This is a genomic window from Moheibacter sediminis (genome assembly GCF_900176425.1).
GTDB lineage: Bacteria > Bacteroidota > Bacteroidia > Flavobacteriales > Weeksellaceae > Moheibacter > Moheibacter sediminis.
Window position 1 is genome coordinate 173,015 of the sequence record NZ_FWXS01000004.1, and the last position, 57,671, is coordinate 230,685.

The 57,671-nt window shown below is 36.3% G+C and carries 57 protein-coding genes (2 of these 57 running past the window's edge); 29 read left to right on the forward strand and 28 right to left on the reverse strand.

Annotated features, from left to right (window positions below; translation table 11 throughout):
• A protein-coding gene (gene hemW / locus B8977_RS07545; protein WP_084017088.1) for a radical SAM family heme chaperone HemW crosses the window boundary here: on the reverse strand, positions 1 to 1,089 show its 5' portion. The gene continues 36 nt to the left of window position 1, outside the view; the window shows 1,089 of its 1,125 coding nt (coding positions 1–1,089); its start codon is at positions 1,087 to 1,089; its stop codon lies off the left edge, out of view.
• Between the two features lie 293 nt (positions 1,090 to 1,382).
• Here hemW and B8977_RS07550 point away from each other — a divergent pair, with 293 nt between their 5' ends.
• Positions 1,383 to 3,536 (forward strand): S46 family peptidase, encoded by a 2,154-nt coding sequence (locus B8977_RS07550; protein WP_084017089.1) that lies wholly within the window; start codon positions 1,383 to 1,385, stop codon positions 3,534 to 3,536.
• Between the two features lie 107 nt (positions 3,537 to 3,643).
• Here the strand turns inward: B8977_RS07550 and B8977_RS07555 are convergent, their stop codons facing one another.
• The 4 genes from B8977_RS07555 to B8977_RS07570 form a co-directional block, all read right to left on the reverse strand.
• Positions 3,644 to 4,873, reverse strand: coding sequence for an MFS transporter (locus B8977_RS07555; RefSeq protein WP_084017090.1), 1,230 nt, complete (start codon positions 4,871 to 4,873; stop codon positions 3,644 to 3,646).
• Between the two features lie 182 nt (positions 4,874 to 5,055).
• Complete coding sequence (locus tag B8977_RS07560; protein WP_185116601.1) at positions 5,056 to 5,616, reverse strand: dihydrofolate reductase family protein; 561 nt, start codon at positions 5,614 to 5,616, stop codon at positions 5,056 to 5,058.
• Between the two features lie 56 nt (positions 5,617 to 5,672).
• Positions 5,673 to 6,173, reverse strand: a complete 501-nt coding sequence (locus B8977_RS07565) for a MepB family protein (RefSeq protein WP_245828483.1) — start codon at positions 6,171 to 6,173, stop codon at positions 5,673 to 5,675.
• Positions 6,174 to 6,193: 20 nt separating this feature from the next.
• The gene (locus tag B8977_RS07570; RefSeq protein WP_084017092.1) at positions 6,194 to 6,982 is read right to left on the reverse strand and encodes a PhzF family phenazine biosynthesis protein; all 789 of its coding nucleotides are present in this window, start codon (positions 6,980 to 6,982) and stop codon (positions 6,194 to 6,196) included.
• Positions 6,983 to 7,437: 455 nt separating this feature from the next.
• On the opposite strand from B8977_RS07570, the gene kdsA reads away from it, so the two are divergent.
• Positions 7,438 to 8,247 (forward strand): 3-deoxy-8-phosphooctulonate synthase, encoded by an 810-nt coding sequence (kdsA, locus tag B8977_RS07575; protein WP_084017093.1) that lies wholly within the window; start codon positions 7,438 to 7,440, stop codon positions 8,245 to 8,247.
• A gap of 406 nt (positions 8,248 to 8,653) precedes the next feature.
• Here kdsA and hemF read toward each other — a convergent pair whose 3' ends face one another.
• The gene (hemF, locus tag B8977_RS07585) at positions 8,654 to 9,556 is read right to left on the reverse strand and encodes an oxygen-dependent coproporphyrinogen oxidase (protein WP_084017095.1); all 903 of its coding nucleotides are present in this window, start codon (positions 9,554 to 9,556) and stop codon (positions 8,654 to 8,656) included.
• Between the two features lie 197 nt (positions 9,557 to 9,753).
• Between hemF and hpt the strand changes: the two genes are divergently transcribed.
• Genes hpt through B8977_RS07600 form a run of 3 tightly spaced genes read left to right on the forward strand, consistent with a single transcriptional unit; the run spans position 9,754 to position 11,741 of the window.
• Positions 9,754 to 10,296 carry a hypoxanthine phosphoribosyltransferase gene (hpt, locus tag B8977_RS07590; RefSeq protein ID WP_084017203.1) on the forward strand — a complete coding sequence of 181 codons (543 nt, stop codon included), beginning with the start codon at positions 9,754 to 9,756 and terminating at the stop codon, positions 10,294 to 10,296.
• Positions 10,293 to 10,871, forward strand: a complete 579-nt coding sequence (locus B8977_RS07595; RefSeq protein ID WP_084017096.1) for an adenylate kinase — start codon at positions 10,293 to 10,295, stop codon at positions 10,869 to 10,871. Before hpt ends, B8977_RS07595 begins: the two co-directional genes overlap by 4 nt.
• Before the next feature lie 6 nt (positions 10,872 to 10,877).
• On the forward strand, positions 10,878 to 11,741 hold the full coding sequence (locus B8977_RS07600) for a methyltransferase domain-containing protein (RefSeq protein ID WP_245828484.1): 864 nt from the start codon (positions 10,878 to 10,880) through the stop codon (positions 11,739 to 11,741).
• Positions 11,742 to 11,743: 2 nt separating this feature from the next.
• Here B8977_RS07600 and B8977_RS07605 read toward each other — a convergent pair whose 3' ends face one another.
• From B8977_RS07605 to porX, 5 genes are read right to left on the reverse strand one after another with little or no spacing between them, the layout of a single operon-like run.
• Entirely contained in the window at positions 11,744 to 12,121 is a 378-nt protein-coding gene (locus B8977_RS07605) for a hypothetical protein (protein WP_084017097.1), read from the reverse strand.
• Positions 12,122 to 12,177: 56 nt separating this feature from the next.
• Positions 12,178 to 13,383, reverse strand: a complete 1,206-nt coding sequence (locus B8977_RS07610) for an alanine dehydrogenase (protein WP_084017098.1) — start codon at positions 13,381 to 13,383, stop codon at positions 12,178 to 12,180.
• A 9-nt stretch (positions 13,384 to 13,392) separates the two neighbouring features.
• On the reverse strand, positions 13,393 to 13,797 hold the full coding sequence (gene tsaE / locus B8977_RS07615) for a tRNA (adenosine(37)-N6)-threonylcarbamoyltransferase complex ATPase subunit type 1 TsaE (RefSeq protein ID WP_084017099.1): 405 nt from the start codon (positions 13,795 to 13,797) through the stop codon (positions 13,393 to 13,395).
• Positions 13,794 to 14,288: a toxin-antitoxin system YwqK family antitoxin gene (locus B8977_RS07620; RefSeq protein WP_084017100.1), complete on the reverse strand. Its 495-nt coding sequence runs from the start codon at positions 14,286 to 14,288 to the stop codon at positions 13,794 to 13,796. Before B8977_RS07620 ends, tsaE begins: the two co-directional genes overlap by 4 nt.
• A gap of 51 nt (positions 14,289 to 14,339) precedes the next feature.
• On the reverse strand, positions 14,340 to 15,893 hold the full coding sequence (porX, locus tag B8977_RS07625) for a T9SS response regulator signal transducer PorX (protein ID WP_084017101.1): 1,554 nt from the start codon (positions 15,891 to 15,893) through the stop codon (positions 14,340 to 14,342).
• Positions 15,894 to 15,937: 44 nt separating this feature from the next.
• Here porX and B8977_RS07630 point away from each other — a divergent pair, with 44 nt between their 5' ends.
• The 7 genes from B8977_RS07630 to B8977_RS07660 all read left to right on the forward strand — a co-directional run bounded on the left by B8977_RS07630 (position 15,938) and on the right by B8977_RS07660 (position 22,791).
• Complete coding sequence (locus B8977_RS07630; protein ID WP_245828487.1) at positions 15,938 to 17,170, forward strand: HD domain-containing protein; 1,233 nt, start codon at positions 15,938 to 15,940, stop codon at positions 17,168 to 17,170.
• 39 nt (positions 17,171 to 17,209) lie between these two features.
• Positions 17,210 to 18,247 carry a UDP-3-O-(3-hydroxymyristoyl)glucosamine N-acyltransferase gene (gene lpxD, locus B8977_RS07635; RefSeq protein ID WP_084017102.1) on the forward strand — a complete coding sequence of 346 codons (1,038 nt, stop codon included), beginning with the start codon at positions 17,210 to 17,212 and terminating at the stop codon, positions 18,245 to 18,247.
• Entirely contained in the window at positions 18,248 to 19,642 is a 1,395-nt protein-coding gene (locus B8977_RS07640; RefSeq protein ID WP_084017103.1) for a bifunctional UDP-3-O-[3-hydroxymyristoyl] N-acetylglucosamine deacetylase/3-hydroxyacyl-ACP dehydratase, read from the forward strand. It abuts the gene before it with no gap.
• 12 nt (positions 19,643 to 19,654) lie between these two features.
• The gene (gene lpxA, locus B8977_RS07645) at positions 19,655 to 20,446 is read left to right on the forward strand and encodes an acyl-ACP--UDP-N-acetylglucosamine O-acyltransferase (RefSeq protein WP_084017104.1); all 792 of its coding nucleotides are present in this window, start codon (positions 19,655 to 19,657) and stop codon (positions 20,444 to 20,446) included.
• A 24-nt stretch (positions 20,447 to 20,470) separates the two neighbouring features.
• Positions 20,471 to 21,037, forward strand: coding sequence for an elongation factor P (gene efp, locus B8977_RS07650; protein WP_084017105.1), 567 nt, complete (start codon positions 20,471 to 20,473; stop codon positions 21,035 to 21,037).
• 163 nt (positions 21,038 to 21,200) lie between these two features.
• Positions 21,201 to 22,214: a 3-oxoacyl-ACP synthase III family protein gene (locus B8977_RS07655; protein ID WP_084017106.1), complete on the forward strand. Its 1,014-nt coding sequence runs from the start codon at positions 21,201 to 21,203 to the stop codon at positions 22,212 to 22,214.
• A 139-nt stretch (positions 22,215 to 22,353) separates the two neighbouring features.
• Positions 22,354 to 22,791 (forward strand): hypothetical protein, encoded by a 438-nt coding sequence (locus B8977_RS07660; RefSeq protein WP_084017107.1) that lies wholly within the window; start codon positions 22,354 to 22,356, stop codon positions 22,789 to 22,791.
• Between the two features lie 69 nt (positions 22,792 to 22,860).
• Here the strand turns inward: B8977_RS07660 and trxB are convergent, their stop codons facing one another.
• Entirely contained in the window at positions 22,861 to 23,805 is a 945-nt protein-coding gene (gene trxB, locus B8977_RS07665; RefSeq protein ID WP_084017108.1) for a thioredoxin-disulfide reductase, read from the reverse strand.
• Positions 23,806 to 23,906: 101 nt separating this feature from the next.
• The gene (locus B8977_RS07670; RefSeq protein ID WP_084017109.1) at positions 23,907 to 24,668 is read right to left on the reverse strand and encodes an acyl-CoA desaturase; all 762 of its coding nucleotides are present in this window, start codon (positions 24,666 to 24,668) and stop codon (positions 23,907 to 23,909) included.
• A gap of 99 nt (positions 24,669 to 24,767) precedes the next feature.
• Here B8977_RS07670 and B8977_RS07675 point away from each other — a divergent pair, with 99 nt between their 5' ends.
• Complete coding sequence (locus B8977_RS07675; RefSeq protein ID WP_084017110.1) at positions 24,768 to 25,217, forward strand: DUF4442 domain-containing protein; 450 nt, start codon at positions 24,768 to 24,770, stop codon at positions 25,215 to 25,217.
• Positions 25,218 to 25,287: 70 nt separating this feature from the next.
• On the opposite strand, the gene lon is transcribed toward B8977_RS07675, so the two are convergent.
• Entirely contained in the window at positions 25,288 to 27,720 is a 2,433-nt protein-coding gene (gene lon / locus B8977_RS07680) for an endopeptidase La (protein ID WP_084017111.1), read from the reverse strand.
• A 218-nt stretch (positions 27,721 to 27,938) separates the two neighbouring features.
• Here lon and idi point away from each other — a divergent pair, with 218 nt between their 5' ends.
• Together idi and B8977_RS07690 are read left to right on the forward strand one after the other, a co-directional pair.
• Positions 27,939 to 28,469, forward strand: a complete 531-nt coding sequence (gene idi, locus B8977_RS07685) for an isopentenyl-diphosphate Delta-isomerase (RefSeq protein ID WP_084017112.1) — start codon at positions 27,939 to 27,941, stop codon at positions 28,467 to 28,469.
• Complete coding sequence (locus B8977_RS07690) at positions 28,450 to 28,860, forward strand: 6-pyruvoyl trahydropterin synthase family protein (RefSeq protein WP_084017113.1); 411 nt, start codon at positions 28,450 to 28,452, stop codon at positions 28,858 to 28,860. The genes idi and B8977_RS07690 overlap by 20 nt, the downstream gene beginning before the upstream one ends.
• Before the next feature lie 13 nt (positions 28,861 to 28,873).
• On the opposite strand, the gene B8977_RS07695 is transcribed toward B8977_RS07690, so the two are convergent.
• Positions 28,874 to 29,497 carry a YiiX/YebB-like N1pC/P60 family cysteine hydrolase gene (locus tag B8977_RS07695; RefSeq protein WP_245828489.1) on the reverse strand — a complete coding sequence of 208 codons (624 nt, stop codon included), beginning with the start codon at positions 29,495 to 29,497 and terminating at the stop codon, positions 28,874 to 28,876.
• A gap of 113 nt (positions 29,498 to 29,610) precedes the next feature.
• Positions 29,611 to 30,375, reverse strand: coding sequence for a hypothetical protein (locus B8977_RS07700; protein ID WP_084017114.1), 765 nt, complete (start codon positions 30,373 to 30,375; stop codon positions 29,611 to 29,613).
• A 219-nt stretch (positions 30,376 to 30,594) separates the two neighbouring features.
• Here B8977_RS07700 and B8977_RS07705 point away from each other — a divergent pair, with 219 nt between their 5' ends.
• The 5 genes from B8977_RS07705 (at position 30,595) to gcvT (ending at position 34,362) form a co-directional block, all read left to right on the forward strand.
• Positions 30,595 to 31,176 (forward strand): hypothetical protein, encoded by a 582-nt coding sequence (locus B8977_RS07705; RefSeq protein WP_084017115.1) that lies wholly within the window; start codon positions 30,595 to 30,597, stop codon positions 31,174 to 31,176.
• A 31-nt stretch (positions 31,177 to 31,207) separates the two neighbouring features.
• Positions 31,208 to 31,849 carry a hypothetical protein gene (locus tag B8977_RS15000; RefSeq protein WP_143736382.1) on the forward strand — a complete coding sequence of 214 codons (642 nt, stop codon included), beginning with the start codon at positions 31,208 to 31,210 and terminating at the stop codon, positions 31,847 to 31,849.
• 131 nt (positions 31,850 to 31,980) lie between these two features.
• Entirely contained in the window at positions 31,981 to 32,568 is a 588-nt protein-coding gene (locus B8977_RS07715; RefSeq protein WP_159447470.1) for a sensor histidine kinase, read from the forward strand.
• 4 nt (positions 32,569 to 32,572) lie between these two features.
• Complete coding sequence (locus B8977_RS07720; protein ID WP_084017118.1) at positions 32,573 to 33,217, forward strand: response regulator; 645 nt, start codon at positions 32,573 to 32,575, stop codon at positions 33,215 to 33,217.
• A 68-nt stretch (positions 33,218 to 33,285) separates the two neighbouring features.
• Positions 33,286 to 34,362 carry a glycine cleavage system aminomethyltransferase GcvT gene (gene gcvT / locus B8977_RS07725; RefSeq protein WP_084017119.1) on the forward strand — a complete coding sequence of 359 codons (1,077 nt, stop codon included), beginning with the start codon at positions 33,286 to 33,288 and terminating at the stop codon, positions 34,360 to 34,362.
• Between the two features lie 138 nt (positions 34,363 to 34,500).
• Here the strand turns inward: gcvT and B8977_RS07730 are convergent, their stop codons facing one another.
• From B8977_RS07730 to cdd, 4 genes are all read right to left on the reverse strand, one after another.
• Positions 34,501 to 36,768, reverse strand: a complete 2,268-nt coding sequence (locus B8977_RS07730; RefSeq protein WP_084017120.1) for a GEVED domain-containing protein — start codon at positions 36,766 to 36,768, stop codon at positions 34,501 to 34,503.
• Between the two features lie 98 nt (positions 36,769 to 36,866).
• Positions 36,867 to 38,504: a pyruvate dehydrogenase complex dihydrolipoamide acetyltransferase gene (locus tag B8977_RS07735; protein WP_084017121.1), complete on the reverse strand. Its 1,638-nt coding sequence runs from the start codon at positions 38,502 to 38,504 to the stop codon at positions 36,867 to 36,869.
• 14 nt (positions 38,505 to 38,518) lie between these two features.
• Positions 38,519 to 39,523 carry a pyruvate dehydrogenase (acetyl-transferring) E1 component subunit alpha gene (pdhA, locus tag B8977_RS07740; protein WP_084017122.1) on the reverse strand — a complete coding sequence of 335 codons (1,005 nt, stop codon included), beginning with the start codon at positions 39,521 to 39,523 and terminating at the stop codon, positions 38,519 to 38,521.
• A gap of 56 nt (positions 39,524 to 39,579) precedes the next feature.
• Positions 39,580 to 40,053, reverse strand: a complete 474-nt coding sequence (gene cdd / locus B8977_RS07745) for a cytidine deaminase (RefSeq protein ID WP_084017123.1) — start codon at positions 40,051 to 40,053, stop codon at positions 39,580 to 39,582.
• A gap of 67 nt (positions 40,054 to 40,120) precedes the next feature.
• On the opposite strand from cdd, the gene B8977_RS07750 reads away from it, so the two are divergent.
• Positions 40,121 to 41,656: a YifB family Mg chelatase-like AAA ATPase gene (locus B8977_RS07750; protein WP_084017124.1), complete on the forward strand. Its 1,536-nt coding sequence runs from the start codon at positions 40,121 to 40,123 to the stop codon at positions 41,654 to 41,656.
• A gap of 279 nt (positions 41,657 to 41,935) precedes the next feature.
• Here the strand turns inward: B8977_RS07750 and B8977_RS07755 are convergent, their stop codons facing one another.
• The 3 genes from B8977_RS07755 to lepB form a co-directional block, all read right to left on the reverse strand.
• A complete protein-coding gene (locus B8977_RS07755) occupies positions 41,936 to 43,543 on the reverse strand; it encodes a S8 family serine peptidase (protein ID WP_084017125.1) in 1,608 nt (535 codons plus the stop codon).
• Positions 43,536 to 44,150 carry a WbqC family protein gene (locus B8977_RS07760; protein ID WP_084017126.1) on the reverse strand — a complete coding sequence of 205 codons (615 nt, stop codon included), beginning with the start codon at positions 44,148 to 44,150 and terminating at the stop codon, positions 43,536 to 43,538. Before B8977_RS07760 ends, B8977_RS07755 begins: the two co-directional genes overlap by 8 nt.
• A gap of 78 nt (positions 44,151 to 44,228) precedes the next feature.
• Positions 44,229 to 45,755 carry a signal peptidase I gene (gene lepB / locus B8977_RS07765; RefSeq protein ID WP_084017207.1) on the reverse strand — a complete coding sequence of 509 codons (1,527 nt, stop codon included), beginning with the start codon at positions 45,753 to 45,755 and terminating at the stop codon, positions 44,229 to 44,231.
• Positions 45,756 to 46,016: 261 nt separating this feature from the next.
• Between lepB and B8977_RS07770 the strand changes: the two genes are divergently transcribed.
• Positions 46,017 to 46,754: a beta/alpha barrel domain-containing protein gene (locus B8977_RS07770; protein WP_084017127.1), complete on the forward strand. Its 738-nt coding sequence runs from the start codon at positions 46,017 to 46,019 to the stop codon at positions 46,752 to 46,754.
• Here the strand turns inward: B8977_RS07770 and dapB are convergent.
• From dapB to B8977_RS07790, 4 genes are all read right to left on the reverse strand, one after another.
• The gene (gene dapB, locus B8977_RS07775; RefSeq protein ID WP_084017128.1) at positions 46,751 to 47,455 is read right to left on the reverse strand and encodes a 4-hydroxy-tetrahydrodipicolinate reductase; all 705 of its coding nucleotides are present in this window, start codon (positions 47,453 to 47,455) and stop codon (positions 46,751 to 46,753) included. The genes B8977_RS07770 and dapB overlap by 4 nt on opposite strands.
• A gap of 71 nt (positions 47,456 to 47,526) precedes the next feature.
• Complete coding sequence (locus B8977_RS07780; protein ID WP_084017129.1) at positions 47,527 to 48,123, reverse strand: DUF5683 domain-containing protein; 597 nt, start codon at positions 48,121 to 48,123, stop codon at positions 47,527 to 47,529.
• Positions 48,120 to 48,995 (reverse strand): ParB/RepB/Spo0J family partition protein, encoded by an 876-nt coding sequence (locus tag B8977_RS07785; protein WP_084017130.1) that lies wholly within the window; start codon positions 48,993 to 48,995, stop codon positions 48,120 to 48,122. The genes B8977_RS07780 and B8977_RS07785 overlap by 4 nt, the downstream gene beginning before the upstream one ends.
• Before the next feature lie 47 nt (positions 48,996 to 49,042).
• On the reverse strand, positions 49,043 to 49,816 hold the full coding sequence (locus tag B8977_RS07790; protein WP_084017131.1) for a ParA family protein: 774 nt from the start codon (positions 49,814 to 49,816) through the stop codon (positions 49,043 to 49,045).
• A 527-nt stretch (positions 49,817 to 50,343) separates the two neighbouring features.
• Between B8977_RS07790 and B8977_RS07795 the strand changes: the two genes are divergently transcribed.
• A complete protein-coding gene (locus tag B8977_RS07795) occupies positions 50,344 to 51,621 on the forward strand; it encodes a DUF2130 domain-containing protein (protein ID WP_084017132.1) in 1,278 nt (425 codons plus the stop codon).
• A gap of 13 nt (positions 51,622 to 51,634) precedes the next feature.
• Here B8977_RS07795 and B8977_RS07800 read toward each other — a convergent pair whose 3' ends face one another.
• Positions 51,635 to 52,621 (reverse strand): DNA topoisomerase IB, encoded by a 987-nt coding sequence (locus tag B8977_RS07800; protein WP_084017208.1) that lies wholly within the window; start codon positions 52,619 to 52,621, stop codon positions 51,635 to 51,637.
• A 104-nt stretch (positions 52,622 to 52,725) separates the two neighbouring features.
• On the opposite strand from B8977_RS07800, the gene B8977_RS07805 reads away from it, so the two are divergent.
• From B8977_RS07805 to B8977_RS07830, 6 genes are all read left to right on the forward strand, one after another.
• Positions 52,726 to 53,145 (forward strand): IS1/IS1595 family N-terminal zinc-binding domain-containing protein, encoded by a 420-nt coding sequence (locus tag B8977_RS07805; protein ID WP_084017133.1) that lies wholly within the window; start codon positions 52,726 to 52,728, stop codon positions 53,143 to 53,145.
• Between the two features lie 167 nt (positions 53,146 to 53,312).
• Positions 53,313 to 54,533 (forward strand): hypothetical protein, encoded by a 1,221-nt coding sequence (locus B8977_RS07810; RefSeq protein WP_084017134.1) that lies wholly within the window; start codon positions 53,313 to 53,315, stop codon positions 54,531 to 54,533.
• A gap of 19 nt (positions 54,534 to 54,552) precedes the next feature.
• The gene (locus B8977_RS07815; protein WP_084017135.1) at positions 54,553 to 56,094 is read left to right on the forward strand and encodes an MFS transporter; all 1,542 of its coding nucleotides are present in this window, start codon (positions 54,553 to 54,555) and stop codon (positions 56,092 to 56,094) included.
• A gap of 22 nt (positions 56,095 to 56,116) precedes the next feature.
• A complete protein-coding gene (locus B8977_RS07820; protein ID WP_084017136.1) occupies positions 56,117 to 56,338 on the forward strand; it encodes a DUF6814 family protein in 222 nt (73 codons plus the stop codon).
• A 95-nt stretch (positions 56,339 to 56,433) separates the two neighbouring features.
• Positions 56,434 to 56,628: a hypothetical protein gene (locus tag B8977_RS07825; protein ID WP_084017137.1), complete on the forward strand. Its 195-nt coding sequence runs from the start codon at positions 56,434 to 56,436 to the stop codon at positions 56,626 to 56,628.
• A protein-coding gene (locus tag B8977_RS07830) for an ATP-binding protein (RefSeq protein WP_084017138.1) crosses the window boundary here: on the forward strand, positions 56,621 to 57,671 show its beginning. The gene runs 1,646 nt beyond the window's last position; 1,051 of the gene's 2,697 nt are visible here — the first part of the coding sequence; it begins with the start codon at positions 56,621 to 56,623; the stop codon falls past the right edge of the window. The genes B8977_RS07825 and B8977_RS07830 overlap by 8 nt, the downstream gene beginning before the upstream one ends.

Here is a 57,671-nt window from a genome sequence, read left to right on the forward strand (position 1 = left end):
GAGGAATTTTCCTTTTTCGGTCAAAGTCAAAAGGTTTTCTTTTTGCTGGATTAATTTTTCATTTAAATAGGGTTGAATTTCATTTATCAAATCATCATAAAATTCTTTCGGAAAATATTTTTGAATTTTGATTAAATCAATTCCATAAAGCGTACGAAGGCCTATCATCATCATTTCGTTGAAACGTTCATTTTCTGAGAGGATTTCAACTTCGTTAGGGATATTATTTTCTTTTAAATTTTTGATGTAAATGGCATTGTTGGCAATGTTCCAGCTTCGGTTTTTACCATCAAATGAATGTGCGGAAGGTCCGACTCCCAGATAGGATTTGCCCTTCCAATAATTGCTGTTGTGCTGTGAGAAAAACCCTTCTTTTCCGAAATTTGAAATTTCATATTGGATGAAATTATTTTCAGTCAAAGTTTCGCAAAGCATTTTGAAATGACGTTCCTGTTTGGTTTCATCGACATCTTCTATTTTTCCTTTTTCTATCTCGAAATCTAAAACTGTTTTGGGTTCGATAGTTAAAGCATAAGATGAAATATGGGGAACATTTAAGCTTAAAGCAATTTCCAGATTCTTTTGCCACATATCATCAGAAGTCGTTTGTCCGCCGTAAATCAAATCAATTGTGATGTTTTTAAAACCGTGTTCCTGTGCTATTTTTACGCTTTTGATGGCTTCGTTGGAATTGTGTGCACGGTTCATCAATTTTAAATCTTCATCAAAAAAAGACTGGATACCGATGCTGAATCTATTAATTGGGAGAGATTTGAATTCTTTGATTTTGGGTTCCGTTAAATCATCGGGATTGGTTTCGATGGTGATTTCCGAATGAGATTTAACATTGTAATTTTTATAAATGGAATTAAAAATCAAATCCAATTCAAATTGATTTAATAGGGAAGGCGTTCCGCCACCGAAATAAATGGTTTCAACGGGTTCTGAAATTTCATTTTTCCTTAAAACCAATTCATTTATTATCATTTCCACCAGTTCTGATTTGGAATTGAGATTGGTTGAAAAGTGAAAATCACAATAACTGCAACGTTGTTTACAAAAAGGAATATGGATGTAAATCCCTGCCATGGCGCAAATGTACTTAGAACTGTTTAAATTTTAACGAAATGAGTATTCTTTCCGTTAGTTTAACTTATCCTTTTTTATGTCCTTTTCCACGTACTTTCCTCCCATAACTTTCAATTTAGCCCGATAAATTTTCAAATTTCGGTAGAAAAACCCATCTAAAAATTACTATAAAAAATTCGGATATAAAATTTAAACAGTTCTTGCTTTGAATTTGAGTACTTTGAAAAATCGCAGTATGTTTGTAACGAAACGTATAAAAAACAAACAAATACATAGTTAAATATTAGAATTATATGAAAAAACTCATCGTTTTGATTACAGGTATCACATTTTTGCTTTCGCCTTTCAAGGTAAAAGCTGACGAAGGAATGTGGTTCCTGATGTTCATCGGTAAAAACATCGATGACATGCAGAAAAAAGGATTAAAACTATCTGCAGAAGAAATTTACAGCATCAACAACAGCAGCTTGAAAGACGCTATCGTTCAGTTTGGCGGAGGTTGTACGGCTGAAATTATTTCTTCAACAGGTTTGGTTTTGACAAACCATCACTGTGGATATGGCAACATTGCAGAACTTTCTACACCTGAAAATGACCATTTGACAAATGGATTTTGGGCTTCTGATTATTCAAAAGAATTAAAACCAAAAAACTTAAAAGTTAGATTTTTTGTTAGAATGGACGATGTTTCCAAAAGAATTTTAGGAAAAGTAAACGATAAAATGACTGAAGATGAACGCATGGCTGCCATCAATCAGGAAATCGCAAAAATCGAACAGGAAAACAATGAAGGTGGAAAATATGTAGTTTCTGTTCGTTCTTTCTTTGAAGGAAATGAATATTACTATTTCGTTTACCAAGACTTTCAGGATGTACGTTTGGTAGGAACTCCTCCGGACATGATCGGTCGATTTGGTGGTGATACTGATAACTGGGAATGGCCTCGCCACACGGGAGATTTCTCATTGTTCAGAGTTTATACAGACAAAAACGGAAACCCTGCTGATTATTCTACAAGCAATGTTCCGATGAAACCAAAGCATCATTTACCGGTAAGTTTGGCTGGATACAAAGACGGAGATTTCTCTATGATCTTGGGGTATCCGGGAAGAACGAATCGTTGGATGCCTGCCGGAGGAGTAGAGCAAAACATCAATTTTGCTTATCCGGCTTGGGTTGAAGGTTCAAAATTGGGAATGGATGTATTGAAAAAATACATGGACAAAGACCAGAAAGTAAAATTGGATTATGCTTCTAAATATGCAGGTTTGGCAAATTACTGGAAAAACCGTGCAGGTATGATCGACGCTTTGAAACAACACAAAACAGTTGATTCAAAAAGAAAAACCGAAAAAGATTTTACAAAATGGGCTCAGAGGGGAGACAAAAAAGCGAAATATGGTGATGCAGTTGAAATCATCAACAATTATTATTCTAAAACAAATGAAACAGCTCGTCATGACAACTATTTGATGACGATGTTACGTTCAAGTACTTTCGCTGCGCTTCCTGCTAATTTAGGTAAAACATTGGAGCAATATGCTTCTGAAAATGCAGCTAAAAGAGCAGAAATGAGACCTGGAATTGAGGAAATGATCAATGGAATTTTCGAAGGTGCTTACATGCCTTTGGAAGAAGATATGTTGGCTTCTCAATTGAATTTATATTATACGAAAGCTGCTAAAGGCGGTTTGGCTCCTTATGTAAAAGAGCTTGGAGGTAAATTGAACGGAAACTTCAAAGACTATGTCAACAAAACTTTCGCAACAAGTATTTTCACTAAAAAAGACCAATTGTTGAAATATTTGGACAATCCGGTTGCAGCAACTATCCAAGGTGATGAATTGTACAAATTGTCAGGTGATTTGATGACGCGTTACAGAGCTGAAACTGCTGAAGAAAAAGCATTGGCTGACGCTTACCAGAAATCTTTCCGTTTATTGGTGGAAGGTTTGAGAGAGTCAGGTTTGAGTCCGATCGAATATCCGGATGCAAACAGTACATTGCGTTTGACTTATGGTAAAGTGGTTGACTTGCCTTTGGGTAAAAAAGTAAACGATGCGAAATTCAATTACTTCACAACTTTGAAAGGAACTATCGCGAAACATAAAAAAGGTGATGATGAATTTGATGCACCTCAGAAATTGATTGATTTGTATAACAAAAAAGACTATGGTCAATATGCTGATAAAAGCGGTGAGTTGTGGGTAAATTTCTTGACTGACCATGACATTACAGGAGGAAACTCAGGTTCGCCTGTATTGAACGGAAAAGGAGAATTGATCGGTTTGGCATTTGACGGAAACATCGAAGCGATGGCTGGTGACGTAATCTTCGACCCTAAATTACAAAGAACGATTTCTGTTGACATCCGTTACGTACTTTTCGTTATCGATAAATATGCGGGAGCGAAAAATATCATTGATGAATTGACTTTGGTGAAATAATTTTATTTCTCAAATAAAAAATAGAATCCCGCTCAATTAGCGGGATTTTTTATTATTAATTCAAATTAAATGTCTTGAATCTTGTGTCCTAAATCTGCACTCATAACTCACAACTCAGAACTTTTAACTCCCAATCTTTTTATCTCCGGAATCAAAAACGAAACAATTCCAATCAAGGTAATCGCACTCCCTAAAATCAGAAAAGTCAATGCCAGCCCCAAATAATCAGCCAAAAATCCCGTAAATAAAAGACCTAAAATAGAAGGCAATACCGCAACACTGAAAAACATCGAAAAGACTCTTCCTAATTTTGCAGGATTAATTTTTTCCTGAACGATGGCTGTAAAACAAGCATTGTAAACTGAAAAAGAAATTCCTTCTAATGCAGTTAAAATAACAAACAATACATATCCTTCTTTTGGTAAGATTCCCGAAAATGCCAATGCCAATCCAAGTAAAATATAAGTCGCATTTACCGCAAGCGCTTTGTTGTATTCCAATTTGATTAATCCCAGCAGAGCGCCGCCAATAAGCATTCCCACACCCCATGCAGCTTCCACAATGCTCATCTGAAATTCATTTCCTCCAAAATGTTTCAGCGTCATCAATGGAAAAATAACCGCAATCGGCATGATGCAAAACGTAACCAAAATCGAAAACAGAAAAAGCATCCGCAGACCTTTTTCCTTTGTGGCTTCTACAAAACCATCTTTCATTTCTCTGAATACCTGTTTGATTCCGTTAGAAACCCGTTCTGCCTTTTCAGGATTCGGAATTTTTACAAGTAGGAGAGACGTTACCGCAATCAATGCACCCGCCGCATCAAACAGCAAAACATAACTGATATCCATCATCCCGATGAACAAGGCTCCCAATGCCGGACCCGCAATCGTGGAAACCGACATAATCGCTTGATTTACTCCTGCAACTCTTACAAGTTCGGATTCCGGAGCGAGCAACGGAACCGACGCTTGCATCGCCGGCATGTGAAATGCCGTTCCCACCGAACGAAGCGCCAGCAAAACATAGATGTACCAAAGTTCTTCACTTCCCAGATAAAACAGAATGGAAATGATTCCTGTACAAACCGCAATAAATAAATCTGCAAAAATCATTGTCTTTTTCCTATCCCAGCGGTCAATGAAAACCCCTGCAAAAAATCCCAATATCGATTGTGGTAAAAGCCCTGCAATTGCCGCAAAAGCCAGCACTTCTGCAGATTCTGTTTCGATACTCATCCAGATGATGAGCGCAAAACCCACCATCGAACTGCTCAATATCGAAAACAATTGCCCCGTCCAGATGATGGCAAACGTCTTTTTCCAATTATTTTTCATGAAATAAAAATATAAAAACAGTCAATGACTGTGATGTTAATAATAGATGAAATGTTCGGCAACAGCCGAAACTAAAAGTAAAGGATGAAATCCTCGTTTAGAAAGAATTTCTGTCTCTGTAAGGGATGAAATATAATGGGAAGAAATACATCGTAGTCATATTTGATGGCAAAGATAAAAATTTATTCAATTCCGGAAATCGGTTCATAAATCAACTGGACAACACCCGATTTGAAAACATTTGTATCGATTAATTTCAGATTAATTCGTTCTTTTAAATCCTCAAACAACGGTTTTCCGCTTCCCAAAACTACAGGATGCACGGAAATTCTGTAAACATCAATTGCATTTGACTGTATGAAAGTTTTAATGAGACTTGCTCCGCCATAAAGCCAGATATTTTTGCCGCCTTCTTGTTTGATTTCAGCGATTTTTTCTTCAAAATTTGAATTGATAAAAACCGCTCTGTCATCTTCTCTTTTTTGACTTGAGAAGACGTATTTATTTTTAGAATGAACCGCATCCCAAAGCTTTTGTTCGGCTTCGCTTGCATCCGCTTCCGGAACATAATTTCCCCAGCTGTCATAGCTCACTCTCCCATAAAAAATAGTATCTATGCCCGAAAGAAAACCGTTGAAATCCATATCTTCATCCATGATGCACCAATCGATTTCTCCGTTTTTACCTTCTATAAATCCGTCAAGACTGACAGCCAAATCCAGGATGATTTTCTTTTCTGACATATTTTTCATTTTAAAAAAAGGAATCTTCAAAATTAAAATAATGCGGGAAATAATGCTCAGAAATTTGAATTAAATATTAAATCAAACTTCCGTTTATTTTCATTCTCACCCAATTTGATGAAATATTCACCCTGCCAGCTTTTCGTTTTATCTGCTTGTTTACTTTCAGGCAAGTCCCATTCCGCATACAATCTGAGACCTCTTTTTCCTTTTTTTTGAGAATTAGTCAAAATATTATGCTTTCCTAAAACTTCTTTCGGAAACAGGAAAAATCCAAAACTTTTATCATTTTCCAATGCTACGATGTAATAATCAAAATCATCTTCTACATCAAAAGGTTCCGTCTGTCCCGCAGTATTCCTTTTCCAAAGCGTAACGAACTGCCCGATTTTCTTAGGAGTTTTTTTTGCTTTTCGGTATTTTACATTTTTGTTATCCAATAGGAAATTATAACCCTCATATTCTTCGCATTCAGTATCTTTATTCAAATTTGAAATCAGAATTTCAGAGGGTCTCAAAAAGAAATTCTCAAATCGGATTAATTCTTCAGTCATCATTCTTTTAAATGAAAATTCTGTTAGTCCACATAAATCTCCCCCTTCATATACAACTTTGCCTTTCCGCTGATTTCTACACGATTGCCCAAAATCCTGCATTTCAAATCTCCCTTTCGTGACGAGAGCTGCTTTGCAGTCAGTTCATCTTTTCCCAACTCCACTGCCCAATAAGGTGTAAGCGTAGTATGCGCAGAGCCCGTTACAGGATCTTCATCTATGCCCGATTGCGGAGCAAAAAAGCGTGATACAAAATCCACTTCATTTCCCTTTGCAGTGACGATTACACCGCGCCCGTCCAATTGAGAAATTGATTCAAGAGCCGGCACCAGTCCCTTTACTTCCGCCTCATTTTCAAAGACTAGCATATAATCAGTTTTGCCCTTGTATGCAGCCTGGGGACGCTCCTCAAAACAACGCAGCAATTCCGCCGACAAATCCACAGTTCCAAACACATCTGCAGGGAAATTCAATGTCAGCAAATCCCCGCTTCGCGCTACTGTCAGTGCACCGCTTCGCGGCGAATGAAACAGAACCGTATCTCCCTCATGATTTTCAAGCGTAAGCAAAACATAAGCCGCCGCCAGCGTCGCATGCCCACAAAGATCAACCTCAACTGTCGGCGTAAACCATCGGATCTCGTACTCATCCCGATTATTCACATAAAAAGCAGTTTCCGCGAGGTTGTTTTCCATTGCTATCTTCTGAAGCAAAGTATCATCCAGCCATTCATTCAAAGGACAAACCGCCGCAGGATTCCCGCCGAAAATTTCATCTGTAAAAGCGTCTATTTGGTATATTTTGAGGTTCATTTTTTATTATTTTAAATATTTATCAAACAGTTTTACAGCAGCGGTTTTACATCCTCATATTTATAATCCTCATTAAATCCCAGCCCCGGATTCAGATGTGTACCGCCTTTGCTTGCACATAGCATATATTTCGCAACGCCCATCTCCGCCGAAACAGGAGAAAACTCCGTCTGCACGCTGTTACTGGGTGTTATTTTGAGTTTTTTAAAGCTTTTATTTCTAAATTATTAGATAAATTGATTTTTATTCAAATTCAATTATTTCTTTTTAACCTTTATGATATTTTTCTCCAACCTGAATTGAGATTTAAATGTTAATCAGAAAACTAAAATACAAAAATTAATACACCATCCAACAAACCCAACTGCCAGACCTTTCATCCCAATACCAAACAACGGTTAACCAAAAACCAGAGCCCCACCACCATCAACCAATAAAATTCTTAACTTAGCACCATGATACAGAACTTAGCAAAAATAAAACACAAAGATTCTCCCAACTTCTTTCTCATCGCAGGTCCATGCGCCATCGAAAACGAAGATACACCACGCAGAATCGCCGAAAAAGTTTTAAAGCTCACAGACGAATTAAATATTCCTTACATATTCAAAGGCTCATTCCGAAAAGCAAACCGTTCCCGTATCGATAGCTTCTCAGGAATCGGTGATGAAAAAGCACTCAAAATCATCCAGCAGATAGGAGAGGAGTTTGATTTGCCTACAACTACAGATATTCATGAACCCTTCCACGCAGAAATGGCAGCCGCTTATGTAGATGTTTTACAAATCCCAGCATTTCTGGTAAGACAAACCGATTTAGTTGTTGCTGCAGCTAAAACCGGCAAACATGTTACTCTCAAAAAAGGACAATTCCTTTCACCCGAAAGCATGAAATTCCCTGTAGAAAAAGTAACCGACTCAGGAAATCCAAACGTTGCCATCATCGAACGCGGAACCATGCTCGGTTACGGCGATTTGGTGGTAGATTACCGCGGAATTCCAGTGATGCAGAAATATGCACCCGTTATTTTGGACATTACTCATTCATTACAGCAACCCAACCAAGCAAGCGGTGTCACAGGTGGAAAACCCGAACTCATCGAAACTATAGCCAAAGCCGGAATCGCAGTAGGAGCAGATGGAATCTTCATCGAAACACATCCCGACCCAGCCCACGCCAAAAGCGATGGAGCCAATATGCTTCAATTGGATTTGTTAGAAGATTTATTGAAAAAATTAGTAAGAGTTAGGGAAGCGATTCTTTAATTTGAAGATGAGTTTAAGTGGTAAAATAATTTTTTCATTTTTTTTACTATTACAAATTCTTGTTACAGTAATATCTACAATAATTTATCTTATAGAAGGAGAATTACATTTCTTAATGAATCTTTACGCAGGAGGTATTTCTTTTATATTGAGTATAATTTTATTGATTTTGATGAATTTCTTCTATTATCCTAAAACAATGCTGCCTATTATTTTAGTTGCCTTTTTGATTTCTTTAGTAGTATTCTTTCCTTTTTTAATTAAAGATTTTAGTTGGGAAACCAGAAAGAACACATCTCTTATTTTGAGTTTAATTTGTATTCTTCAATTAATTTTATGGTTTAGATTTTTGTTTATAAAAAGAGAAAATCATTCATAATTTAAAAATCAACACTTAAATAATAAATCAAACCCATTCCCTCGGATGCATCAAAACTTCAACGAGTTTTGCTTCTTCTGTTCCGGCTTCCGGATGATGATTGTAATGCCATTGAACACGGGGAGGTAAACTCATCAAGATAGATTCAATTCGTCCGTTGGTTTTTAATCCAAATAAAGTTCCGCGGTCGTGAATTAAATTAAATTCCACATAACGACCACGACGGATTTCCTGCCACTTACGGTTTTCATCTGTGTAAGTTTCACCTTTGTGCTTTTCCACAATCGGAACATAAGATTTCAAAAATGAATTGCCAACCGCCGTCACAAAGTCAAACCAATTTTCAGCAGACATTTCCTCGTTCGGCTTTAAATAATCAAAGAACAAACCGCCGATTCCACGCGCTTCATGTCTATGTGTATTCCAGAAATAAGCGTCACATTCCTTTTTGTATTTCAGATAAAATTCTGGCGAATGTTCATCACAAACCCTTTTACAGATGCTGTGCCAATGCTTGCAATCCTCTTCATCTAGGAAATATGGAGTCAAATCTTGCCCTCCGCCAAACCATTGGTCTGTTACGTTACCGTTTTCATCATACATTTCAAAATACCGCCAGTTAGCATGCGTAGTAGGAATTTTCGGATTGGTCGGGTGAAGTACTAAACTGAGTCCGCACGCGAAAAATTTTCCTGAAGCAACATTCAGCGTTTTCTGCATCGTATCCGGTAAATCGCCATGCACTTTCGAAATGTTTACACCGCCTTTTTCAAATACGTCTCCGTCTTCGATAACCATCGTCAATCCGCCACCGCCTTCTTCACGCGTCCATTCGTCTTTTTGGAATTGGGCTTTGCCGTCAACACGTTCTATTTCTCTTGTGATTTTGATTTGAAGTTGTTCGATGTAATTGAAAAAACGGTTTTTCATTTTGATGAAATTTGAATCAAATGTAAAAGGTTAAATTCAGAATTAATATGATTTTTGAAAGGAATCATAATTCAAATTGATTTTAAATGAGTATCAAAACCATTTATTTTCCAATTACAAGCTTTTCAAATTTTCAAATCGTAAAAAAAATGTTTAGTTTTGACGCTTCATTAAATTTTATGGACGAATCATACCTTATGCACGAGATCAAAATTCACGATAAAGTATTTATTCCTTACATCACATTCGAAGAAATCGACTATGCAATCAAACGCATGGCCAATACAATTTATGAAGAACATAAAAATGATGTTCCTGTCTTTGTAGGGGTTTTGAATGGTGTTGTAATGTTTATGAGTGATTTCCTCAAAAGATATCCGGGAGAGTGTGAAATTTCATTTTTGAAATTGAAATCTTATGAAGGAACGGAATCTACCGGAAAAGTTGAAATCGTAATGGACATCCCGATGGATTTGACCGGAAGACATGTCATCATCATGGAAGACATCATCGACACGGGAAATACTTTACAGGAATTGTACAGGATCCTGGATACAAAAAATACAAAAAGCATCAAAATCGCGACTTTGCTTTATAAGCCTGAAGCTTACAAGAAAAATTTAAATATCGATTTGATTGCATTAACTATACCTGATAAATTTGTGGTAGGTTACGGTCTTGACTACGATGGTCTTGGACGAAATCTTCCCGATATTTATCAAATTAAAACAGAAGAATGATCAACATAGTGTTATTTGGCCCTCCGGGCAGTGGAAAAGGAACTCAAGCAAAATTTTTAGAAGAAAAATTTAATCTGAAACAACTTTCCACAGGTGATATGTTTCGTTACAATATGAAAAACGATACGGAACTTGGACAGCTTGCGAAGTCTTACATCAACAAAGGACTTTTGGTTCCGGATGAAGTTACCACAGATATGTTGAGACAGGAATTGAAATTGCACACTGGTTTTGCAGGTTACATTTTTGACGGTTATCCGAGAACTATTTCCCAGGCTGAATCATTGGATCAGATTTTAAAAGAAGATTTAAACGACGAGGTTTCCGTAACGCTTTCCTTGAAAGTTGAAGATGAAATTTTGGTTCAACGCCTTTTGGAAAGAGGAAAAGAAAGCGGACGTGCCGACGATGCCAACGAAGCTGTAATCCGTGACAGAATCACCGAATATTACACCAAAACAGACGAAGTTGCTGAGCATTACAAAGCTCAGAATAAATATGCCGAAATAAATGGTGTAGGCGAAATTTCTGAAATTACTTCGAAATTGATTCAAGAAGTTGAGAAAGTTATTTAATTCCTTATGAAAAAAACGAACGGTCTGCGTAATATTTGGTATAATCATCTGTCTTCAGAACAGAGATATTTTATCAGGAAAATGTATTACCTGCCTATAGATTTGAAGGATAAACTTACAGGTAAATCACACAAATACGTGCCGCCACGCGGATATATCTACACAGGAAGTCCTGCTAGCGGAGAAAAATATTACAAACAAGGTCAGCATCAAATTCGTTTGATGCAAAATTATATTGATTTAAATTCAAACGACTCCGTATTGGACATAGGAAGCGGAGTTGGAAGAAGTGCCATGGTTTTGACAGAACTTCTCGATAAAAATTCACGTTATGAAGGTTTTGATGTAGTTCAGAAAGGCGTAGATTGGTGCAATAAGAAAATTAAAAAAGATTTCCCGAATTTTAATTTCACTTATGTGCCTTTGTTCAATGATCTTTATAATAAAGAAAAGAACGATGCATCACAATTTATTTTTCCTTACCAAGCTGCATCTTTTGATAAAACATTTTCATTTTCGGTTTTTACCCACATGAAGATGAATGAAATAGAACATTATTTTACAGAAATGAACCGCGTGATGAAACCTAATGGATTGTCATTGCATACTTTTTTTCTGTACGATGAAAATGATGCGGAGCGAATCAGTAAACTTGAAAATTTTAATTTTCCTGTCGATAGGGGAAATTACAAATTGATGAGTGATAAGGTTGAATCTGCCAACATTGCAATTCACAAAGAAGAGCTTCATAAAATGGCAGAACGTTCCGGTTTGGAAATTGTTTCAATCATTGATGGATTTTGGAAAGGTCCAAAAAAGGAAAATTCTCAAAATGATTACCAAGACACCGTTGTCTTTAAAAAGAAATAAAATTAATTCACTTTCTTCAACTCTGTAATCACGGTTTTCTTTTTGCAAATTTCATAAACCAAATCATAAGACTTTGCTTCACGGTATTCTGCACGGTAAACTCTGCAAGGTGTTGCGCGAACTTCTTCAGTTCCGAAATTGGTGATTTTACTTTTCTTCAAAATTTCATTGAATAAAAATACACTGTCTATTTTATCAGCATCAACTGTTGCAGCAGCACTTTCAGAAAAAGTTATCGGATAAATTTTGGCTTCTTCCAATGCACGGGAATTTGGGAAATAAGAACATTGCACAGCCTTAGGACCGAAAAATACAAGTACAATGCACAATCCCAATGAAGCGCCAATCATGTAAAAACGTAATCTTTTCCAAAAAGTCATTTGTTTATTTTTTATTTTTAATAATCTGTGGTAAAATGTTTTAGGATGAAATTAATTTATACAATCAATAAATTAATGTCGTGAAACGGCAATCCAAACCAATCGCTCAATTTCTTTTTTGTCAGTCTTCCTTGGTATAAATAAATTCCGGAACGCAACCCTCGGTCGCATTTGATGACATGTTCAAATCCGCCTTCTTTTGCAATTGACAATAAATAGGGGAGAAAAAAATTGCTCAAAGCTTTGGTGGAAGTTCTTGATACACGAGAAGTTACGTTGGTTACACCGTAATGAATTACGCCATGTTTTATTACAACAGGTTTGTCGTGGGTTGTAATTTCAGAAGTCTCAAAACAGCCGCCATTGTCAATGCTTAAATCAATAATCACGGCACCATTTTTCATGTTTTCAACCATTTTTTCTGTTACCACGCAAGGACTGCGGTCATCGCCGCGAAGTGCGCCAATTGCGACATCACAACGTTTCAATGATTTACTCAATTCTTTCGGATCCAACATCGAAGTTGAAACTCGAACGCCTAAATCTGTTTGTAATCTTCGTAATCTGCTGAGTGAATTGTCAAAAACCCTTACGTTTGCCCCTAATCCCAAAGCGGCACGTGAAGCATATTCGCCAACCGTTCCGCCTCCTAAAATTACAATTTCTGCAGGGCGGACGCCGGCAATTCCTCCCATCAAAATTCCGTTTCCACCGTTGGTATTGACCATCAGCTCACTTGCCAATAAAATAGAAGTTGTTCCTGCAATTTCACTTAACAGGCGAACTACAGGTAAATATCCATGGCTATCTTTGATGAATTCAAAACCTAAAGCGGTAATTTTTTTGGCTGATAATTTCTCAAAATAAGAACGCGTCTGCATATTGATTTGAACCGTTGAAACCAAATAAGAATTAGGTTTTAACCATTCGATTTCTGTCTGGGTAAGCGGTCCGACTTTTACGATAATCGGTTTGGAAAAAACTTCCTGCGAATTGTACGAAATATGCGCACCCGCTTCTGAATATTCCTGATCAGAATAATTAGCACCATCACCCGCACCCGTTTCTACCGTGATTTCATGGCCATTTGCCACCAAAACCTGTACCGCATCCGGCGATAAACAAACGCGTCTTTCTTGGTAATGCGTTTCTTTCGGAATTCCGATGCTCAATTTGCCATCTTTATGGATAACTTCCAGACGCTCTTCTTTGGGCATCAGTTCCTGACGGGTAAAAGGTGTGTAAATTCCGCTGTTTTCCATCTTTTAAAATTACGCAAAAATAACAGTTCTCAGATTGTTTTCTGCAATAATTTTAACCAAATGATGGGTTTCGGGGATTAAATTTTCAATTTTATCAGGCCATTCGATGAAACAATACGCGCCGGAATCGAGATATTCCTCAATTCCAAAATCATAGGCTTCCATTTCTGATTTGATTCTATACAAATCAAAATGAAATACTTTGCCCATCTGGGTTTCGTATTCATTGACTATGGAAAAAGTTGGGCTGCTGGTTTCGTCATCGCTTCCCATCTGAGCAATGATTTCTTTGATCAAAGTCGTTTTTCCTGCGCCCATTTCTCCTTCAAACAAAATGATTTTATGTTGGAAATTTGAAATGATTTCTTGCGCTAAATTGGAGAGTTCTTGGATGGAGTTAATTGTGGTAGTCATTTTTCTTCGATTAATTTTCCATCTTTATAGATTTGTACAATTTTCTTTCCATCTTCATTATACATTTCCCATTCTCCATCATACACTCCATTATTCCAATTCCCAATACCTCTCAAGTTTCCATTTTCGTACCAATACTTATGTCTGCCGTTTGGTTTTCCATCTACGAAATCTCCTTCACGGGCTTTTTTTCCATTAATATGCCAATATTCCCAAGTTCCATTTTCCTTTAAATTTTTAATTTTCCCAATAGAATAAACATTACCATTGATATAATATGCTTTTTTATCACCATTTGAAATTGGTTTAAATTGGATTTTTTGTGATTTTTCAGCAGATAAAGTTTTACTATTTTTAATGAAATCAGATTTTGAAATAAGTGTGTCTCCAATATAAATTTCATATTCTTCTAAATTCATTTCTTGGGCATAAGAAATTTGAGAAGCAAAAATTGATAACACAAATAAAATTAGAGCTAAAGATTTTTTCATAAGAGAAAATTTTATGTTTAATATTATTTATTAATTTATAAGACATGAAATTTAAACCTTTGGCGTCAAAGTTATAAAAGGAATAATCATTTCTTCCATCGAAACGCCGCCGTGCTGATATGTTTCTTTATAATAATTTACGTAATGGTTGTAATTTTTCGGATAAGCCAAAAAGATGTCTTCTTTTGCGAAAATGTACTTCGAACTCACATTCACACGCGGTAAGAAATAATCTTCAGCATCATCAATCGCAAAAACGTCTTTGTCTTCGTATTGTAATTTTCGCCCCATTTTGTAGCGAAGATTGGTACTCGTTTCTCTGTCGCCTACAACTTGTGATGGTTTTTTGACGAAAATCGTTCCGTGGTCGGTGGTTAATAAAATTTTCATTCCTTCTGCTGCAGCTTTGCGTACAATTTGAAGTAAATATGAATTCTGGAACCAATTCTTCGTAGTCGAACGATAAGTTTTATCATCTCGAATCATCTGACTTACAATGCGGTTATCTGTTTTCGCGTGAGAAAGGATGTCAATAAAATTATAGACAATGACCGTCAGATTTTTGTTTTTATATTGGTGGAAATCATCCAAAATTTTCTTTTCAAAATCCGAATTCAGAATTTTATAATATTGTGTGCTCAACTCCGAAAGTCCCAGTCTTTTCATTTGATCTTCCAAAAATTCTTTTTCATATTGATTTTTGTTTCCATCATCTGGATCATTTAACCAATAATCAGGAAATCTTTTTTCAATCTGAGAAGGCATTAACCCTGAGAAAAATGCATTTCGCGCATATTGCGTTGCAGAAGGCAAAATGCTATAATACATCTGTTCTTTTTCAACATTGTAAAATTGATTGAAAAGTGGTTCGATTGTTTTCCACTGGTCATAACGAAGATTATCAACCATGATGAGCAAAGTATTTTCATTTTTAGACAAATGAGGCTTTGCCATGTCTTTGAAAACCGTATGAGAAAGTGAAGGTTTGTCATCTGTAGCGTGCAACCAATCGCGGTAATTTCTTTCTACAAATTTGAAAAAGGCAGAATTTGCTTCTTCTTTTTGTGCTTCAAGGATTTTCGACATTTCACTGTCCTGAATATTTTCCAATTCCAATTCCCAATAAACCAATTTTTTATATATGTCACGCCAATCTTCATAATCTCGTGCATTCATCATTTCCATGGCGATATTTCTGAACTCCTGCTGGTAGTTTACAACGGCTTTTTCAGTAATGATTTTATCGCTGTCCAAAATCTTTTTCAGACTCAATAAAATCTGATTGGGATTTACAGGTTTTATTAAGTAATCAGCTATGTGTGAGCCGATCGCTTCTTCCATTATGTGTTCCTCTTCATTTTTTGTAATCATCACAATCGGAAGCTGCGGTTTGATTTCTTTTATTTTCTGAAGTGCTTCCAGCCCGCCCATTCCAGGCATGTTTTCGTCAATTAAAACTGCGGAGAAATTTTCTGTAGGAATTAATTCAAGCGCATCGGTCGCATTGTTAATCATTTGCATTTCATAACCTTTCTTTTCCAAGAACAATGCGTGGGGTTTCAATAACTCAATTTCGTCATCGATCCATAATATTTTCAGCGCCATAGGGTTTTTCTGTTAAATTTGTAAATTATTTTGAAATCATTCTTTTGGAATACATAAATGTAAACAAACTCAAGGTATTTAACGATCCGGTACACGGATTTATTAGCATACCCAACGAATTAATTTTCGATATTATTCAGCATCCTTATTTCCAACGACTGCGAAGAATATGCCAAACTGGATTGACAGAATTGGTTTATCCCGGAGCTCGGCATTCGCGTTTTCATCATGCGCTGGGAGCTTTGCACTTGATGCAGAGGGCAGTAGAAACATTGCGCCTGAAAAATATTGAGGTTTCATGTGAAGAAGAAAATGCGGTTTATTGTGCTATTTTACTGCATGACATTGGGCACGGTCCTTATTCTCATACGCTTGAACAAACGCTTGTTGAAGGAATGCACCACGAAAGTATTTCTCTTCATCTGATGGAATTATTAAATGTTGAATTTTCGGGAAAATTAGATTTGGCAATTGAAATTTTCAAAGGAAATTATGAACGAAAATTCCTAACGCAATTGGTTTCAAGCCAATTGGATATGGATCGGCTGGATTATCTGAAACGTGACAGTTTTTTTACCGGAGTCGTGGAAGGAAACATCAATCCAGACAGAATTATTTCAACCTTAAATGTTGTAAATGATGAATTGGTGGTGGATTCCAAAGGAATTTATTCGGTTGAAAAATATTTGATTGCACGGATGTTTATGTATTGGCAGGTTTACAACCACAAAGCATCATTTTCTGCGGAAGTGTACCTAACACAAGTTCTGAAAAGAGCGAAAGAAATTGCGGCGAACGAAGGGATTTCATCAACTTCTGAAGCTTTGAATTATTTTCTTTCTAAAAATGAAGAAAATTCAACCGAAGAAAAATTGAAATATTTTGTTCAATTAGATGATAGTGACATTTTATCTTCTATTAAACTATGGCAAAATCATCCCGATAAAATTTTATCCTATTTGTCGCGTTCATTAATCAATAGAAACTTACCTGTTTCCCAAATCGGAAATCAGGCATTTGGAAATTTAGAATTGGAAAAATATAAAAAGCAGGCGGCAGAAATAATTGGAGTAGAAGACGGAAGTTATTTTGTGCATCAGTCAAAAATTGAAGTAATCCCTTATGACAAAGAAAAATCTCCGATTTACATTCGTTATAAAAATGGAGATTTACATGAAATTACGCAGTCTCCGCAGCAGATTTTGTCGGCTCATTTGGTCAATCCGATTCAAAAGTATCATTTATGTTACTTAGCTGTTAAGAAAAAATCATTATAGAATAATGAGATTTATCCAAAATTCATATTTTTGCATACTATGGAGTTTACCGCATTAGAAATTGCTTCCATTTTAGAAGGGAAAATTGTCGGACAATCTGACATCAAAGTTTCAAAATTATCTAAAATAGAAGAGGGCACACCGGGTTCGATATCTTTTTTATCCAACCTTAAATATGAACAGCATCTATATGAAACTGAGGCTTCTGTGGTGATTGTCAGCGAAGGTTTCACTCCTGAAAAAGAGATTAATCCAACTTTGATTTATGTTGCAGATGCACACAAAGCATTTGTGAAATTATTGGAATACCACAGCCAGATGCGCAACCAAAAATCTGGAATTGAACCCAATACGCAGATTCATGATTCTGCAAAAATTGGAGAAAATGTTTATGTAGGTGGATTTACTTATATCTCAGAAAATGTAAAAATTGGAAACAATGTAATTATTTATCCCAATTGTTACATAGGTGAAGGCGTTTCGGTTGGTGATGGTTCCATCATTTATTCTGGGGTTCAGCTTTGTTCTGAAACACAAATCGGAGCAAATTGTACCATTCATTCCAATACGGTAATTGGTGCAGACGGTTTTGGATTTTCCCCAAAAGCTGACGGAAGCTTTGAAAAAGTTCCTCAAATTGGAAATGTAATCATCGAAGACAATGTAGAAATCGGTGCTTCATGTACGATTGACCGGGCGACTTTGGGGTCGACCATTATCAGAAAAGGTGTAAAACTGGACAATCAAATCCAGATTGCGCACAATGTAGAAATTAAAGAAAATACAGTAATTGCATCCCAAACTGGAATAGCAGGTTCTACCAAAATTGGTAGAAATTGTATTATCGGTGGACAAGTCGGGATTGTAGGTCACTTGAAAATTGGTGATTTTGTACAAATTCAAGCCCAAAGCGGTGTCAATTACGATGTACCAAACGGCGCAAAATTATATGGTTCTCCATCTATGGATGCGGTTGATTTCAGGAAATCTTATGTACATTTCAGAAATTTTCCAGCCATCGTAAAACGATTAGATGAAATCGAAAAAGAAATCAAGCAACAAACAATAAAAGATTAAATGTCTGACAAGCAAAAAACATTAGCAAACGAATATGAACTAAATGGTGTAGGTCTTCATACAGGACGCCAGGTAACCATCAAACTCAAACCGGCTGCTGTTAACACCGGATTCGTTTTTGTTAGAACTGATTTGGAAGGGAATCCTGTTGTGGAAGCCGATGCAAATTATGTTACAAGTACAGAAAGAGGAACAACCATCGAGAAAAAAGGAGTAAAAATTCATACAACAGAGCATCTTTTAGCAGCTTTGACTGGAATGGATTTGGACAATGTGATTATCGAAATCAATAACGCTGAAGTGCCTATTTTAGATGGCTCTGCTAAATACTTTATCGAAGCAGTTGAAAGAGCCGGAATCGTAGAGCAAGATGCGGAACGAGAGTATTTTGTTGTAAAAGACATCATTACTTATCATGACCCTGAAACCGGTTCGGAAATTACTGCAATTCCTGCAGACGAATACCAAATTACAACGATGGTGGATTTTGGAACAAAAGTTTTAGGAACTCAAAATGCTTCGATTAAAAATTTATCTGAATTTAAAGACGAAATCGGTAATGCGCGAACTTTCAGTTTTTTGCATGAGATTGAATATTTGTTAGATGCAGGTTTGATCAAAGGTGGAGACTTAGGAAATGCAATTGTGTATGTTGACAAAGAAATCACGCCTGAAACAAGAGAAAAATTAACGAAAGCTTTCAATAAAGAAAATGTGTCAATTCGTCCAAATGGTGTTTTAGACAACATAACACTTCATTATCCAAATGAAGCTGCAAGACATAAATTATTGGATGTGGTAGGTGATTTGGCATTGGCAGGAACCAGAATCAAAGCAAAAATTATTGCAAATAAACCTGGACATCAAATTAATACAAATTTTGCAAAAAAATTAAGCAAACAAATAAGTATAGCTAAGCGTAAAAATGTTCCTGAATTTGATTTAACTAAACCTGCTATCTATGATATCAATCAAATAATGGAAATTTTACCGCATCGTCCTCCATTTTTATTGGTTGATAAAGTAATTGAACGAACTGAAACTTCTTGTGTAGGTGTGAAAAATGTAACGATGAATGAACCATTCTTCGTTGGTCATTTCCCAAATGAACCCGTTATGCCCGGTGTTTTACAAGTAGAAGCAATGGCCCAGCTAGGGGGAATCCTTGTTTTAGGTGAAATTGAAGACAGAAAAGATTATTCAACATATTTCATTAAAATTGAAGGGATTAAATTCAAAAGAAAAGTAGTTCCGGGAGATACACTTGTGCTGAAAGTTGATTTGCTGCACCCTATCAGAAGAGGAATTGTACATATGCAAGGTTATGGTTATGTGAATGATACCATTGCAGTAGAGGCAGAAATGATGGCATTAATAACAAAAGAATCCGTATAATTGGAAAATAATATGAATCAGCCTTTGGCATACATACATCCTTCAGCAAAAATAGCTCCTACAGCGATTATCGAACCTTTCTCTACCATTTATGAAAATGTAGAAATCGGTGAAGGAACCTGGATAGGTCCCAATGTTACAATTATGGAAGGTGCACGCATCGGAAAAAATTGTAAAATTTATCCGGGAACCGTTATCTCCGCAGAACCGCAGGATTTGAAATACGAAGGCGAAAAAACCCTTACATACATTGGCGATAACACCGTCATCCGTGAATGCGTTACTGTAAATAAGGGAACAAATGCTTTGGGTTATACCAAAATTGGCGACAATTGCCTCATTATGGCAACTGCACATATTGCCCATGACTGCATCATCGGAAACCATGTTATTTTGGTGAATGGTGTAGGATTGGCGGGACATATAGAAATCGGTGACCATGCTTTTATCGGAGGTATGAGTGCTGTGCATCAGTTTACAAAAATTGGTGAACATTCATTCATCGCAGGTGGGTCTCATGTAAGAAAAGATATTCCACCCTTTGTAAAAGCAGCGCGTAATCCACCTTCTTATGTTGGGATTAATTCCATCGGACTCAGAAGGAGGGGATTTACTTCAGAGAAAATCACGGAATTACAAAACATCTACCGAGTACTTTTTCAGAAGAGCAAAAATGTAGCACAAGCATTGGCAGTTTTGGAAGCAGATTTTGAGGCAACTCCGGAGCGTGACCAGATCATTCAATTTATTCAAGGAAGCCCGAGAGGTGTGATGAAAGGCTATAATTCAAGAGGAGAAATTTAATATATAAATCAATATAACCATTCAATGGCAACAACAGCAGACATACGCAAAGGACTTTGTATCAATTGGAACGACGACACTTGGAAAGTAATCGAATTTCAACACGTAAAACCAGGAAAAGGTCCGGCATTCGTACGTACAAAACTAAAAAGCGTAACTTCAGGGAAGTTAGTTGACAATACTTTTTCAGCGGGTCATAAAATCGAAGACGTTCGTGTAGAAACCAGAAAATACCAGTATTTGTACGAAGACGACAATGGATTTCACTTCATGAACAATGATGATTTCTCACAAGTTTACATCAACAAAGGAATGATTGACAATGCTCAGTTTATGAAAGCCGGAGACGAAGTGACCATCCTTTTCCGTGCTGTAGATGAAGTGCCATTATCAGCAGAACTTCCGCAATACGTAACGATGGAAATCGTTTACACCGAACCGGGATTGAAAGGCGATACAGCTACCAACGCGACTAAGCCTGCTAAAACAGAAACTGGTGCTGAAATCCGCGTTCCACTTTTCATTAATGAAGGTGATAAAGTAAAAATCAACACCGAAGACGGTGCTTATATGGAGCGAATTAAGGAATAAATTTAATTTATAAAATATTTTAAGACTTGTTGGAGACTTTCCATCAGGTCTTTTTTTTATTAAATTATATTGAATCAAGAAATTTATACAATTCAAACTATCAGATTCTTAAAAATTGAAATATAAAATAGATTAAATTTGTCAAATTGATAAATAACGCAAAATGAATAAATCAATCATAACCGGAATCGGACATTACGTACCGGAAAACATAGTTACCAATGACGACCTTTCGCATGTAATGGAAACCAATGACGAATGGATTCAGGAACGGACAGGAATTAAACAAAGAAGACATTTAGGCAAACATTCAGGGGTTACCACTTCCGATTTAGGAACAAAAGCAGCTGAAATTGCCATCAAAAATGCTAGTTTGACAGCAAAAGATATCGACTTCATTATATTCGCTACATTGAGTCCTGATTATTATTTTCCGGGTTGTGGCGTAATTTTACAAAAGAATTTAGGATGTGATACGATTGGAGCATTGGACGTCCGCAATCAATGTTCAGGTTTCATTTATGCATTGGCTACTGCGGATGCTTATATCAAAGCTGGTATGTATAAAAACGTATTGGTAGTTGGGGCTGAAAATCATTCTTTTGGGTTAGATATGACAACACGCGGACGTGGTGTCTCTGTAATCTTCGGTGATGGAGCAGGAGCAGTAGTGGTTTCGGCAACCGAAGAAGAAAATCGAGGCATCATCGCTAGTAATATGCACAGCGAAGGTCAGTTTGCAGAAGAATTGGCAGTTCTTTTTCCGGGAACTAAGTTGGGCTGGTCAGACGTAATGATGGAGGAAGGAAATACATTGACACCGGAACAGATTTATCCCTATATGAATGGTAATTTTGTTTTCAAACATGCAGTGACACGTTTTCCGGAATCTATCACAGAAGCATTTGCGCAAGCTGGAGAAGATATTTCAAACTTGAAATTATTCATCCCGCATCAGGCAAATCTGCGCATCAGCCACTACATTCAAGCAAAATTAGGTTTAAATGATGATCAGGTTTTCAATAATATTCAGAACTATGGAAATACAACAGCTGCTTCAATTCCGATTGCGTTAAGCGAAGCATTTCAGCAAGGAAAAATCCAAAAAGGAGACTTGATTTGTATGACTGCATTCGGAAGTGGATTTACTTGGGGAAGTGTTTTGATCAGATGGTAATCACTTGAATTGATAAATTTATTTTTATCAATTCAAAATTTTAAACTTTGTTAAAATGTTAAGAATGCGAAATATATCATGCGTATTCTTTTGTTTATTCATTCTAAATTAACTTTTTTTGCATTCAAATTATAAAGATATGTTTAAAAAAGTTTTATTAGCATCAGCAGTTCTTGTTGCTGGTTTAGGTTTCACAGCTTGCAGTAGTGACGATGATAACAATACGACACCAAATCCTTTGGTAGGTGACTGGAAAGCTCAGACAGTTAGTTATGTAAGACCGGATACTGGAGAAACCATGACACATGATTTTGCAATGATTACCAATGGGTGCGATGTAGATGAATTAGAATTGAAAGCAGATAACATCGCAGATTTAGAAACAGAAAGCAAAATTGATGGAGTTTGTGTAGAGGCGCATGCCCCAGGAACATGGAATGAAAATTCTGTAACTATCTTAGGAGAAACTGCTCCGAGACAAATCGTTTCTGTAAACGGAACTGAATTGCTTTTGAAATACATGATGACTTATCAGTTCGGGACGACTGAAGTAACTGTTAAATATTCAAGATCATAATAAATAATGATTTTATGATACAAGAGCCGGAAGTAATTCCGGCTTTTTTTATTATATTTTGTTAAAATCCTAATGAAAGAATTCTGCTACGTATTTCTCAGCATCTAAAGCCGCCATGCAACCCGTTCCCGCAGCTGAAATCGCTTGTCGGTAAACGTTATCCTGAACATCCCCTGCAGCAAATACGCCTGGCATATTTGTTTTGGTAGATTTTGCTTCAGTAATTAAATAGCCTGTTTCATCCATTTTCAAGACATCTACAAATAAATCCGTATTGGGTTTGTGCCCGATTGCGATAAAAACACCATCGACTTCCAATTCTTCTCTTACATGTGTTTGATTGTTTACAATCATAGCTTTTTCCACTACTTTTTCTCCTTTCAATCCGATCAATTCATGGTGAAATAAAACTTCAATGTTTGGTGTATTGAAAACTCTTTCCTGCATTACTTTGGATGCTTTTAATTCGTCTTTTCTAACCAAAAGATAAACTTTCGTACAGAGCTTTGCTAAGTAAGTAGCTTCTTCTGCCGCCGTGTCACCACCGCCAACAACCGCAACCGGTTTTCCTCTGTAGAAAAATCCGTCACAGGTAGCACATGCAGAAACGCCGCTTCCTGAATATTTTACTTCGTCATCCAATCCTAAATATTTCGCAGTTGCTCCAGTGGAAATGATAACCGATTTGGTCTTGATCATCTGTCCTGAACTGGAAGTCAAAGTATGAAGTCCTCCGGATTCATTGCTCAAATTCACTTCCGTGATGTATTCGTAATGCACAACAGTTCCGAATCTTTCGGCTTGTTTTTGCAAATGTTCCATCATTTCCGGTCCGGTAATTCCGTCAGGATATCCCGGGAAATTTTCAACTTCTGTCGTCGTTGTCAATTGTCCGCCAGGCTCCATTCCCGTATACAAAACAGGATTCATATTGGCTCTTGCTGCATAAATTGCTGCTGTATAGCCTGCAGGTCCTGATCCGATGATGACGGTATCGTGTATAGTTTCGCTCATAATTTTTTGTGTGTTTAGTCGTGCAAATTTAGAATTCTTTTTAGGAATTAAAAATCAGTTCTAATTTGAATTAATTATTAAATGATAAAGAATTAATTGAATTACATGTATTGCGTGGCAGGATTATTTTTGAAACGGATGATGCGCATTTTATCCATCAACCAAATGAATGGATATAACGGGTCAAATTCATACCATTTAACTGCAAAATTAGGACGTCCGCCGAATTTGTGGTGATTGTTGTGCAGACTTTCACCCCACATCAGCAAATCCACCGGAAATAAATTGTGAGAAGTATCTTTCACATCGTAATTTCTATAACCATATTTATGTGAATACCAATTCACAATTACACCGTGAACAGGCGACATCAAAACGTGAATCGGAATCAAAATCCATAACCACCATGGCGCATCCAATAAAATAAAAGCCAAAACATAAATCGCAACCCAAACCAATCGTGTAACTCTCGATTCCGCAAATCTGTCAAAACTTCGCCATTTCGGAACACCTTTTTTGAATTTTTCTCCTACAACGGCAATTTCCTGGTCAATGTCCATATACACTTTTCGTGTTCTCCACATCATGGCAAATAAATCCTTGTCAATTATCGGTGAATGCGGATCTTCTTCAGTATCAGCAAAAGCATGGTGTAAACGGTGCATAACGCCATAGGCATAAGGGCTCAGGTAAGATGCACCTTGTGTCACAAATGAACCGATGTGAAATGTTTTTTCCCAAAAATTAGACATCGTAAACATACCGTGTGCAGCATATCTATGGTGAAACATGGATTGAAAAAACAACGATGCATACCAGTGAAGTATGAAAAGTCCAAGAATGATAAAAACTGTCGTCTGCATTAAAAAAATCTAATTTTCACAAAGATAATTCATAATTTTTTGAAAAAAGCTAAGGTTTGTCAGATGTGGGTTTTATATTTGAATAATTAATAAAACTTTATGAATTCAGCGCTGTTCAATAAAATGTTGATGTTCAAAATTCCGATTGCAAAAATTGCCGGATTGAAATTGCATTCTTTCGATGGAAATAAATCCCAGATTTCTGTCAAATTGGGTTGGCTCAATCAAAATCCTTTCAAAAGTATGTTTTGGGCAGTTCAGGGAATGGCAGCGGAACTTTCAACCGGAGCCCTTTGCATGGACAAAATTAAAAAATCCAATCATAAATTTTCCATGCTTGTTGTGGGTTTACAAGCCAATTTCACCAAAAAAGCAATCGGGAAAATAATCTTCACTTGCGAACAAGGTGCTGAATTAGATGAGATTCTTCAAAAAGCAATCGAAACCAAAGAAGGTCAAATCCTAAAAATGCGCAGTGTCGGCATCGATGAAAAAGGTGACCAAGTGGCGGAATTTTTTTTTACGTGGAGTTTTAAGGTCAAGAACTAAACATAAAAAAGAAGACACGATTATCATGATTTCTTTCATCCTTATACTTGTTTGTCTTGATACTTTCTACTTAAAGAACCCTAGCTCCCTTCACTTTCTGTTTTAGCAAAGCGATTTTCAAAACGTCCATCATCTCGGTTACATAATGGAATTTTAAACCTTTGATGTATTCTGCTTTGATCTCTTCGATATCCTTTCGGTTTTCTTCGCTGAGGATAATTTCTTTGATTCCGGCACGTTTCGCAGCCAATATTTTTTCTTTGATCCCACCCACTGCTAAAACTTTTCCACGAAGCGTAATTTCACCTGTCATCGCCAAATTGGCTTTTACTTTTCTTTGTGTAAATGAAGAAACGAGCGAAGTCAACATCGTGATTCCGGCAGAAGGTCCATCTTTGGGTGTTGCGCCTTCCGGCACGTGGATGTGTAAGTTGTAATTGTCAAAAACTTCATATTTGATTTGGAGTTCATCTGCATGCGCTTTGATGTATTCCAATGCGATTCTCGCGGATTCTTTCATTACATTCCCAAGGTTTCCGGTAATCGTCAAGTTCCCTTTTCCTTTAGACAAAATTGACTCAATGAAAAGAATATCCCCACCAACTCTCGTCCAAGCTAAGCCTGTTACCACACCGGGAACTTCGTTGGTTTCGTATTTGTCTTTGTTTCTTCCGGGGCCGAGAATTTCACGAATCATTTCTGGTGTGAATTTTTTCTCATAAGTTTCTTCCATCGCAATTTTTTTCGCTGTATTGCGAACGACTTTTGCGATTTGTTGCTCCAAATTTCTGACACCCGATTCACGTGTGTAAGTTTCAACCAAAAATTCCAAATCCTTTTTAGAAATGGAAATATCATCTTTTTTCAAACCGTGTTCTTTCAACTGTTTCGGAAGCAAATATTTAAAAGCAATTTCAACTTTTTCTTCAATGGTATATCCGGCTATATTGACCATTTCCATACGGTCGCGAAGTGGCATTGGAATGTCCGCAACGTTATTGGCTGTTGCAATGAAAAATACTTTCGATAAATCATATCCTTGTTCTAAATAATTGTCATAAAAAGAATTATTCTGCTCAGGATCAAGAACTTCTAACATCGCTGAGGAAGGATCTCCATGTGCACTGCTTCCCATCTTGTCTATTTCATCTAAAATGAAAACCGGATTGGAACTTCCTGCTTTTTTGATGGATTGCAGAATTCTTCCCGGCATCGCACCGATATAGGTTTTCCTGTGTCCACGAACTTCTGATTCGTCGTGCAAACCACCCAAAGACATCCTGATGTATTTTCTGCCTAATGATTCTGCAACTGATTTTCCTAATGAAGTTTTACCTACGCCCGGAGGTCCATAAAGACAAATAATCGGCGATTTCATGTCGCCTTTTAATTTCAAAACGGCGAGATATTCAATGATTCTTTCTTTGATATCTTCCAATCCGAAATGATCTCGGTCAAGGATTTTCTGCGCTTTTTTCAAGTCGAAATCATCTTTCGTTACTTCGTTCCAAGGCAGATCCAACATGAATTCCAGATAATTTCTCTGGATGCTGTGTTCCGGCATTTGTGGATTCAGACGCAACATTCGGTTCAATTCTTTTTCAAATTGAATTTTAGTTTCCTCGCTCCAAGCCTTTGTTTTGGCGCGTTCACGCATGCTTTCAATTTCAGCTTCAGACGAAACACCACCCAATTCTTCCTGGATGGTTTTCATTTGTTGGTGAAGAAAATATTCGCGTTGTTGTTGATCCATATCCACACGAACTTTTGACTGGATGTCATTTTTCAATTCCAACTTCTGCAATTCCAGTCCCATGAATTTCATAGCGGCTGTTGCACGGTCTTTCAGATTTGTGATTTCAAGCAAACTTTGCTTTTCACTAATCGTTAAATTCAAATTTGAACTTACAAAATTTACCAAAAACGAAGGGCTTTCGATGCTGTTAATCGCCATACTAGCTTCAGATGGAAGCGCTGGATTGATGTCCACAATTCTAAGCGCCATGTCTTTTACAGAATCGATGACAGCTTGGTATTCCTTGTTTTTATTGCTGGGCTTTTTATCTTCTATAACTTTAATTGTCGCTTTGAAATAAGGTTCTGTCTGCAACATTTCAATCCATTCAAAACGTTTGATTCCTTGTAAAATAACTGTTGTATTTCCGTCAGGCATTTTGAGCATTTTTAAAATGCGTGCAACTGTTCCGATTTCATAAATATCTGTCGGAAGCGGAACATCCAATTTCGTATTTTTTTGCGAAACAACTCCAATAATTTTATCGGCTTTGTAAGCATCTTCCAATAATTTGATGGACTGATTTCTACCAGCGGTAATCGGAACTACAACTCCAGGAAACAATACAGTATTTTTCAATGAAAGTATCGGAAGGACTTCAGGAATTGGTTGTTTTTTGTATTTTTTTTCTTCTTCCTCGCTCATTAGAGGAATTAATTCTACATCTTCATTTATGATATGGTCGAGTGACAAGTTGTCTATTTTCATCTTTAGCTTTTATGTAAATATGTCAGGAAATCAAATTTAAATTAAGATTAAGAATTAAATTTAAGTTTTATTTTATTTTAATTTAATTGATAGTCAGTGTTTTAATTGTGTTTCCCTAAATTTATTTCATATATAATTTCAAACGATGTGCCAAGCATTTTCTTAATTTAGAAATTCATTTTACTAAACACTAAAAACAATCTTCTTAACTTTGCGCTATGACGGAATATGTAGTTTTGGTTGATGAAAATGATAATCAGTTGGGTTTGATGGAAAAACAGCAGGCACATATTGCTGGTTTACTTCATCGAGCTTTTTCGGTTTTTGTATTTAATTCTGAAGGTGAAACACTTTTGCAGAAAAGGGCAGAAGGGAAGTACCATTCGCCCGGACTTTGGACAAACACTTGCTGTAGTCATCCGCGCGAAAATGAAACTTATATACAAGCTGCACAGCGTAGAATTCAAGAAGAGATGGGTTTCAGCTGTGAATTGGAGGAAAAATTTCATTTTATTTACAAAGCAAAATTGGACAATGATTTGTACGAACATGAACTAGACCGTGTTTTTACCGGAATTTATAATGGAGAAATTCAAGTCAATCCCGAAGAAGTTTCCGATTATAAATGGATTTCGATGGAGAATTTAATCGAAGACATGAATTCAAACCCTGAAAATTATACCATTTGGTTCAAAATTATTTTTAAAGAATATTTAGCAAAACTGCAATATGAAAGTTACAATCAGTAGAAAAGCACATTTCAATGCGGCGCATAGATTATTTAATCCAACTTGGGATGATGAAAGGAATTATGAAGTTTTTGGTAAATGTTCCAATCCTAATTTTCACGGACATAACTACGAAATGATCGTGAGCATCAAAGGAGAAATCAATCCTGAAACGGGTTTTGTGATGAATCTGGATGATTTGAAGGCCATAATTTTAACTCAAGTTGAAGAATATTTAGACCATAAAAATCTGAATATTGAGGTTGAAGAATTTCAAAAATTAAATCCAACGGTTGAAAATATTGCAGTTGTAATTTGGAACCGAATTCGTGCTAAATTAGATGCTGGACTGGAACTGAAAATAACACTTTTCGAAACGCCAAGAAATTTCGTGGAGTATGATGGAAATTAATTTTGCTGGAAGACTATTTTAAAATTCCAATCAATTCTAATTTCTCTGAAGCTGCCATTCCGTTTGGATTACAACCCGGCTCGCCTTCGGGAATTTCGAGATTTTGTTTTTGGTAAAATAGAATCCAGGTTGGGTGAAATTCATTAGTTTGCGGATTTTTGAAAGTCATTGGATTCATTTCAAAAATGGAATCTTTTTCAAATGAATTGTATACAAAATCAGAACAATAATAAGCCGTGTCACTCAAAATATAAGTGAAATTATAAGGTTTTCCCAACATCGTTTTAGATTGAGAAATTGCATTTTCAAAATCAGGCTTAAATTCTTTTTTGATGCGGTAAATGACAATTTCAGACGAATCTTTTTTTGCGTAATTTTTAAATTCATCTAAAGAAATTCTCTCCGAACCGTTTTCCGGTGCGGCGTGCAAAATCCAAATTTCATTTCCTGATTTTTCAACCAAAGCGATGTGAGAAAAATTGGTTGATTTTTCTGTTTTAGTTACTTCATCGATGGCTTTTGACAGATTTCCGGACGAGTTGCCTACAAACAATAAATCGCCGTTTCTCAAAGAAATCTGAGCAGTTTGACAAGAAAAAATGACTGATAAAATTGATAGAATTATTGAGAATTTCATTTGATTTTAATCCAGAAAATATTTGGCAAAGATATGATTTGAAATAAAAAATTCCCATCGTTTTGCGACAGGAATTTAGAAAGCGAGTTTAAATGGAAAATAGTAAGTAAATTTTAATGAACTGAAATCTGGTGTTTTTTTCGGGATTTCATTTCAGATATTTTAGTTTTAATAGTTTGATTTTCTTTGACTTTGACCTTTCCAGACAATTCCCAAATTCCTTCTGTTCCCCAGTATTTTGCGAGTGAGGCTGAACGTAAGGATTTTAATTCATCAGATGAAAATGTCCAAATTGTCGTATTAATTATATTTTCAGTTGTCAATCTTTTCCAAAAACTTTGGTTTTTTTTAGATTCAGTTTTTATATTGATTTCAATGTTCTCTTTTAACTTTATCAAATGTTCGTCTATAATTGTTTGATTTTCATTTAACAAAGGAATTAATTCATTTAAATATTTTTGAGAAGTGGCTTGAAGGATTTTTGCATAAATATTTTTTTCGTCATTGAGCGCACAATCTTCATTCATCAAAACCACAATGCAGCCGATGTATGATTCCATATCGTGAATGTTAGTTTTTTTTACAAAATCAGGAACAGAAATGGGAGTGAGTGTAAATTCTTCACGCCCTAATTCTTTCGGAATTTGAATGATATCTTGCTTGTCAGCTTCTATGTTGTTGATTCCTATTATTTTATTAAATGGATTGTAAATGGTTGGAGTTCCCTCTAATTCAAGATTTTCGTTGAATTTACAACTTGTACCGTCAATTTTAAAAAATGAAAACCAGAAATAAGGCATCTCATTTGTCCATTCATAATTGTCATTGTGGTAGTAAAAATGGTTTAGGTTAAATGAAATATTTAAATCTTTTCTCATTGTAAAAAGTTTTAATCATTAAACTTTATGACGCAAATTTGAGCTAATAAATTTGAATCCATATCAGGAAAAATCAGGTATTTTAACAGGATTATTCCGCTCTCTTTAACAGGAAAAACCCTATGGTAAAAATAGGATTTTCCCTGTTTTTTTACTTGTGTTAAAATTTACATTTATAAAATGCTTTTCTTTGATTTATTAAACTCTAAATTAACATTTATGAAAACTCTTAAAATCTCAAGTTTATTCTTGAGTTTGTTTCTATTATTTGCTTGTTCTAAACAAAATCCAACAGAAGAGAATGAATCAAAATCAAAATCTAAGATGGATTCAACACCGCCTTCAAACTTAATTTCATTAAACACAGCAAAGGAACAACTAGACAATTACAATGAAGCGCATCCGCTTGAGGTCGGTTCTGAATATGCTGTACGAACATGGATTTCGATTGAGGAGTTGAAAGCTTACATCGCTTATATAGAAAAAGAATCTACAGGGAAAGGAATTGAAGTCAGCGGAATTGACTTCATTCATACACAATATAAAGAAGCTGCGCCAGGCTCTCCAAATCCAAATAATACAGTTTATGATTTGACATTGATGCTTGCTCCAACTTATGCCAAAGAAAATGGCAATGTGGCTTTTGACCCGATTTATTCCGAACAGGGAAAACCAAAGGATTTGAAGGATTTGTTTGAAGAAATTAAATTAGATTCTTTATTGGGATCTTCACCTGGAAGTTCTATTGCAAATGGTTTGCAAACTTGTCCTAATTATTGTTTCCATACTCCAAAACCCTAATTCTAGCTACAACTTGAACCTTTACTAATTTATGAGAACGTTTATCAATATAGGAGTTTCTTTAGAGGTATTGACATTTTTGATAAGTCTTATAACACTTACCAAATACCGTCATTCCAATTTGAGATACTTACCGATTTATTTTGGAGTTATAACTTGTCTGGAATTATACTGTGGATTCTTTTATAGAGTTAATAATGTATGGCTGTTCAATATTTTAAGCGTTTTTGAATTTAATTTTCTCGCATATATATTTTGGAAATATTTCAATAGGTTCAACAGGAGATTGTTATTGGTATTCTTAGTAGTATTTAATTCAGTAACGATTGGCAATTATATTTTTAAAGTACAAGATTTCCTTGTTGAGCCTATTTCTCAGACTTACGTAATGTCTTCATTTATGCTTATAATCATGATTATACTTTTGTTCAATCAGATTTTGAGATCAAATGTAAGGTTTGAGGAAATTCATAGAAATATATTATTTTGGATATGCATGGGTTTTTTGATTTATTTAGGTATCGCTCTGCCTATGCAGGCAATTACCAATTGGGATCAGTCTATTGGAGAATTTAGAATTAACCTCATTTATTTTCATGCATCAGCGGTTTACCTTAAAAATATTTTATTCATCTTTGGTTTCATATGGGGCAAAAAGACGTTTACATACTGATCATTTCGGCTTCCGCAACGATTCTGATATTTTGCTTGAGTCTGATTATTTTATTCATACTTTTTCAGCGAAGAAGGGAGGCATACTTACAACAAATTAATCAAACCCGAATTGAAGTACAGGAACAAACATTGAAAAATATATCTTCTGAAATTCATGACAACATCGGTCAAATCCTTTCTACAATAAGCATTTATAGTCATACCCTTTTTAGAGCTGCGCCGGAAGATTTAAAACCTAAAATAGTAGAATCACAAGATTTGGTTGAAAAAGCGATTGTAGAGGTTCGTGCTTTGTCCAAAGCATTAAATACCGATTATGTTAAAAATATTGGGTTATTGGATTCAATTCAACTAGAAATGCAGAGATTGACAAGGCTCAAGCTTTTAAATGCCAAATTAGAAATCATCGGTAAACCTTACAGATTAAATGAGGAAACAGAATTAATTATACTAAGAATTTTACAGGAGTTTATATCAAATACTTTGAAACATGCTAAAGCAACTCAACTAAATATGGATTTTGAATACACTTCAAAAGAATTTAGAATTAAAGCCCAAGATAATGGAATAGGATTTGAGGGCAATAAATACACAGGAACAGGATTGATCAACATGAAAAATAGAGCCAAGGTAATTGGTGCAGCAATCAATTTTGAATCTCAACTAAATCATGGAGCTCAACTCAACTTAAGCTACCAAAACAAACAAACAAACTAAAAAAATGGAAAAAATAAACGTTGCAATCGTTGACGATCATGTTTTGTTTACAGGTGCTCTATCTGAAATGGTAAACCAATTAGAAAGATATGTAGTCTCATTCAGGGCTGAAAATGGTAAGGATTTTATCGAAAAAGTGCAGAATGAAGAAAATAAAATACCTCAAATAATACTTCTGGATTTAAATATGCCATTGATGGATGGTTTTGAAACACTGATGTGGATTAAAAATAAAAAAATAGATGCAAAAGTATTGATATTATCGATGAATGATGATGAACAGGGAATAGTCCGTAGTATAAGATTAGGAGCCAGCGGGTATCTTCTGAAAAATGTTTCTCCTTCAACGCTGGAAGAAGCAATGGATGAAATTATTAAAGACGGATTTTACCATAGTGATATGGTAAGCAATGCGCTTTTACACAGCATGAAACGAAAAGGAAATAGTGTGATAGATGATTTGAAAAGGAATGAACTTACTTTTCTTCGTTTTGCCTGCACCGACAGGACTTATAAAGAAATCGCTGAGGAAATGAACCTTAGCCATAAAACAGTTGACGGATACAGGAAAAATCTTTTTGAAAAATTAAATGTAAAAAGCAGGGTAGGGCTGGTTTTGTTTGCGATGCACCACAAATTAATTGATTGAAATCATACTCAGCTTTAGAATCATCTTAATTTAATACATTTGCTTTCACAAAAAACGCAATACAAAAGATGAAAACAACAGCACTCAATCAAGTTCACAAAAATTTAGGTGCCAAAATGGTGCCCTTTGCAGGTTATGAAATGCCCGTTCAATATTCAGGAGTTAATCAGGAACACATGGTAGTTCGTGAAGGGGTTGGCGTTTTTGACGTGAGCCACATGGGACAGTTTTTCGTAAGAGGAGCTGAAGTTGAGCAATTGTTGCAATATGTTACGACCAACGACGTAACCAAAGTTGCCATCGGTCAGGCGCAATACACTTGTATGCCAAATGCAAACGGAGGAATTGTTGATGATTTAATTATTTATAAAATATCAGAGGAAGAATGGATGTTGGTTGTAAACGCTTCTAACATTGAAAAAGATTGGAATTGGATCAATCAAAATAACAAATGGAATGTTTCATTGGAAAATAAATCAGACGAAATGTCTTTATTGGCAATCCAAGGTCCTAAATCCATTGAAGCGATGCAATCTTTGACCGATGTAAATTTGAACGAAATTCCATTTTACCATTTTGAAATTGGCACTTTTGCCGGAATTGAAAACGTAATTATTTCAGCAACAGGTTATACCGGTTCAGGCGGATTTGAAATTTATTTTGCCAATGAAAATGCAGAAGAAATTTGGAATAAAGTATTTGAAGCAGGAAAATCATTTGGAATCGAACCATGTGGATTGGCTGCGCGAGATACTTTGAGATTGGAAAAAGGATATTGCCTTTACGGAAACGACATCAATGACGAAACCACTCCGTTGGAAGCAGGATTGGCTTGGATTACAAAATTAGACACTGATTTCGTTGCAAAAGACATCATTGTCAAACAAAAAGAAGAAGGAGTTCAAAAGAAATTGGTAGCATTTAAAATGGTTGAAAAAGGAATTCCGCGTCATGATTATAAAATAGTGGATGACTATGAAAATACTTTGGGAATTGTAACTTCAGGAACGCAATCCCCAATACTGAAAGAAGGAATTGGTTTAGGATATGTTGCCATTGATTTTGCTAAAGTTGGAACGAGTATCAGAATTCAGATTCGCGACAAAAATGTATTGGCTGAAGTGGTGAAATTGCCATTTGTTTAGTCATTAATTTAAATTATAGAATCAAAATCCTTGCTTTTTGGCAGGGATTTTTTTTGATAAAAATTAATTCAATAAAAAATGACCCGAATCATCTTCGGGCCATTCTCTATTATAAAAAGTTATTTATTTAAACTTAAATTACTTTTTGATCACTTTGAAAGTTTCCACTTGTCCACCATCAAGTACAGCTCTGAATACATAAACTCCAGGAGAAAGTGCTCTAGTGCTTACTTTTCCGTTTGTTAAGTTTAATTTCTGAGTTGATACTTGCTGACCTGCCAAGTTGTAAACAGATACTGACTGAACTACTTTCTGAGAAGTAATGTTCAATTCATCTTTTACAGGGTTTGGATAGTAAGCAAAGTCAAATGAATCCATTTCAGATATGCCTAACTCACCACAAACTCCTGCAACTGTAAATGCACCATCTTGTCCAAATGAGTTAGCAGCCCATGAAAATCCACCATCTGTTGATACCTGAGCAATCGCATTGGTGGTTGCATCGGCAGCTTCCCAATAGTTTGGAACAGCTTCACTTCCTGCAGTTGTTGTGATACCTAACCAGAAAATAGTTTGAGAAGTACCCGCTGTAGCAGTAATAGCTGTTGGTAAATCTAATACAATTTCATAGATATTAAATCCAAATGCAGTTCCTACTAATGTTTGGGTTGTTGGAGTTAACCCTTCATGTGAACCAATTAAATCACCAGGAGTTCCTGATAAGTTTTCATAAATGTAAATGCTTGAAGTAGTAACGTTACCGAAAATATTTACTTTCACCTGGTCTATTTGCATTTCAGTATTAGCCGCAACTGTAAAGTCATTAGCTACTTGAAGAGTTTGTAAGTTTCCTAAGCCATCTTGGAACGTTCCAACATAAGAAACCTCACAATCTGGTTCTGGTCCTATTCCTCCATCACATGTAACAGCACCAGGTCCCGTAATAGTATTGACAAAAGTTCCTGAATCTGTTGGGTCAAATCCTGTTGTAATCAGAAAATATTCTGTACCCGTAGCAAGATTTACTGTAATATCAGAAGTTCCGATACCTCCATCTCCATCATCATTACCTGCTAAATAGTTAGTTAGTGGATCTGTAGGGTCAAATGCATTTTGATAAATGAAAATAAATCCGTCATACTCTTGAGTACTATTTATGCTATATGAACCGGCAGTGTCAACTGTAAATGGCCCATAAACATGGTAAGTAACACCTACGCCTACTGCAGACATTCCTGAACCATCGGCTAAAGGTCTATCCCAAGTTGGTCCGCCTACGGTAGTTCCTTCTAAATCACAATTTCCTTCAGATGGACCTCCACCTTCCGAAACATTTACTGTGTAGTCTTCATACTCACCAAAAAGAGTTCCGTCATCACCTGGACATGGCTGAGGTACATAGCCAGTACCACTGTTATAAGCTATTCCTACTCTAAGTCTTGTTTCTCCTATCATCGCACCATCTGGAACTGTTACACTAACCGTATATTCACCACTTGTTCCTGTATGCATGATTAATTCATAAACTTCTCCTGCATCATCTAAGACTCCGTTTTGATTCCAATCTATAAAGAAGAATGCATTATCATCTGGGAAAGCAGGATCAGCTTCCAAGTCAACAATCATATCATAGCTTTCACCTATAGTAACATTTGCGACCATAGAAGTGAAATCATTTGTAGCTGCAGTACCACATCCTGTGTTTAGGTTTTCGATTCCTGCGAAAGTTACACTGTTAATTTGTTCAATTGCACAATCTAAATTTACTAGGTCGCAATATTCAACACCACCAGTACCACCACCGGTACTAACTACAATATCATCTATTCCTAATACCCACATATCAAATGTATCTCTATGATAAAAAGATATGTAGATGCTTTGTCCTATAAAATCATCCAGATTGACAGTTTTTGTTTCTCCTCCTTGGAAAGGTAGTGTTTCGGTGTAAACCGGAGTTGCAGCTAAAATTGCTGCTTGAGTATTAACCGTTGTAACTATTACGTCATATGTTTCTGAAAAAAAACCGGGGTCAGTTCCTGACCCTGCATAGAAAGATAGGTTAACATCTGTAGCATCTGCAGGAATGGCTATCAATGGTAGTACCAAAATATTATCTGCCTGCACAGGTACATTGGGTCCTGTATGGTAGGAAACTGATGCAAGAAAGTTTCCTGTATAGATATCTCCCATTGGCTGTGTCCAGTGTGATGGATTTGATAATCCCCAATTGTACGCATCACCATTTACATCATACGAGGTATAACCTGGAGGGATTTGGGTTCCGCCTCCAGTATTTGGAGTAGTAATTGTGTAAGACTCAAAATCGTCCTCAAACAATATTGTCTGACCATTTAGCAAAGCAAAGCTTGTGCAAAATAATAGATAAAGTAAAGTTTTTCTCATGATTTGTTTATTTTATGTTAAACTTTTACTAAGGTATATAAAAATTTAATATAAATGATTTAAATCATGTTAAAAGAAATTTACTGCTTACAATATTTCTATACAAACATCGTTATCGGGTTCTCCAAATAAAGAACCAATGTTTGTAAAAATTGAGCACCCGTTGCACCATCAACCGTTCTGTGGTCACACGCCATAGAAAGTTTCATCGTGTTTCCAACGACAATCTGTCCGTTTTTGACAACCGGTTTTTGGATAATTGCTCCAACTGAAAGAATACATGAATTTGGTTGATTGATAATCGAAGTAAATGATTCAATTCCAAACATTCCCAAATTTGAAACAGAGAAAGTGCTTCCTTCCATTTCGTCCGCTTTCAACTTTCTGTCTCTGGCTCTTTTCGCCATGTCTTTTACTTCTCCGGAAATTTCAGCAAAGGATTTGAAATCTGTGTTTTTGATGACCGGAACCAATAATCCATCTTCAACCGCAACAGCTACACCAATATTGATATCCCCATGAATCAAAGTTTCATCCCCTTTCCAAGATGAATTCACCTGCGGATGTTTTCTCAAAGCCAAAGCACAAGCTTTCACAATGATATCGTTGAATGAAATTTTAGATTCTGGATTTAATTTATTGATTTGCTCGCGAGAACTCATACAGTTATCCATATCTACTTCTACATTCAAATAATAATGTGGTGCAGTGAATTTAGATTCAGCCAAACGTTTTGCAATCACTTTCCTCATCTGAGAATTTGCAACTGATTTGCTTTCTTGTTTTACAAAATTTTGAACTGCAGCAGAAGCTGTCTGCGGTTTGTAATTTTCAATGTCTTTTTTGGTAATTCGACCATGATCACCGGAACCTTTTACCGTTTGTAAATTGATTCCTTTTTCTTTGGCTAAATTTTTCGCAAGCGGAGAGGCAAAAACTCTTTCACTACTTGACATATTTTGAACTGGTTCAGAAGATTTTGCCTGTGGCTGAGCAGTTTCAGCTTTCTTTTCTTCTTTGATTTCAGTTTCTTTTTTCTCTTCTTTCGGAGCTTCTGCTTTTTTCTCTTTTGGTTTTCCTCCCGAAATAATTCCCGAAACATCAGTTCCTTCAGGACCGATGATTGCCAAAACGGTATCAACCGGAGCAGATTTTCCTTCTTCTGCGCCAATGTACAATAAAGTACCGTCATATTCACTTTCAAATTCCTGAACGGCTTTATCAGTTTCAATTTCTGCCAAAATATCTCCTTCAGAAACTTTGTCACCCACAGCTTTGTGCCATTTCGCAACCGTTCCTTCTTCCATTGTATCACTCAAACGCGGCATGGAAATTACATTTACGTTATCTGGAATTTCTGCTGAAGTTTCAGTTTCTTGTTCAGTTTCAGAATCTTCAGAATCTTTTTCTTCAGCTTCCGCTTCAGTTTTTTCGGATGAACTTTCTTCTGGTTTATTATCAGATGAATTTTCCCCTGTCAAATCTGCGATGTCTTCACCTTCTTTACCGATGATAGCCAAAATGCTGTCAACTTTTGCGGTTTTACCTTCTTCAACTCCGGCAAAAAGAAGAAAACCATCATATTCGCTTTCGAATTCCTGAATGGCTTTATCTGTTTCAATTTCAGCTAAAATATCGCCTTCCGTTACTTTATCTCCTACTTTTTTATGCCATTTTACAACGGTTCCTTCTTCCATTGTATCGCTCAAACGGGGCATTGTTATTTTCTCAGCCATAATTAATTTCTTCTTTATTTATTTTCGATAACGTCGATGAACGGATAGTCTTGTTCTGAATAAGTATATTTGTACATGTTTTCGAGTGGAGGATAAGCAGAGTCTTCTGCGTATTTCTCACATTCTTCTACGTCTAATTTAACTTGTTCTATGATAGCGTCTAATTCCTCTTGAGTAGCAAAATTATTTTGAAGAATTTTATGCTGTACATTTAAAATCGGATCTTCGTCTTTGTATTTTTCAACTTCGTCTTTGGTTCTGTAAGGTTCAGCATCAGACATTGAATGTCCTCTGAATCTATAAGTTCTTATGTCTAAGAAAGTCGGGCCGTCTCCACGTCTTGCTCTTTCCAATGCTTCGAATGCTGCTTCAGCTACTTTTACTGGATCCATTCCATCTACTGCAATCGATGGCATTTCATAACCCAAGCCTAGTTTGTAGATGTCGTTGTGGTTCGCAGTTCTCGATACTGAAGTACCCATTGCGTATCCGTTATTCTCACAAACAAAAACTACAGGAAGTTTCCAAGTCATTGCCATGTTGAAAGTTTCATGCAAAGTTCCTTGGCGAGCTGCTCCATCTCCAAACAAACAAATGGTCACATTGTCACGACCGTTGTATTTATCTCCGAAAGCGATTCCTGCACCTACCGGGATTTGTCCACCAACGATTCCATGTCCGCCAAAAAAGTTATGTTCTTTACTGAAAATGTGCATCGATCCACCCAAACCTCTTGAAGTTCCGGTTTCTTTTCCGCATAATTCAGCCATCACTCTTTTTGGGTCAACGCCCATTGCCATCGGCCAAACGTGACATCTGTAAGCAGTAATCACATTGTCTTTTCCTTCGTGCATTGCATGTAGGAAACCCGCTGGTAGTGCTTCCTGACCATTATATAAATGTAAAAATCCTCTGATTTTTTGTTTCAAATAAAGTGAACGGCATTTGTCTTCAAACCGTCTCCAAAAATTCATATCTCTGTACCATTGGAGATAAGTTTCTTTTGTAATTTTTTCCATATTTACTAACCGTGAAGCGCAAATTTAAAGGTTAAAATTAATATGTGCAAACTACTTTAAGAGAGTGAACGATTATCAAAATGTAAAGGAAGAAGTGCGGAAGCAGAAGAAATTGATAAAACCGACCCAGAAGTACTGTGCAATAAAATCTCAATGGATTGATTTTGTAGGGCTTCGTATTCCAAAATGGTTTGTCTGCACATGCCACAAGGCGAAACATCTTTGTTTGTATCTAATACTGAAACGGCCATTTTAATTTTTTTCAAATCGGGAAAATTTGCGTGTACATAAGAAAGCAAAGTTCTTTCTGCGCAAATTCCAACCGGGTAAGAAGCGTTCTCCTGATTGCTTCCCGTTAAAATTTCTCCGTTTTCCAATAAAATAGCTGCGCCAACTCTAAAATTAGAATAAGGTGCGTAGGCTTTTTCGGCAGCTTCTTTTGATATTTGAACTAATTTTCTATCTGAATCTGTTAACTCGTTTAAATCATTAAATTTTTGATATTCAAATTGATAGGTTTTCTTCTCCATAAAATTCTTCTAAAAGGGTAGGCAATTTAGAAATTATTATTAACTTTTGAATCCAAAACCAATTTAAATGTTAGTAAAAGTCTTTGGAAGTGCCATCTATGGCGTTTCAGCCAAAACAATTACCATAGAAGTAAATGTAGATACAGGCGTCGGATATTTCCTAGTAGGGCTGCCTGACAGCGCGATAAAAGAAAGTAATTTCCGTATCGGAACGGCACTTCAAAACCTCGGTTATAAAATTCCCGGCAAAAAAATAACTATCAATATGGCTCCTGCGGATTTACAGAAAGAAGGCTCATCTTATGATTTGACCATTGCGATGGGAATTTTAGCGGCTTCGCAACAAATTAAATCTGAAGGGATTTCTGATTATTTAATCATGGGGGAATTGGCGCTGGATGGAATGCTTCGTCCAATAAAAGGAGTTTTGCCAATTGCTGTACAAGCACGTGATGAGGGGTTCAAAGGTTTTATTCTTCCCAAACAAAATGCTAAAGAAGCTGCAATTGTAAGTGATTTGGATGTAATTGGCGTGGAGAATATTTCTGAGGTGATTGATTTTTTTAATCAAACCAAAATCATAGAATCACTAAAAGTGGACATCGAAAGTGAATTTTATTCGCAATTAAATCTGTTTCCTTTTGATTTTGCAGATGTGAAAGGTCAGGAAAATGTAAAACGTGCGCTGGAAATCGCTGCGGCAGGTGGTCACAACATTATATTGATCGGTCCGCCGGGAAGCGGAAAAACGATGCTAGCGAAACGGATTCCTTCTATTCTTCCTCCGTTAAGTATCGAAGAAGCGCTCGAAACCACCAAGATACATAGTGTTGCAGGAAAGCTGGGTGAAGTTTCTTCGTTGATGACGGTGCGCCCTTATTGCAGTCCGCATCATACAATTTCAGATGTTGCTTTAGTTGGCGGTGGAAGTTACCCCCAGCCTGGAGAAATTTCGCTGGCGCACAATGGTGTTTTGTTTTTGGATGAATTACCGGAATTTAAACGGTCTGTTTTGGAGGTGATGCGACAACCTTTGGAGGATAGGGAGGTGACTATTTCCCGCGCGAAATTTACGGTAACTTATCCGTCGAGTTTCATGCTGGTGGCTTCCATGAATCCAAGCCCCAGTGGTTATTTTCCTGATGATCCGAATAATACTTCGTCCCAAATGGAAATGCAGCGTTATATGAACAAAATTTCGGGACCACTTATTGACAGGATTGATTTGCACATCGAAGTAAGTCCGGTTCCGTTTGATGATTTGTCGGCGGAGCGAAATGGGGAGAAAAGCATTGAAGTGCGGAAAAGGGTAGTGGAGGCAAGGAAAGTCCAGACGGAAAGGTATAAGGAATTAAAAAATATACATTACAATGCGCAGATGGCGGCGAAACAATTGGATGAATTTTGCCGATTAGATAATGAAGGAAAGAAGCTAATCAAGTCGGCAATGGAAAGATTAAATCTTTCGGCGCGTGCTTATGACCGGATTTTGAGAGTGGCGAGAACGATTGCTGATTTGGAAAGAAATGAAGTTTTGCAGTCGTATCATATTGCGGAAGCGATTCAATATAGAAGTTTGGATCGTGAAGGTTGGGGAATTTGAAGTAGAGTGCTGAATGATGGGTACAGGGTGTTAATCTTATTTTAGGTTAGAAATTAGGTCGCTGAGCTGTTGATAAGGGCTTTGGGAGTTGTTTAGAATGATTCATTCTTGCTAAAGTCTCTGCAGAGGTGAGAGATTTTCATGGCTTTTAATTTTATAGTGAATATAATAAATGAATTGAAAAAAAAATCCCGACAAGTTTATACTTATCGGGATTTTAGATTCCTCATTTGCCGGAATGACAAGTGATTATTTTTTCTTGTCAAATGACAAACTGTTTCATTTCTTTTTAGATGACATCTGCTCTGCCAATTGAACTGCTTTGTAAGCATCAACTACACCACCTGTCACTGAAATATCAGCTAATTGAGGGTCTTTGTTTACCGACTGCATAATGATGTCTTTTACCTGAACGGCAGTCAGATTTGGATAATGTGACCAAATCAATGCAGCTACACCTGCTGTAACCGGTGATGCCATACTTGTACCGTCTTCTGCTTTGTATTTGTCATGTGGAACAGTTGACATGATGTTGGCTCCCGGTGCAAATACATCAACCGATTTTTTACCGTAGTTAGAGAAAGAAGCCTTCAATAACAATGGGTCTTCGGTAGAAGCGCCGATGGTCAATAACGATTCGATGACTTTATTTCCTTTGTCGTCGAAATTGGTCGGATAATGCACTTCTTCGTCAATGTTTACGTTGTCGTTTCCGGCTGCTTTAATCAATAAAGCACCTTTTTTCTCTGCATATTTCATCGCTTCCCAAACGATGTCTCTTTCGGGAGAATGAGATTTTCCGAAGGACATATTCAAAATTTTTGCTCCATTATCTACTGCATAACGGATAGAGTTAGCAACGTCTTTGTCGCGCTCATCACCATTTGGAACGGTACGAACTCCAATGATTTTGATATGGTTTCCGGCTATACCATCTATTCCCTGATTGTTTCCACGAACTGCTGCAATCAAACCTGCAACGTGTGTTCCATGTCCTGCATCGGGGCCTTCAACATCAGCATTTCCGTATATTTTTTCTTTTTTGTCGGCGTAATTATCACCTACGATTCCACGCGATTCAAACTCTACATTGTAGTGCGCGTTGATACGTCCTTCAAAATATTCAACATAACTTGTTAATTCACCACCAATGAAATCATAAATCTGCTGCATCGTTTTGCCTGACCAATCAGATTTTTCCATCATACCAAAAGCCATCATGGCGCCCATTGCTTCTTGGGAAGGGTTGTATTTTCCTAAAGTTTCTTCTGTGACAATTGTTTCTTTGAAATCGTTGATAAGTACTTTGAAACCTTTGTCAACACCGTCTTTCATTTTGATTATCTGAGGAAGTGTTCCTTTAGCTTCAGCAAGTTTTGCAGCGATTTCAGCTTCGATGGCTTCATAATCTGCAAATTTCTCCGGATATTTTGATTTATTGGCTTCGTTTTTAGCAGTGTCAGGACTTGCAAACAAAGGGATGTATTCGTATTTGAAAACCCTTACTTTTTCCAAAGTATCCCCATCCACATTTTTACCATCTGCACCTCCGATGAAGTTCCAACCGTGGATGTCGTCGATGTATCCGTTTTTGTCATCGTCTTTCCCGTTTCCGGCTTTTTCTTTAGGGTTTACCCACATATTTGCTTGTAGATCTACGTGGTCAGCCTGGATTCCTCCGTCTAATACTGCAACGATAAATTCTTTAGGTTTACGGTTGTGTTCTTTTAAAAACTGCCAAGCTTTTTCGGTGTTTACACCATATATTCCGGTCGCTTCTTTGTCAGAGTTGTACCAAACTTCTTGTGTTTTTTCGGCTGCGGTTTGCGCCAATCCGCTTACTGAAAGCGTAAAAGCCAATCCGAGCGTAATCCAAAATTTATTCATTGTGCGTAATTTTTATAATTTCTTCTAAATAAGTAGTAGATTTTGGTCCTTCGTTACAAAGTAAATCCAAAATGCTGAGGTCAGGTATGAATTCAAATTTGTCATCAAAAACCTGCAAGTATGGAGGAAATTGAATCTGTAATTCTGCTTTGGGACTGAATTGATTTCTGAAATCAATGGATTCATCGACCAATTCATAAGATGCTGTCGTATTTAGATTTAAGTCTAATTTTAATTTTGAACTGATGAATTCAATCGTTTTTAAATTTAAATCAAATAAATATTTCTCTTTCTTTTCAAAAATAGAAACAATTCCGTCTTCGTAATATTCAAAATAAGGTGAGCTGCGATAGGCTGAAAACAGCGATTTCAAATGCTCTTTCTGCCATGGATGATCATAAGAAATTTCCAAGTCTTTCATCTTGCGGCTGCCGTTATGAACAGTAGGAACTCCCAATCTCAATTTCCCGTTGGCGCCTTGTATGTAAAAGCGGTTGCGGTATGTTTGTTTTGGGAAATTTTCGTGGATTTCGAACTGGTAATTTTCTGCTTTCATCAATTCAGCAAAATAAGAAACCGGTCCAAAATAAAATATCGGGAAAATCATTTTTAAATTTATTGTTGATTAACCTGGTCAGGATTATCTTCGGGTCGAAAAGAATCTTGACTGGGTTTTACTAATCATTTATTTATTTTCTTTCTGTTTTTTCTTTTTGATTCTGAAATAATCCCAAACGAAAAATATAACTAAAGCAGCTAAGACATAAAATCCGTAAGATTTCTTGTTGGGATTGTCATTGTTGATTGACGTCATGAAACGTTCCCAGATGAATTTTTTAGGGGCCGGTTCAAACATTCCGTTCATGTTTGCCCAAACCAAAATCGGACGGCCGATGATGTGGTTTTCTGGAACAGGACCAAAGAAACGTGAATCTAAAGACTGGTTTCTGTTATCACCGCTCATGAAGAAATAATCTTGCTGAATGGTATATTCGTTGGTTTCTTTTCCATTGATGAAAATTTTATCGCCATCGACTTTCAGTGTATTTCCTTCATAATTTGAGATCATTTTTTTGTACAATTCAATATTGGAAGAATTTAACTTAATAACATCTCCTTCTTTAGGTACATAATAAGAACCATAATTGTCTTGGTTCCAATTTTTATTCATTGGAAAAGAATTATCGATGTTTGGTCCAAATTCTTTTTGATCTTCTGGAGTAATGATTCTTTTTATTTCAGTAACGTTTTGACTTGCTTTGAACTGCTGGAACATTTCTTCTGTTAAAGCAAAAAAGACATAAACAAAATTTTCACCCATTTTACCTTTTAGGACATAATCTCCTTGAATCAAACCATAATCTCTATAAAGTAATTCCGGACTAAACATTGTTTTTGACACAACTTCATAACGATGTTGAACGAGTGCATCTTTTTTCGGCACGAACAATTTTCCATTTACATATAATTCTCCTTGTTTGTATTGAATGGAATCGCCCGGCATTCCCACCAAACGTTTTACATAAGCATCTTTTCTGTCAATTGCATCGAAAATAGAATCGGCAGGATAACTGAAAACAACAATGTCATTTGATTTTAATTTGCTCCAGCCAGGCAAGCGCATATAAGGTAATCTCGCTTTGTCCACATAAGCATTTCGGTTGATGAATTCAGAAAAAGGAATTCCAATCGGCGTAAATGGAACGCGGACACCATAACTTACTTTGTCAACGAACAATGCATCTCCGATTTTGATCGTGTTTTCCATTGAGCCCGTTGGTACAACCATCGGCTGGATGAACCAAGTGTGTACCAAAGTCGCTAAAATCACTGCGAAAATCAAAGCAGCGATGAAAGTTCCTTGTCGCTCTTCAGGTCCTTCGTAATGCGGTTTTTCAACGTAATTCAAATAAAATGAATACAAACCGACCGTTACAATCATCAAAATCGAATCTGTCCAGGTTCGTTTTCCGAAACTTCTTCCGAAATCTACCCAATAAACCCACCACATAATCGGTGCAACTATGGGTGTGTAGAAAAGGATGATCCACCATTTCGGGCGTTTGATAAGGTCTAACCCAATCCAAATATTGTAAAAAGGTATAAATGCTTCCCAAGCCTTTCTGCCGGCATTTTTGTAAAGCTGCCAAGTGGAAGCACCATATATAATCTGATACAGAAGAAATCCGATTAACCAATAAAGTAATATCATTTTCATTTCAATTAAAGTGTGCTAATTTAATATTTTAAGACAAGACGGCGTGAGAAAAGTTAAATTGAAAATGTTATTTTTTGTTAAAAGAATTTTAATGAAGGGTTTGAAATAATTTTTTGGTCGAATTTAATCAGATTTTACTACAAGTTTTATCTGCTTTGTTTCAGAAATTAACCCGATTACAATTATTTAAGAAATAATTAAAATGGTATTAAAATTGAAAGTTGTAATTTAGGTTGCTGGGATAAATTTAAGTCAATGGAAACAAATCTAAATTTCGAATCTATCTGGGGTAATAATAAAAAAATCACATTTTGGGATCGATTTTTTAAAACACATCATTTACAAAAAAAAGCACTCAGCACACCTTCCATGATTCAGCAAAATTGTGAAGGTCTTTCGCTTGGAAATCAGCATGTAAAATCTCTTATATTTTCTACCGACATGGCATTGATTGAAAATAACGATGCCGATGCGGTGCTGGCTGTTTATCCATTTGCACCTTCTACAAAATTGATGAAAACTTTGATTGGGTTTTCAGATAAACCTGTGGTTTGCGGCGTCGGCGGCGGAACTACAAAGGGTAAAAAATCTATCGAAATGGCGATGTTTGCACAAGATTCGGGCGCATCTGGGGTGATTGTGAATATTCCTTTTGAAAACAGAGATTTGGAACGTATGAGAAAAAGCATTTCCATTCCGATTGTGGCGAGCATTGCTTCTTCAGAAAAATCGGTTATCCAAAACAGAATCAATTCAGGAGTCGATGTGTTTCATGTGACCGGTGGGAAAAACACAAGTGAAATTGTGAAAGGAATTTCTTCTTTGTTTCCTTATGTTTCAATTATGGCAACGGGTGGAAATAATTTTGGGAGCATCGAAGCATCGATCAATTCAGGCGCAAATGCCATCGTGCTTTCGCCGCCTTCTAATAAAGATTTGTTCAAGTCTGTGATGGAAAAATACCGTAAAGGAGTGAAATTATTCAGGTTTTAATCCAATCCCAAAACATCTTTCATCGAGAAAAATCCGCTTTTGCCGTGGATCCATTCCGCTGCCAAAACGGCTCCGAATGCAAATCCTTTTCTCGTATGCGCTGTGTGCGTAATTTCAATTGTATCTACTTCTGAAATATATGAAACAGTATGCATTCCGGGAACATTTTCGATTCGTAAAGCTTTGATGGGAATGATTTCATCTGAGATTGATTCATCCAGTTTCCAATCGGTTTTATCTGAATTTTCAATGATTCCTCTGGCAAGAGAAATCGCTGTACCGCTGGGTGCATCTAGTTTTTGGGTATGGTGGATTTCCTCTAACTCAATTTTGTATTCAGGATATTTCGCCATCAATTTCGCCAAGCGTTCATTGAGTTCAAAAAATAAATTTACGCCCAAACTGAAATTAGATCCATACAAAAATGCACAATCTTTTTTTTGATTTAATTCTATGATCTCATGTAAATGTTCCAACCATCCTGTTGTTCCTGAAATCGTTGGAATTTTATTTTCTATTAAAGTTCTAATATTTTCAAAAGCCACTTCAGGATTTGAAAATTCAATCGCAACATCGACATTTTTCAAATCATCAACTTCCGGTTTTCGGTTCAATTTAACTGAAACAGTATGACCGCGTTCAATTAAAATTTCTTCGATGGTTTTACCCATTTTTCCGTATCCGATGATGGCTATGTTCATTTTTATTTTAGAATTTAGAATTTAGAATTTAGAATTTAGAATTTAGAATTATCTTAAGCATCCCGCCTCCATCAAAACTTATAGCTTACACCCAATCCCAAAGCGAGTTCGGTTGTGTTTAAATTTTGAATGATAATAGGCTGAAAAGACAAATCCGGGTCTTTATTGATTCCATACAAATGCGCATCCACAGTAGCATCTAGGATGTTGAGCATATATCCCAAAGCCGTCAATGCAATAGCATAATCACGCGTCCGCTTGCGATCATCTTGTATCGTTGCGAGTTGTTCTTTGGTCAAATTTGCAATTCCAAGTTCCGAAATTGGCGTGCCATATAATTTGTCTAAATAATAGCCACGGGCTTCTTTATATAGGTTGTTATAATAAATGACAAAACCGGCTCCAACTCCTAAAACACCCCAAACCAATGGTGCTTTCCACCATTTTTTGTTGTAAATCTGACCCATTCCGGGAAGTACGGCGGAATAAAGTGCAGCGCGCATAGGATTTCTGAATGTCAAATGGTCAATTGAAGCAGAATCCTGAATGACAGAATTGGTTACTTGAACAATTTCTTCTGTTGCAACTATTATTGAATCCGTTTTTTCTTCTTGTGCAAACGCAAAAAAAGGAATGATAATTAGTATGTATAAAATTAAATTTTTCATTCAAAAAGATTTCTCAATCGTTCAAATTCAGCATCTGATTTGAAATCGATGATAATTTTTCCTTTTCCGTTTTGACTTCTTTTAATTTCTACGTTGGATCCAAATTTTTCGGAAAAATCTTTCTGAACTTTTTTGAATTCATTGGGCAAAGAAGATTTTACAGGTTTTGCTTTGACAGGATTTTTAAATGTTTTGATTAATTTTTCCGTGTCACGAACCGATAAATTTTCTGAAATCACTTTTTCATAAATCTCCAATTGCAAATCCACATCGTCAATCGCAATGATGGCGCGGCCGTGTCCCATGCTGATCATTCCGTCACGAATGCCGGTTTGGATAATCGGATCTAATTTTAAAAGTCTTAAATAATTGGAAATGGAAGTTCGGTCTTTGCCTACACGATGGCTCAATTGTTCGTGCGTCAAATTGATTTCATCCAATAATCTTTGATAAGAAAGTGCAATTTCTATCGCATCTAAATCCTGACGTTGGATGTTTTCAACCAATGCCATTTCGAGCATTTCCTGGTCATTTGCCAATCGGACATAAGCCGGAATCGATTCTAATCCGACGATTTGAGAAGCGCGAAATCTCCTTTCTCCCGAAATCAATTCGTACCCTTCTTCAATTTTCCGAACTGTAATCGGCTGAATTACCCCTAAAACCCCAATGGATTTTACCAAATCTTCCAAAGCATTTTTGTCGAAATTGGTTCTGGGTTGATAGGGATTGGTTTTTATTTTTTTTAATTCAACTTCCAAAATACTGCCCACAAGTTTTTCAGCACCCTTGTCGGATGCTGAAACCACACTTGGTTCGTCTTTTAACAATGCGGAAAGTCCTCTTCCCAAACGATTATTTGTTTTCGCCATATTCTTCTTTTATTATTTTAAATTGAAAATTTTCAATTTAAAATATCTTAAACCGAGTCGTTGTTTTTTACTAAAAATTCACGCGCCAAATTTAAGTAATTTTCCGCACCCTTGCTGTCTGCATCGTAAGCAATGATGGCTTCGCCAAAACTCGGTGCTTCAGAAAGTCTTACATTTCGCTGGATAATCGTATCGAAAACCATTTGCGGGAAATGACTACTGACTTCATCGACTACTTGGTTAGATAAACGCAAACGCGAATCATGCATCGTCAATAATAAACCCTCGATATCGAGATCTTTGTTATGATGCTGCTGAATTCCTTTAATTGTATTCAATAATTTTCCCAAACCTTCGAGCGCAAAATATTCACACTGAATTGGAATCAATACAGAATCTGCTGCCGTCAAGGCATTTAAGGTAATTAAACCCAAAGATGGCGCGCAATCGATAATGATATAATCATAATCATTTTTGATATCGGCTAAAGCTTGTTTGAGCAAATATTCACGATTTTCGTGGTCAACGATTTCAATTTCAGCTGCTACCAAATCTACATGCGCAGGAATGATGTCCAAATTGGGGGAAGCTGTTTTTAAAATTGCTTCTCTTGCAGTGACTTCGTGTTCCAAAACTTCATAAGTTCCTTTTTCAACTTCGTCAACATTGAAGCCTAAACCAGAAGTTGCATTGGCCTGAGGATCTGCATCGATAAGCAATGTTTTCTTTTCCAACACACCCAAAGACGCAGCTAAGTTCACAGAAGTAGTGGTTTTCCCCACACCTCCTTTCTGATTTGCAATCGCAATAATTTTGCCCATAATTTTTCTCAAAAACGAGTGTAAAAATACAATATTAAAGCCGGATGAAAGAATGCTTCATGTGAATTTTTTGAACAAGTTTGGATTTGTTGAAATAAAAAAGCTCTGACCATAGCCGAGGCACTAAATGTTTTCACCACGATACGGCGCAAACGAGAAAGGTCAATTTAGTTGTAATTAAACTAAGTAAATCTAAAAATTTTTGAAATCGAAGATTCAGCGAATTCAACTTTAAAATAATAAAGAAATGAGCTAAAGCAATTCTTGATACGTTTTTGTAAATTGACTCATGAGTTTATGCATTTTATGTTATTAGTTAAATACCAATTCAAATTTTGAAAAAGATTTATTTAGCTCGAAATCAATCATCAACCTCAGTAATTTTATTTTTCAAAAGAAATCTCAATCACTACTCCTTTTCATACTCTTAAAATAAACTTATACATTAAATTTGTAAGAATTAAAAATTGTCATTAATTGCAACCCTTAAAAATAGCAAAAGAATAGCTTGAAATAAATTTACTGAGATGAACGAAATTATATGTCCTAATTGTCAAAAAGCCTTTAAAGTTGATGAAGCCGGTTTTGCAGATATTCTTAAACAAGTTAGAGATCATAAGTTTGAAGAGGAGTTACAAACCCGCCTTAACCTTGCAGATAGAGAAAAGGAAAATGCGGTTAAATTGGCAGAAGCAAACATCAAAAATACCTTGCAAAATGAATTGGCGAATAAAGACAAAGAATTAATTCAGTTAAAAGCAATCAGTGAACAGAGATTGGCTCAACAATTGGCTGAAAAGGAAAATAAATTATCGGAATTAAAAGCGAAACTTGAAAAGGCTGAAATTGAAAAGAAACTTTTCGTAACCGAAGCGGTTCAGAAAATAGAAAAAGAGAGGGATGATTTGGCAAATAATATAAAATTTAAGGATACAGAAAAACAGTTGCTTGAGAAAACCCTGACAGAAAAACATGCTGTAGAACTAAGGACAAAAGACGATATTATCAAAATGAAAGATGAGGAAATCGCATTTCGTAAGGATATGAAACTCAAACTTTCGACAAAAATGATTGGTGAAACGCTTGAACAGCACTGTGAAATAGAGTTCAATAAGCTTCGTGCAACCGCATTTCCAAAGGCATATTTCGAAAAAGACAATGATTCAAGGTCGGGAAGTAAGGGCGATTTCATTTATAGAGAAATGGATGAATTTGGAAACGAAATCATTTCCATCATGTTTGAAATGAAAAATGAAGGAGATGAAACGGCAGCTAAAAAAAGAAATGATGATTTTTTGAAAGAATTGGACAAAGACAGAACAGAAAAAAAATGTGAATACGCAGTGCTTGTTACTCTTTTAGAAGCTGAAAACGAATTGTACAATGCCGGAATTGTCGATGCTTCTCATAAGTTTGAGAAAATGTATGTCGTTCGTCCTCAGTTTTTTATTCCCATCATTACATTGCTCAGAAATGCAGCCATGAATTCGATGCAGGCAAAAGCCGAACTCGCAATGGTTAAAAATCAAAATATCGACATCACCAATTTTGAAGAAAATATAAATGCTTTTAAAATGGGTTTTGCCAAAAATTACGAATTGGCGAGCCGACAATTTAAAACGGCGATTGATGAGATTGATAAGACGATGACGCATCTTCAAAAAACAAAAGATGCTCTTTTGTCTTCGGTAAACAATCTGCGCTTAGCAAATAATAAAGCAGAAGATTTAACCATTAAAAAATTAACGAAAGGAAATCCAACAATGACAGCGAAATTTGATGAACTAAAGAATGAATCGGAATGATTTTAAATTGACTTTAAGGCTTCAGCCTTTCTTTCAAAAGACACAAAACGCCGATTTCACTTTCTGAAAGATTCTCATTCTTTTTGAGTAGTTTATTGACTTCTTTTCCGAAATATTTCAGGGTTTTCCCATCCAGATATTTGTCGATGACGCGCGGGTCTATGTAGGAGCTTCTCGCCACAGCTGGCGTATTCCCTAATTTTTCGCTAACCTGGATTACGGCTGTACGGATGTTTTTATCCATCGTTTTCTGGTCTTTTTCTTCATCCGCATCCAACTCATCCAAAGCAATCGCAGCAATCATCGTTCCTGACCAGGTTCTGAAATCTTTTGCAGAAAATTCATCACCCATAATTTCACGTATGTATTGATTCAAATGTTCACTTTTTACGTCTTGAATCTGACCATTTTCATCCATAAATTTAAAAATTTCATAACCGGGCAAATCATCAATTTCTTTTACAATTTTAGCCAATTTAGCATCTTCAATATGTTTTTCCTGATCTTTTCCTGATTTCCCTCTGTAAGTGAAAATTAATTCATTTCCATTGATTTCAAGATGTTTGCTTCGCATGGTTGTAAGTCCGTAACTGGCATTTTGTTTTGCATAAAAATCACTTCCAGGTCTAAAAAAAGCTGATTCTAATAAACGAACCATAGTAGCCAAAACTTTTTCGCGAGTAGGTTTACGTTTTCTAAGATGCTGACCCGTAACGCGGCGCATCCTTTCGAGTTGTTCCGCAAATTCAATGATGCGGTCAAATTTTTTCTGGTCTTGTTTTTGGCGAAATTTTGGATTGTAAATGTATTGTTTGCGACCTTTTTCATCGCGTCCGATGACCAGAATCTTGCTGCCTTTCTTTTCAGAAATTTCAACCTCTGTCCATGCGGGAGGGATTACAAGTGATTTGAAATAATCTTTTAATTCTTTATCAGTAATGGTTTTTCCATCTTCAAACTGATAACGAAATCCTTTTCCTTGCTTTTTTCGGTAATACATATTTACAGAATTTAAATTTTGATATTCAATTTTGAATCCAAATTTTAAAATTTCACCAAAAAATATATTTGCAAAATTATTATATTTATGCAAAATTGATATACATGAAAATTTCTAACTGTCCCAGATGTAATAATCATCAAATAGTTAAAAGCGGAATTGTTAATGAAAGACAGCGTTACCGTTGCAAGAAATGTAATTACTATTTTACTGTAAATAAGGTTGGTAAAAAGATTGATGATTATTATGTCATTAAAGCTTTGCAACTGTACATGGAAGGATTGAGCTATAGGGAAATTGAACGGATATTAGGAATTTCGCATGTATCGATAAGCAATTGGGTAAAGGAGTTCAGAGTGAAAAAGCCTTCACACAACGATTACCATCCAACTTATAAGATTTACAATCATACAGAGTTAATTGAATTCCTGAAATCTAAAGAAAATCTTTCCGGTGCAGGAATGGTTATCACCGAATTGGGTGATAAGTTTATGCTAATTAAATGGGAAAGATTCAAAAATTAGTATAGTTAATTTACAAAAAAATATATCAAAGTTTTTTTGTTCTTCATAAAAAATCAATTTAGTGTCCATGAAACACCAAAAAGAAATTATTTATAACTAATTGTTTAATAGTGTAAAGGTTTCTTTTTTTTGAATCATAAGTGTAATTAATACTAATTATTGACATTATGAGGAACAAACTTTTTTACGGACTTCTCTTTGTTTTCGGACTCTCTTACGGACAATTTGCAGACGAATACAAAGGAGGAATGAACATCAAATTCAACGATGATGGTTCAAAGTATCTCCGCTTCATTACCTGGGGACAATTTTGGTTTCAGGAAAATGAAGGGAATCATCCCAATGACGGGATTTCGGTCAGGCGCGCCCGCATTTTAATGTATTCTCAAATCAACAAAAGATTTTTGATTGTCACGCATTTCGGATTGAATTCACTCAATGACAACAACCTTTCTCCAACCGGAAAAAATGGTGACACACAGTTATTTTTACACGATGCCTGGGGAGAATTCAACGTTATTCCTGAATTGCAAATCGGAGCTGGACTTCACTATTGGAACGGAATTTCTCGCTACAACAGTGCAAGTACTTTGAATTTTTTGACTTTGGACAACAACCGTTCGTCTTGGAGCACGCTTGGATTGACGGATCAGTTTGCGCGTCATATTGGCGTGTATGCAAAAGGTAAAATCGGCAAATTTGAATACCGTACTTCGATCAATGATGTTTTGACAAATTCGCTCGATGGCGATGCCAATACGGTTTTGCAGGAAGGTCAGGAATTGTACTTAGGAAAAGCACTTTTGAATGAAGGAAAATACGCGTACGCAGGATATTTCGAATACCAGTTTTTGGACAGCGAAGCCAATTTACTTCCGTTTAAAGTAGGGACTTATATGGGAACCAAAAAAGTTTTCAATGTAGGCGCGGGGTTTTTCTTCCATCCTGAAGGAATTGCAAAAATGAATGGAGGCATACTTGAGTCTGGAGATGTTTCACATATTTCTGCTGATGTTTTTTATGATTCTCCGATTGGTGCAAATGGCGGTTCTGTGACGGCTTATGCGATGTATCAAAATTCTAAAATGGGCGATGATTATTTAAACGGAAGAATTTACGGAAACGGTTCGCAAATCTATGCGCAAGCCGGATATTTAGTTCCGAAAGGAGGCGAAGAAAATAAATTTAAAAACAGATTTCAACCTTATGCGGCTTATTCACACCGCGATTTCAAAGGTTTAATTGAACCTGCAAAAGAATTAAGATTGGGGACAAACTGGTACATCGATGGACAAAATGCAAAATTGACAATAGAATACCAAAAAGCATTGGATTTACCAAAAGGACAAGATGATCAATTGACCATTCAGGCAATGATTTATTTATAAAAATTAAACACAAAAACACATGAGCGATAAGAAAAAACAAAGCAGCATTTGGAGCGTCATCACCGCTTCATCAATGGGAACGCTGATAGAATGGTACGATTTCTACATTTTCGGAAGTTTGGCAGTTGTACTGTCAACCAAATTTTTTCCGTCAGACAATCCCACAGCAGCCTTCCTTTCCACATTGGCGACTTTTGCAGCAGGATTCGTAGTTCGACCTTTTGGGGCATTATTTTTTGGGCGTTTGGGTGACATCATCGGACGCAAATATACCTTCATGGTCACGCTTCTTTTGATGGGTGGGGCTACATTTGTGATTGGTTGTGTACCGAGTTTTGAAACGATTGGCTACGCAGCACCGGTGATTGTTTTAATCATGCGTTTACTTCAAGGGTTGGCTTTGGGAGGCGAATATGGAGGAGCGGCAACTTACGTGGCAGAACATTCACCGCCGGGGCAAAGAGGTTTCTGGACGTCATGGATTCAGACCACGGCAACCGTTGGTTTGTTCGTTTCACTGTTGGTGATTTTATTAACAAGAACGATGTTGAGTCCGGAAGAATTTGATTTATGGGGATGGAGAATTCCGTTCTGGGTTTCGATTTTGATGGTGTTCGTTTCTTATTTGATTCGTAAAAACATGAGCGAATCTCCTGCATTTGCCAAAGCAAAATCGGAAGGGAAAACTTCAAAAAATCCGTTGAAAGAGAGTTTCGGAAACAAATTCAATTTAAAATTTGTCCTTTTGGCATTGTTTGGAGCAACGATGGGGCAAGGTGTGATTTGGTACACGGGACAATTTTACGCGATGAGTTACCTCGAAAGAGTAATGTCAATCAATCCCGAACAAGTAATTACCATTTTGGTTACAGCTTTGCTTTTCGGGACACCTTTCTTTATTTTATTCGGGTGGTTAAGTGATAAAATCGGAAGAAAAGCAGTGATGCTTACCGGAATGCTGATTGCGATTTTAGCTTATCGTCCGATTTATGAAAAGATGTACCAAACCACAAATGTTGTACACAAAGTTGAATTGACTGAAAAAACTACTTTTTCTGCAGAATTAAAAGAAGGAAAAAATAATACGCAGGATTCCATTTACACAAAGCATAGAGAATATGCAGACGGAACTGTTTTTAAAGAAGTAAAAACCGTACATTTAGAAAATGGAGCTGCGAAAATGGTGGACGGAAAAAGAAGTGAAATCACTGCCAAAACCATAGACATCAATAGTTCAGACAGATGGACACTGACGCTTTTGGTATTTATTCAGGTGCTCTTTGTGACGATGGTTTACGGTCCGATTGCGGCATTCTTGGTGGAATTATTTCCGGTCAAAATCCGCTATACGTCCATGTCTTTGCCGTACCACGTAGGAAATGGAATTTTCGGAGGATTGCTTCCTGCAATTTCAACCTATTTTGTGACCAACGCACAAAGTGAAGGAAAAGAAGATTTTTATCTGGAAGGTCTTTGGTATCCGATTATCATTGGCGCGATATGTTTCGTGATCGGGATGATTTACATTACCAAAAAGATGACAACTCGCCACGCAGATTAATTAAAAATTTAAAATAAAAAATATGAACGCAGTTAAAAAAATATTAGGTTTTGCTTGGATTTTATTGGCGCTCGCAATGGGATATTTTCTCATCTCTTTCGGCGGTCCAAAATTCACTTCAGGTACACAAGATGGTTTGGTTTTCGGAATAATTATTCTTTTTGTTTTGCTTCCTTTGATTGTTTTGGGATTGGGCGTATTTGGTTATTATGCCTTAATGGGAGAATACAATGAAGAAGATTAATTTTGATTTATCATAGAAATCAGTAACTTCCAAATTGAAACTTTTCAGCATTTAATTATCTTCGAAAGGTTTCAATTTGGATTTTAAAAACCAAAATGAAACAACGTCACGCACAGAAACTCGCCATTCTTTCACTCGTATTGCTGCTCGCATTCAACATTCCTTTTTTGTTGATTTTCGATAGCAGCGATTCTGTGCTGGGATTTCCGCTGATTTATGTTTACATTTTTTCCATTTGGTTGATGTCGATTCTCATTTCATTTTTAATTGTCAAAAGATATTATGAATAGCATCGTCATTTTATTGCTGATTTTATTTGCTTATCTCGGAATTCTCTTTCTGGTAGCACATTGGAGCGAAAAAAGAGAAAACAGCAAATGGTCAAATAATCCTTACGTTTACACACTTTCACTCGCCGTTTATTGTTCAGCCTGGACTTATTACGGAAGCACAGGATTGGCGGCTAGTTCGGGTTTGAGTTATTTGACGACTTATATAGGACCTATCATCATCATTCCTTTTTGGATTATAATTCTGAAGAAAATTATTCGGATTTCTCGGATTAATAAAATTTCAAGCATCGCCGATTTTATTTCTTTGCGATACGGAAACAGCCGTTTTTTAGGTGCTTTGGTGACAATAATTACCATTTTTGGGATTTTACCCTACATCGCACTTCAGCTCAAAGCCATTTCGGAAACCTTTCATGTGGTGACGAACACGGCAACATCTTCCAACATTTTTACAGATACAACAACCTATTTAGCCTTCGTTTTAGCATTGTTTGCGTCTTATTACGGAACGCGTTATGTCGATGCTTCCGAGAAAAGAAAAGGAATCGTAACCGCCGTTGCGCTGGAGTCGATTCTTAAACTTTTCTTTTTTGTTTTGGTAGGAATTTATGTTACATTTTTTGTATTTGATGGATTTGATGACATTTACAACCAGTCGCAGAAGTTTTCTAATTTTAAAGAATTAAACAGCATTGGCGGACTTCCAGAAGCCATCAATTGGTTCTTTCTATGTCTCGCATCTTTGTTCGCCATTTTTCTTTTACCGCGCCAATTTCAAATGGCGGTTATCGAAAACAATCGTGAAAACCATGTCAAAACTGCGATTTGGTTATTTCCACTTTATTTATTGATATTCAATGTGTTTGTCTTCCCGATTGCTTGGGGTGGAAATATTTTGTTTGAAGGACAAAATGTAAATTCCGATATGTATGCTTTGTTGATTCCACAATTGTTTAACAACCAAATCATCACAACTTTGGTATTTTTGGGTGGATTATCTGCAGCGATTTCGATGATTATCGTTTCTTGTATTGGACTTT

What these genes read in the sequence shown, in the direction of transcription:
- B8977_RS07550 (WP_084017089.1), top strand. Translation starts at nt 1,383, where the DNA reads ATGAAAAAACTCATCGTTTTGATTACAGGTATCACATTTTTGCTTTCG.
- B8977_RS07555 (WP_084017090.1), bottom strand. Translation starts at nt 4,873, where the DNA reads ATGAAAAATAATTGGAAAAAGACGTTTGCCATCATCTGGACGGGGCAA.
- B8977_RS07560 (WP_185116601.1), bottom strand. Translation starts at nt 5,616, where the DNA reads ATGTCAGAAAAGAAAATCATCCTGGATTTGGCTGTCAGTCTTGACGGA.
- B8977_RS07565 (WP_245828483.1), bottom strand. Translation starts at nt 6,173, where the DNA reads ATGATGACTGAAGAATTAATCCGATTTGAGAATTTCTTTTTGAGACCC.
- B8977_RS07570 (WP_084017092.1), bottom strand. Translation starts at nt 6,982, where the DNA reads ATGAACCTCAAAATATACCAAATAGACGCTTTTACAGATGAAATTTTC.
- kdsA (WP_084017093.1), top strand. Translation starts at nt 7,438, where the DNA reads ATGATACAGAACTTAGCAAAAATAAAACACAAAGATTCTCCCAACTTC.
- hemF (WP_084017095.1), bottom strand. Translation starts at nt 9,556, where the DNA reads ATGAAAAACCGTTTTTTCAATTACATCGAACAACTTCAAATCAAAATC.
- hpt (WP_084017203.1), top strand. Translation starts at nt 9,754, where the DNA reads ATGCACGAGATCAAAATTCACGATAAAGTATTTATTCCTTACATCACA.
- B8977_RS07595 (WP_084017096.1), top strand. Translation starts at nt 10,293, where the DNA reads ATGATCAACATAGTGTTATTTGGCCCTCCGGGCAGTGGAAAAGGAACT.
- B8977_RS07600 (WP_245828484.1), top strand. Translation starts at nt 10,878, where the DNA reads ATGAAAAAAACGAACGGTCTGCGTAATATTTGGTATAATCATCTGTCT.
- B8977_RS07605 (WP_084017097.1), bottom strand. Translation starts at nt 12,121, where the DNA reads ATGACTTTTTGGAAAAGATTACGTTTTTACATGATTGGCGCTTCATTG.
- B8977_RS07610 (WP_084017098.1), bottom strand. Translation starts at nt 13,383, where the DNA reads ATGGAAAACAGCGGAATTTACACACCTTTTACCCGTCAGGAACTGATG.
- tsaE (WP_084017099.1), bottom strand. Translation starts at nt 13,797, where the DNA reads ATGACTACCACAATTAACTCCATCCAAGAACTCTCCAATTTAGCGCAA.
- B8977_RS07620 (WP_084017100.1), bottom strand. Translation starts at nt 14,288, where the DNA reads ATGAAAAAATCTTTAGCTCTAATTTTATTTGTGTTATCAATTTTTGCT.
- porX (WP_084017101.1), bottom strand. Translation starts at nt 15,893, where the DNA reads ATGGCGCTGAAAATATTATGGATCGATGACGAAATTGAGTTATTGAAA.
- lpxD (WP_084017102.1), top strand. Translation starts at nt 17,210, where the DNA reads ATGGAGTTTACCGCATTAGAAATTGCTTCCATTTTAGAAGGGAAAATT.
- B8977_RS07640 (WP_084017103.1), top strand. Translation starts at nt 18,248, where the DNA reads ATGTCTGACAAGCAAAAAACATTAGCAAACGAATATGAACTAAATGGT.
- lpxA (WP_084017104.1), top strand. Translation starts at nt 19,655, where the DNA reads ATGAATCAGCCTTTGGCATACATACATCCTTCAGCAAAAATAGCTCCT.
- efp (WP_084017105.1), top strand. Translation starts at nt 20,471, where the DNA reads ATGGCAACAACAGCAGACATACGCAAAGGACTTTGTATCAATTGGAAC.
- B8977_RS07655 (WP_084017106.1), top strand. Translation starts at nt 21,201, where the DNA reads ATGAATAAATCAATCATAACCGGAATCGGACATTACGTACCGGAAAAC.
- B8977_RS07660 (WP_084017107.1), top strand. Translation starts at nt 22,354, where the DNA reads ATGTTTAAAAAAGTTTTATTAGCATCAGCAGTTCTTGTTGCTGGTTTA.
- trxB (WP_084017108.1), bottom strand. Translation starts at nt 23,805, where the DNA reads ATGAGCGAAACTATACACGATACCGTCATCATCGGATCAGGACCTGCA.
- B8977_RS07670 (WP_084017109.1), bottom strand. Translation starts at nt 24,668, where the DNA reads ATGCAGACGACAGTTTTTATCATTCTTGGACTTTTCATACTTCACTGG.
- B8977_RS07675 (WP_084017110.1), top strand. Translation starts at nt 24,768, where the DNA reads ATGAATTCAGCGCTGTTCAATAAAATGTTGATGTTCAAAATTCCGATT.
- lon (WP_084017111.1), bottom strand. Translation starts at nt 27,720, where the DNA reads ATGAAAATAGACAACTTGTCACTCGACCATATCATAAATGAAGATGTA.
- idi (WP_084017112.1), top strand. Translation starts at nt 27,939, where the DNA reads ATGACGGAATATGTAGTTTTGGTTGATGAAAATGATAATCAGTTGGGT.
- B8977_RS07690 (WP_084017113.1), top strand. Translation starts at nt 28,450, where the DNA reads ATGAAAGTTACAATCAGTAGAAAAGCACATTTCAATGCGGCGCATAGA.
- B8977_RS07695 (WP_245828489.1), bottom strand. Translation starts at nt 29,497, where the DNA reads ATGAAATTCTCAATAATTCTATCAATTTTATCAGTCATTTTTTCTTGT.
- B8977_RS07700 (WP_084017114.1), bottom strand. Translation starts at nt 30,375, where the DNA reads ATGAGAAAAGATTTAAATATTTCATTTAACCTAAACCATTTTTACTAC.
- B8977_RS07705 (WP_084017115.1), top strand. Translation starts at nt 30,595, where the DNA reads ATGAAAACTCTTAAAATCTCAAGTTTATTCTTGAGTTTGTTTCTATTA.
- B8977_RS15000 (WP_143736382.1), top strand. Translation starts at nt 31,208, where the DNA reads ATGAGAACGTTTATCAATATAGGAGTTTCTTTAGAGGTATTGACATTT.
- B8977_RS07720 (WP_084017118.1), top strand. Translation starts at nt 32,573, where the DNA reads ATGGAAAAAATAAACGTTGCAATCGTTGACGATCATGTTTTGTTTACA.
- gcvT (WP_084017119.1), top strand. Translation starts at nt 33,286, where the DNA reads ATGAAAACAACAGCACTCAATCAAGTTCACAAAAATTTAGGTGCCAAA.
- B8977_RS07730 (WP_084017120.1), bottom strand. Translation starts at nt 36,768, where the DNA reads ATGAGAAAAACTTTACTTTATCTATTATTTTGCACAAGCTTTGCTTTG.
- B8977_RS07735 (WP_084017121.1), bottom strand. Translation starts at nt 38,504, where the DNA reads ATGGCTGAGAAAATAACAATGCCCCGTTTGAGCGATACAATGGAAGAA.
- pdhA (WP_084017122.1), bottom strand. Translation starts at nt 39,523, where the DNA reads ATGGAAAAAATTACAAAAGAAACTTATCTCCAATGGTACAGAGATATG.
- cdd (WP_084017123.1), bottom strand. Translation starts at nt 40,053, where the DNA reads ATGGAGAAGAAAACCTATCAATTTGAATATCAAAAATTTAATGATTTA.
- B8977_RS07750 (WP_084017124.1), top strand. Translation starts at nt 40,121, where the DNA reads ATGTTAGTAAAAGTCTTTGGAAGTGCCATCTATGGCGTTTCAGCCAAA.
- B8977_RS07755 (WP_084017125.1), bottom strand. Translation starts at nt 43,543, where the DNA reads ATGAATAAATTTTGGATTACGCTCGGATTGGCTTTTACGCTTTCAGTA.
- B8977_RS07760 (WP_084017126.1), bottom strand. Translation starts at nt 44,150, where the DNA reads ATGATTTTCCCGATATTTTATTTTGGACCGGTTTCTTATTTTGCTGAA.
- lepB (WP_084017207.1), bottom strand. Translation starts at nt 45,755, where the DNA reads ATGATATTACTTTATTGGTTAATCGGATTTCTTCTGTATCAGATTATA.
- B8977_RS07770 (WP_084017127.1), top strand. Translation starts at nt 46,017, where the DNA reads ATGGAAACAAATCTAAATTTCGAATCTATCTGGGGTAATAATAAAAAA.
- dapB (WP_084017128.1), bottom strand. Translation starts at nt 47,455, where the DNA reads ATGAACATAGCCATCATCGGATACGGAAAAATGGGTAAAACCATCGAA.
- B8977_RS07780 (WP_084017129.1), bottom strand. Translation starts at nt 48,123, where the DNA reads ATGAAAAATTTAATTTTATACATACTAATTATCATTCCTTTTTTTGCG.
- B8977_RS07785 (WP_084017130.1), bottom strand. Translation starts at nt 48,995, where the DNA reads ATGGCGAAAACAAATAATCGTTTGGGAAGAGGACTTTCCGCATTGTTA.
- B8977_RS07790 (WP_084017131.1), bottom strand. Translation starts at nt 49,816, where the DNA reads ATGGGCAAAATTATTGCGATTGCAAATCAGAAAGGAGGTGTGGGGAAA.
- B8977_RS07795 (WP_084017132.1), top strand. Translation starts at nt 50,344, where the DNA reads ATGAACGAAATTATATGTCCTAATTGTCAAAAAGCCTTTAAAGTTGAT.
- B8977_RS07800 (WP_084017208.1), bottom strand. Translation starts at nt 52,621, where the DNA reads ATGTATTACCGAAAAAAGCAAGGAAAAGGATTTCGTTATCAGTTTGAA.
- B8977_RS07805 (WP_084017133.1), top strand. Translation starts at nt 52,726, where the DNA reads ATGAAAATTTCTAACTGTCCCAGATGTAATAATCATCAAATAGTTAAA.
- B8977_RS07810 (WP_084017134.1), top strand. Translation starts at nt 53,313, where the DNA reads ATGAGGAACAAACTTTTTTACGGACTTCTCTTTGTTTTCGGACTCTCT.
- B8977_RS07815 (WP_084017135.1), top strand. Translation starts at nt 54,553, where the DNA reads ATGAGCGATAAGAAAAAACAAAGCAGCATTTGGAGCGTCATCACCGCT.
- B8977_RS07820 (WP_084017136.1), top strand. Translation starts at nt 56,117, where the DNA reads ATGAACGCAGTTAAAAAAATATTAGGTTTTGCTTGGATTTTATTGGCG.
- B8977_RS07825 (WP_084017137.1), top strand. Translation starts at nt 56,434, where the DNA reads ATGAAACAACGTCACGCACAGAAACTCGCCATTCTTTCACTCGTATTG.